The organism is Azospirillum sp. B21, assembly GCF_008364825.1.
In the GTDB taxonomy this organism is placed as follows: Bacteria; Pseudomonadota; Alphaproteobacteria; order Azospirillales; family Azospirillaceae; genus Azospirillum.
This window is the reverse complement of sequence record NZ_VTTO01000013.1, coordinates 111,219-157,559: the sequence shown is the minus strand read 5'-3', so window position 1 is coordinate 157,559 and position 46,341 is coordinate 111,219. Positions and strand designations below refer to the sequence as shown.

The 46,341-nt window shown below is 67.9% G+C and carries 37 protein-coding genes (1 of these 37 cut by a window edge); 13 read left to right on the top strand and 24 right to left on the bottom strand.

Translation table 11 applies throughout. From position 1 onward, the window contains the following. Nucleotides 1–534 precede the first annotated feature (534 nt). Entirely contained in the window at nucleotides 535–2,232 is a 1,698-nt protein-coding gene (locus FZ983_RS25285) for a monovalent cation:proton antiporter-2 (CPA2) family protein (protein WP_149226601.1), read from the top strand. Between the two features lie 3 nt (nucleotides 2,233–2,235). Here the strand turns inward: FZ983_RS25285 and FZ983_RS25280 are convergent, their stop codons facing one another. From FZ983_RS25280 to FZ983_RS25265, 4 genes are read right to left on the bottom strand one after another with little or no spacing between them, the layout of a single operon-like run. Then, nucleotides 2,236–3,273, bottom strand: a complete 1,038-nt coding sequence (locus FZ983_RS25280) for a sulfate ABC transporter ATP-binding protein (RefSeq protein ID WP_149226598.1) — start codon at nucleotides 3,271–3,273, stop codon at nucleotides 2,236–2,238. Between the two features lie 31 nt (nucleotides 3,274–3,304). Continuing rightward, nucleotides 3,305–4,192, bottom strand: a complete 888-nt coding sequence (gene cysW, locus FZ983_RS25275) for a sulfate ABC transporter permease subunit CysW (RefSeq protein ID WP_149226596.1) — start codon at nucleotides 4,190–4,192, stop codon at nucleotides 3,305–3,307. Further along, nucleotides 4,182–5,084, bottom strand: a complete 903-nt coding sequence (gene cysT, locus FZ983_RS25270) for a sulfate ABC transporter permease subunit CysT (protein ID WP_149226594.1) — start codon at nucleotides 5,082–5,084, stop codon at nucleotides 4,182–4,184. Before cysT ends, cysW begins: the two co-directional genes overlap by 11 nt. Nucleotides 5,085–5,087: 3 nt before the next feature. Continuing rightward, a complete protein-coding gene (locus FZ983_RS25265) occupies nucleotides 5,088–6,095 on the bottom strand; it encodes a sulfate ABC transporter substrate-binding protein (protein WP_149226591.1) in 1,008 nt (335 codons plus the stop codon). A 313-nt stretch (nucleotides 6,096–6,408) separates the two neighbouring features. On the opposite strand from FZ983_RS25265, the gene FZ983_RS34300 reads away from it, so the two are divergent. Continuing rightward, the gene (locus tag FZ983_RS34300) at nucleotides 6,409–6,549 is read left to right on the top strand and encodes a hypothetical protein (RefSeq protein WP_188092503.1); all 141 of its coding nucleotides are present in this window, start codon (nucleotides 6,409–6,411) and stop codon (nucleotides 6,547–6,549) included. Between the two features lie 22 nt (nucleotides 6,550–6,571). After that, nucleotides 6,572–8,329 (top strand): hypothetical protein, encoded by a 1,758-nt coding sequence (locus FZ983_RS25260; RefSeq protein WP_149226589.1) that lies wholly within the window; start codon nucleotides 6,572–6,574, stop codon nucleotides 8,327–8,329. A 5-nt stretch (nucleotides 8,330–8,334) separates the two neighbouring features. On the opposite strand, the gene FZ983_RS34900 is transcribed toward FZ983_RS25260, so the two are convergent. After that, nucleotides 8,335–11,652: a PAS domain S-box protein gene (locus tag FZ983_RS34900; protein ID WP_247883967.1), complete on the bottom strand. Its 3,318-nt coding sequence runs from the start codon at nucleotides 11,650–11,652 to the stop codon at nucleotides 8,335–8,337. A 446-nt stretch (nucleotides 11,653–12,098) separates the two neighbouring features. Here FZ983_RS34900 and FZ983_RS25250 point away from each other — a divergent pair, with 446 nt between their 5' ends. The 5 genes from FZ983_RS25250 to FZ983_RS25230 all read left to right on the top strand — a co-directional run bounded on the left by FZ983_RS25250 (nucleotide 12,099) and on the right by FZ983_RS25230 (nucleotide 19,733). Beyond that, entirely contained in the window at nucleotides 12,099–12,761 is a 663-nt protein-coding gene (locus FZ983_RS25250; protein WP_149226587.1) for an HAD hydrolase-like protein, read from the top strand. A 330-nt stretch (nucleotides 12,762–13,091) separates the two neighbouring features. After that, on the top strand, nucleotides 13,092–14,171 hold the full coding sequence (locus FZ983_RS25245; RefSeq protein ID WP_149226585.1) for an aldose epimerase family protein: 1,080 nt from the start codon (nucleotides 13,092–13,094) through the stop codon (nucleotides 14,169–14,171). 70 nt (nucleotides 14,172–14,241) lie between these two features. Continuing rightward, on the top strand, nucleotides 14,242–15,741 hold the full coding sequence (pyk, locus tag FZ983_RS25240) for a pyruvate kinase (RefSeq protein WP_149226583.1): 1,500 nt from the start codon (nucleotides 14,242–14,244) through the stop codon (nucleotides 15,739–15,741). 355 nt (nucleotides 15,742–16,096) lie between these two features. Then, the gene (locus tag FZ983_RS25235) at nucleotides 16,097–19,315 is read left to right on the top strand and encodes an EAL domain-containing protein (RefSeq protein ID WP_149226581.1); all 3,219 of its coding nucleotides are present in this window, start codon (nucleotides 16,097–16,099) and stop codon (nucleotides 19,313–19,315) included. 91 nt (nucleotides 19,316–19,406) lie between these two features. Next, nucleotides 19,407–19,733, top strand: coding sequence for a hypothetical protein (locus FZ983_RS25230; protein ID WP_149226579.1), 327 nt, complete (start codon nucleotides 19,407–19,409; stop codon nucleotides 19,731–19,733). Between the two features lie 57 nt (nucleotides 19,734–19,790). Here the strand turns inward: FZ983_RS25230 and FZ983_RS25225 are convergent, their stop codons facing one another. Genes FZ983_RS25225 through FZ983_RS25205 form a run of 5 tightly spaced genes read right to left on the bottom strand, consistent with a single transcriptional unit; the run spans nucleotide 19,791 to nucleotide 23,946 of the window. Next, on the bottom strand, nucleotides 19,791–20,504 hold the full coding sequence (locus FZ983_RS25225) for a histidine phosphatase family protein (RefSeq protein WP_149226577.1): 714 nt from the start codon (nucleotides 20,502–20,504) through the stop codon (nucleotides 19,791–19,793). Continuing rightward, entirely contained in the window at nucleotides 20,501–20,914 is a 414-nt protein-coding gene (locus FZ983_RS25220) for a DUF6285 domain-containing protein (protein WP_149226575.1), read from the bottom strand. Before FZ983_RS25220 ends, FZ983_RS25225 begins: the two co-directional genes overlap by 4 nt. Continuing rightward, on the bottom strand, nucleotides 20,911–21,957 hold the full coding sequence (locus tag FZ983_RS25215; RefSeq protein ID WP_149226573.1) for a phosphotransferase family protein: 1,047 nt from the start codon (nucleotides 21,955–21,957) through the stop codon (nucleotides 20,911–20,913). Before FZ983_RS25215 ends, FZ983_RS25220 begins: the two co-directional genes overlap by 4 nt. After that, nucleotides 21,954–23,150, bottom strand: a complete 1,197-nt coding sequence (locus FZ983_RS25210) for an acyl-CoA dehydrogenase family protein (protein ID WP_149226571.1) — start codon at nucleotides 23,148–23,150, stop codon at nucleotides 21,954–21,956. The genes FZ983_RS25215 and FZ983_RS25210 overlap by 4 nt, the downstream gene beginning before the upstream one ends. A 16-nt stretch (nucleotides 23,151–23,166) precedes the next feature. Then, on the bottom strand, nucleotides 23,167–23,946 hold the full coding sequence (locus FZ983_RS25205) for a glucose 1-dehydrogenase (RefSeq protein ID WP_149226569.1): 780 nt from the start codon (nucleotides 23,944–23,946) through the stop codon (nucleotides 23,167–23,169). Between the two features lie 148 nt (nucleotides 23,947–24,094). On the opposite strand from FZ983_RS25205, the gene FZ983_RS25200 reads away from it, so the two are divergent. Further along, nucleotides 24,095–24,805 carry a TetR/AcrR family transcriptional regulator gene (locus tag FZ983_RS25200; protein ID WP_149226567.1) on the top strand — a complete coding sequence of 237 codons (711 nt, stop codon included), beginning with the start codon at nucleotides 24,095–24,097 and terminating at the stop codon, nucleotides 24,803–24,805. A 225-nt stretch (nucleotides 24,806–25,030) separates the two neighbouring features. Here FZ983_RS25200 and FZ983_RS25195 read toward each other — a convergent pair whose 3' ends face one another. Genes FZ983_RS25195 through FZ983_RS25180 form a run of 4 tightly spaced genes read right to left on the bottom strand, consistent with a single transcriptional unit; the run spans nucleotide 25,031 to nucleotide 28,923 of the window. Then, nucleotides 25,031–26,236, bottom strand: a complete 1,206-nt coding sequence (locus FZ983_RS25195) for an ABC transporter substrate-binding protein (protein WP_149226565.1) — start codon at nucleotides 26,234–26,236, stop codon at nucleotides 25,031–25,033. A 37-nt stretch (nucleotides 26,237–26,273) separates the two neighbouring features. Continuing rightward, complete coding sequence (locus tag FZ983_RS25190) at nucleotides 26,274–27,206, bottom strand: 3-keto-5-aminohexanoate cleavage protein (RefSeq protein ID WP_149226563.1); 933 nt, start codon at nucleotides 27,204–27,206, stop codon at nucleotides 26,274–26,276. A 54-nt stretch (nucleotides 27,207–27,260) separates the two neighbouring features. Then, entirely contained in the window at nucleotides 27,261–28,280 is a 1,020-nt protein-coding gene (locus FZ983_RS25185) for a 3-hydroxyacyl-CoA dehydrogenase NAD-binding domain-containing protein (protein WP_149226561.1), read from the bottom strand. Then, nucleotides 28,258–28,923: a TetR/AcrR family transcriptional regulator gene (locus tag FZ983_RS25180; RefSeq protein ID WP_149226559.1), complete on the bottom strand. Its 666-nt coding sequence runs from the start codon at nucleotides 28,921–28,923 to the stop codon at nucleotides 28,258–28,260. Before FZ983_RS25180 ends, FZ983_RS25185 begins: the two co-directional genes overlap by 23 nt. Nucleotides 28,924–29,134: 211 nt before the next feature. Here FZ983_RS25180 and FZ983_RS25175 point away from each other — a divergent pair, with 211 nt between their 5' ends. The 3 genes from FZ983_RS25175 (at nucleotide 29,135) to FZ983_RS25165 (ending at nucleotide 34,879) form a co-directional block, all read left to right on the top strand. Beyond that, nucleotides 29,135–30,679 (top strand): fatty acyl-CoA synthetase, encoded by a 1,545-nt coding sequence (locus FZ983_RS25175; protein WP_149226557.1) that lies wholly within the window; start codon nucleotides 29,135–29,137, stop codon nucleotides 30,677–30,679. Nucleotides 30,680–30,773: 94 nt separating this feature from the next. Beyond that, complete coding sequence (locus FZ983_RS25170; protein ID WP_149226555.1) at nucleotides 30,774–33,080, top strand: 3-hydroxyacyl-CoA dehydrogenase/enoyl-CoA hydratase family protein; 2,307 nt, start codon at nucleotides 30,774–30,776, stop codon at nucleotides 33,078–33,080. A gap of 11 nt (nucleotides 33,081–33,091) precedes the next feature. Continuing rightward, nucleotides 33,092–34,879, top strand: coding sequence for an acyl-CoA dehydrogenase C-terminal domain-containing protein (locus FZ983_RS25165; protein WP_149226553.1), 1,788 nt, complete (start codon nucleotides 33,092–33,094; stop codon nucleotides 34,877–34,879). On the opposite strand, the gene FZ983_RS25160 is transcribed toward FZ983_RS25165, so the two are convergent. From FZ983_RS25160 to FZ983_RS25125, 8 genes are all read right to left on the bottom strand, one after another. Beyond that, complete coding sequence (locus FZ983_RS25160) at nucleotides 34,876–35,565, bottom strand: TetR family transcriptional regulator (RefSeq protein ID WP_149226551.1); 690 nt, start codon at nucleotides 35,563–35,565, stop codon at nucleotides 34,876–34,878. The two genes, FZ983_RS25165 and FZ983_RS25160, sit on opposite strands and share 4 nt — an antisense overlap. A gap of 70 nt (nucleotides 35,566–35,635) precedes the next feature. Beyond that, on the bottom strand, nucleotides 35,636–36,502 hold the full coding sequence (locus tag FZ983_RS25155; RefSeq protein WP_149226549.1) for a sugar phosphate isomerase/epimerase family protein: 867 nt from the start codon (nucleotides 36,500–36,502) through the stop codon (nucleotides 35,636–35,638). After that, on the bottom strand, nucleotides 36,502–37,662 hold the full coding sequence (locus tag FZ983_RS25150) for a dihydrodipicolinate synthase family protein (RefSeq protein ID WP_149226547.1): 1,161 nt from the start codon (nucleotides 37,660–37,662) through the stop codon (nucleotides 36,502–36,504). Before FZ983_RS25150 ends, FZ983_RS25155 begins: the two co-directional genes overlap by 1 nt. A 172-nt stretch (nucleotides 37,663–37,834) precedes the next feature. Then, nucleotides 37,835–38,986, bottom strand: coding sequence for a Gfo/Idh/MocA family oxidoreductase (locus tag FZ983_RS25145; protein ID WP_149226545.1), 1,152 nt, complete (start codon nucleotides 38,984–38,986; stop codon nucleotides 37,835–37,837). Continuing rightward, the gene (locus tag FZ983_RS25140; protein WP_149226543.1) at nucleotides 38,983–40,347 is read right to left on the bottom strand and encodes a hypothetical protein; all 1,365 of its coding nucleotides are present in this window, start codon (nucleotides 40,345–40,347) and stop codon (nucleotides 38,983–38,985) included. Before FZ983_RS25140 ends, FZ983_RS25145 begins: the two co-directional genes overlap by 4 nt. A gap of 203 nt (nucleotides 40,348–40,550) precedes the next feature. Further along, a complete protein-coding gene (locus tag FZ983_RS25135) occupies nucleotides 40,551–41,375 on the bottom strand; it encodes an ABC transporter ATP-binding protein (protein WP_149226541.1) in 825 nt (274 codons plus the stop codon). Between the two features lie 49 nt (nucleotides 41,376–41,424). Beyond that, the gene (locus tag FZ983_RS25130) at nucleotides 41,425–42,441 is read right to left on the bottom strand and encodes an ABC transporter substrate-binding protein (protein ID WP_149226539.1); all 1,017 of its coding nucleotides are present in this window, start codon (nucleotides 42,439–42,441) and stop codon (nucleotides 41,425–41,427) included. Between the two features lie 257 nt (nucleotides 42,442–42,698). Then, nucleotides 42,699–43,508, bottom strand: coding sequence for an ABC transporter permease (locus FZ983_RS25125; RefSeq protein WP_149226537.1), 810 nt, complete (start codon nucleotides 43,506–43,508; stop codon nucleotides 42,699–42,701). Between the two features lie 477 nt (nucleotides 43,509–43,985). Between FZ983_RS25125 and FZ983_RS25120 the strand changes: the two genes are divergently transcribed. After that, a complete protein-coding gene (locus FZ983_RS25120) occupies nucleotides 43,986–45,746 on the top strand; it encodes a GGDEF and EAL domain-containing protein (protein ID WP_149226535.1) in 1,761 nt (586 codons plus the stop codon). 70 nt (nucleotides 45,747–45,816) lie between these two features. On the opposite strand, the gene FZ983_RS25115 is transcribed toward FZ983_RS25120, so the two are convergent. Both FZ983_RS25115 and FZ983_RS25110 read right to left on the bottom strand, forming a co-directional pair. Continuing rightward, the gene (locus FZ983_RS25115; protein ID WP_149226533.1) at nucleotides 45,817–46,107 is read right to left on the bottom strand and encodes a DUF2628 domain-containing protein; all 291 of its coding nucleotides are present in this window, start codon (nucleotides 46,105–46,107) and stop codon (nucleotides 45,817–45,819) included. Nucleotides 46,108–46,219: 112 nt separating this feature from the next. Continuing rightward, nucleotides 46,220–46,341, bottom strand: partial view of a LysR family transcriptional regulator gene (locus tag FZ983_RS25110; protein WP_149226531.1) — the 3' end only. Its footprint extends 826 nt past the window's final position; only the last 122 of its 948 coding nucleotides appear in the window; its start codon lies beyond the right edge, outside the window — the gene reads right to left on this strand; it ends in the stop codon at nucleotides 46,220–46,222.

Here is a 46,341-nt window from a genome sequence, read left to right as displayed (position 1 = left end):
TTGTGCCAATCCCCGTAAGAACCAGCACCCCAAGGCCGCAACGGCTACCAACTGCCGCCGCCTGCGCATCCCTTCTCGACTTCACGATCTACAATGTCCAAGATCCATCCCGATCACGACGAAACATCGACCGGTGAACCGGATCGACGAGCCATCAATTTCAGATCGGAGGAGCGCAAACCGACCGGTTCGCGCTGGCAGGCATCTTTTCTAGCTCTCTCGGCCGATCGGGTCAAGCCCTTTTTTTCGGCCTCTCCACCGAAGCGTCGGCGAAGCATAGAACTGAAACGACCCTGCCCCAATCCATCGGGGCCTCGACCGCCGCTGCGCCCCTGTTCGGGTGCCGCCGTTGGCCGAGGAGCGGCTATATACGCAGGCCGATCCGGATCGTCCAGGGCAAAATTCACCACTTCACGATTTTGCCCTACCACTCCTGCTCCGTTTCCGCTTCGTCGGGTGACCTGCGGGATGCACTTGCGGGATGGGCCTCTGCAAGACCATACAGTTGCGCCCCTGCCCCATCGCGATCCGGTCATGCACGATTTCACCCTTCTCTTGGACGTTCTGTTCCTGCTTCTGGCGGCGATTCTGGTGGTGCCCCTGTTCCAGGTTCTGCGCATCCCGGCGGTGCTGGGCTATCTGGTCGCCGGCGCCATGCTCGGCCCGCACACTCCCGGGCCGGTGGTCGATCTGGCGGTGCCGCAGGTGCTGTCGGAGTTCGGTGTCGTGTTCCTGCTGTTCGCGATCGGGCTGGAACTGCCGGTTTCGCGACTGCGGGCGATGCGGCATTACATCTTCGGCCTGGGACTGATGCAGGTCGGTCTGACCAGCGCCGCCATCGGCCTCGTCGCATGGTGGCTGGGCCTGACGCCGGAGGCGGCGCTGATCGTCGGCGGCATGCTGGCCTTCTCCTCCACCGCCACGGTGCTGAAACTGCTGGTCGAGCGTGGGGAGACCGTCGCCCGCTTCGGCCGCATCTCGGTCGCCGTCCTGATCTTCCAGGATCTGGCGGTGGTGCCGCTGCTGACCCTGCTGCCGCTGCTGGCGGACGCCAATGCCAGCATCCCGCTCGCCCTGGCCCTTGCAACGGCCAAGGCGGTGGCGGCCATCGTCGTCATCATGCTGCTCGGCCGCTTCGTCGTCCGCCCGGCCTATCGCTTCATCGCGTCGGCCGGCAATCCGGAGCTGTTCACCGCCACCAACCTGTTCGTGGTGCTGGCGGTCGGCTGGCTGACCGCGGAGGCCGGTATGTCGATGGCGCTGGGCGCCTTCCTCGCCGGCATGCTGCTGGCCGACACCGCCTATCGCCACCAGGTGGAAGCCGACATCGAGCCCTTCCGCGGCCTGCTGCTCGGCCTGTTCTTCATGACTGTGGGCATGTCGCTGGACCTGCCGGCGATGATGGCGGAGGCGCAGACCATCGCCGCGATCACCGCTGCGCTGCTTATCGGCAAGAGCTTGCTGCTGTTCCTGCTCTGCCGTCTCTCGGGCTTGGGGCTGGCGACCTCGCTGCGGATCGGGCTGCTGCTGTCGCAGGGTGGCGAGTTCGCCTTCGTGCTGATCGGCAAGGCGGTCGGGCTGTCGGTGCTGGACGGTCACACCGGCCTGCTGCTGTCCTCCTCGGTCGCTCTGAGCATGGCGGTGACGCCGGCGATCGGCGCCTCGGCCCAGCGGCTTGCCCAGTTCATCGAGGCCCGGATGGGGGCAGAAGCCTTCGGCATCGAGACCAGCGATCTGAAAAGCCATGTGCTGATCTGCGGCTACGGCCGCGTCGGCAAGGCGGTCGCCAAGCTGCTGACCGAGCACAACATCGCCTATGTGGCGCTGGACCTGGAACCGCAGCGCATCGCCGCCGCCCGGCACGACGGGTTGCCGGTCTATTACGGCGACGCCAGCCAGGGAAGCGTCCTGCGGGCCGCCGGGATCGAGCGGGCGCGCGCCGCCGTCATCACGCTGAACCGGCCGGACGCCGCCCACCGTGCGGTGGAGGCGATCCACGCCACGGCCCCGTCGCTGCCGATCATCGCCCGCGCCCATGATCTGGGGCAAAGCGCCGCCCTGGTCGGGGCGGGAGCGACCGCCATCGTGCCGGAAACCATGGAGGCCAGCCTGCAGCTCGCCGGCCTCGTGCTGCGCAGCGCCGGGGTCGAGACCGCCGCGGTCGACCTCAGCCTGAAGGCCTACCGCGACGGCAATTACCGGGCGCTCGCCGAGCAGAAGAACGCGGACTGAGCCTTACCGGGCGAACACCCGCGCCCGGTCGATGTGCACGGCGCAGCGGTCGCCAGCGACGATGCCGAGGGTGGCGAGCCGTTCGCGGTCCATCTCGGCCTCCAGCGCCAGACCGGCGAGGTCGATCTCGATCCGCGCATCGGGGCCAACGACATGGATGCCGGAGATGCGCCCCGGACCGGCCGTGGCCGGGGTGACGCCGAGGTCGTGCGGGCGGACATAAGCCACCGCCGGTCCCTGAACGCCGCCTTCGGTCGGAATCGTCAGGGCGCCGCCGCCGACATGGGCGACGCCGCCCTCCACCGTGCAGTCGAAGCGGTTCACCTGCCCGAGGAACTCGTAGACGAAGGCGGAGGCCGGGTGGTCGTAGACCTCCGCCGGGGTGCCGATCTGCTCGATCCGGCCCTGGTTCATCACCACCACGCGGTCGGCCAGTTCCAGCGCCTCCTCCTGGTCGTGGGTGACGAAGACGGAGGTGATGTGGATGTCGTCGTGCAGCTTGCGCAGCCAGCGACGCAGTTCCTTGCGAACCTTGGCGTCGAGTGCGCCGAAGGGTTCGTCCAGCAGCAGCACCTTCGGTTCGATGGCCAGAGCGCGCGCGAGCGCCACGCGCTGGCGCTGGCCGCCCGACAGCTGCGCCGGGTACCGGCCGGCGAAGGGCGACAGTTGCACCAGTTCCAGCAGCTCGGTCACGCGCTGGCGAATCTGGGCGCTGCCCAGGCGCTGACCGCGCGGCCGCACCTTCAACCCGAAGGCGACGTTTTCGAACACGGTCATGTGCCGGAACAGGGCGTAGTGCTGGAAGACGAAGCCGACCTGCCGGTCGCGCGGCTTCAGCCCGAGCGCCTCCTCCCCGTTCAGCAGAAGGCCGCCCGCATCGGGACTTTCCAGCCCAGCCATGATGCGCAGAAGCGTCGTCTTGCCCGAGCCCGACGGGCCGAGCAGGGCCAGAAGCTCGCCCGACCTCACCTCCAGATCGATTGAATCCAGTGCGGTGAAATCGTTGAAGCGCTTGGTGATGCCTGAAACCTGGATCGCCATGGGTCGCGTTGTCCTCTCCAGAGTCCGGCGGTCAGTGCCGGGCCGCCGCCAGCTCGTCCCCGAAACGCCACTCCAGCGCGGTCTTCACGACCAGCGTGACCAGGGCCAGCATGGCCAGGAGCGAGGCGACCGCGAAGGCGGCGACGAAATTGTATTCGTTGTAGAGAATCTCAACATGCAGCGGCATCGTGTTGGTCTCGCCCCGGATATGGCCGGAGACGACCGACACGGCGCCGAACTCGCCCATCGCGCGGGCGTTGCACAGCAGCACGCCATAGAGCAGCGCCCACTTGATGTTGGGCAGCGTGACCCGCCAGAAGGTCTGCCAGCCGGAGGCCCCCAGAACCAGCGCCGCTTCCTCCTCGTCGGAGCCCTGTTCCTGCATCAGCGGGATCAGTTCGCGCGCCACGAAGGGGAAGGTGACGAAGACGGTGGCGAGCACCAGCCCCGGCACTGCGAAGATGATCTGGACGCCCATGTCGCGCAGATAGGAGCCGAACAGGCCGTTCATGCCGAACAGAAGCACATAGATCAGGCCCGAGATCACCGGCGACACCGAGAAGGGCAGATCGATCAGCGTGATCAGCAGGTTCTTGCCGCGGAAGTCGAACTTGGCGACGCACCAGGATGCGGCGACGCCGAACAGCAGGTTGGCCGGCACCGCGATGGCGGCGACGATCAGCGTCAGCTTGATCGCGGCGACGGCGTCCGGTTCGATCAGCGCCGTCCAATAGGCGTCGAACCCGCGGCGCAGCGCCTCCACGAACACCGCGACCAGAGGCAGCAGCAGGAACAGCGCCAGGAACAGCAGGGCTCCGCCGATCAGGGCGGCACGGACCCATGCGGGTTCGGTCAGGGCCGATTGCGCGGGCGGCACCGGGATGGAAGCCGGCGCGGAAATGCTGGTATCAGCGGGCATGGCGCGACCTCATCCACTGCTGCAGAAGGTTGAGGATCAGGAGCATGAGGAAGGAGACGCCCAGCATGGCCGTACCGACTGCGGCGGCGCCGGCATAGTCGTACTGCTCCAGCTTGATGACGATCAGCAGGGGGACGATCTCGGTCAGGCCGGGCATGTTGCCGGCGATGAAGATGACCGACCCGTATTCGCCGACGCCGCGGGCGAAGGACAGCGCGAAGCCGGTCACCAGCGCCGGCAGGACCGCCGGAAGGATCACGCTGCGGAAGGTCTGGAAGCGCGAGGCGCCCAGCGAGGCCGCGGCCTCCTCCTCCTCCGCCGGCAGGTCCTGCAGGATCGGCTGCACCGTGCGGACGACGAAGGGAAGGCCGATGAAGGTCAGCGCGATGGCGATGCCCACCGGCGTGAAGGCGACCTTCAGACCGAACAGTTCGTTCAGCGGCTTGCCCAGCCAGCCGTTCGGTGCATAGAGCGCGCTGAGCGCGATGCCCGCCACCGCGGTCGGCAGGGCGAAGGGCAGATCGACCAGGGCGTCGACCAGCCGCTTGCCGGGAAAGTCGTAGCGCACCAGCACCCAGGCAACCAGGAAACCGAACACCGCGTTGGTCAGCGCCGCGGCGAAGGAGAGGCCGAAACTGACCTCGAATGCGGCGATCACCCGCGGCGTGGTCACCGCCGACCAGAATCCGCCCCAGCCGAGGCTGCTCGACCGGACGATCAGGGCGGCCAGCGGGACCAGTACGATCAGGCTGAGATAGGTGAGCGTGAAGCCCAGCGTCAGCCCGAAGCCCGGGATGACGCTGGGCTTCCGGAAGAGGGGAACGGGGGCGCGGACCGTCACCGCGCCCCCCTTTCCCGCCAGAGCGCCGTCGCTGTCGGCAGCGGCGACCATGGATCAGCGCCCCTTCTGGAAGATCTGGTCGAAGACACCACCGTCGGAGAAATGCTTCTCTTGCGCGGCACGCCAGCCCCCGAATTGGTCGATCGTGACCAGCTTAACATCCGCAAAGCGTCCCGCATACTGGGTCGCCAGCTCCGGAAGCCGCGGGCGGTAATAGTTCTTCGCCGCGATCTCCTGGCCTTCACGGGTGTAGAGGAACTGCAGGTAGGCCTCGGCGACCTTGCGGGTTCCCTTGCGGTCGACGACCTTGTCGACGACGGCGACCGGCGGCTCGGCCAGGATCGACAGGCTGGGCACCACGATCTCGAACTTGTCGGCGCCGAATTCCTGCAGCGACAGGTAGGCCTCGTTCTCCCAGGCCAGCAGGACGTCGCCGATCTCGCGCTGGGTGAAGGTCACGGTGGAACCGCGGGCGCCGCTGTCCAGAACCGGAACGTTCTTCAGCAGCTGCGCCACGAACTCCTTGGCCTTGGTCTCGTCGCCGCCGTTGGCCTGCAGGGCATAGGCCCAGGCCGCCAGATAGTTCCAGCGGGCGCCGCCGGAGGTCTTCGGGTTCGGGGTGATGACCTGGACGCCAGGCTTCACCAGGTCGTTCCAGTCCTTGATCCCCTTCGGGTTGCCCTTCTTCACCAGGAACACGATGGTCGAGGTGTAGGGGGCGCTGTTGTTCGGCAGGCGGCTCTGCCAATCCTTCGGCAGCAGGCCGGCATCGGCGATGGCGTCGATGTCATAGCCCAGCGCCAGGGTCACGATGTCGGCGTCCAGGCCGTCGATGACGGACCGCGCCTGCTTGCCGGAGCCGCCATGCGACTGGCGAACGGTCAGGGCGCGGCCGGTTTCCGCTTCCCACTTCTTGGCAAACGCCTTGTTGAACTCGACATAGAATTCCCGCGTGGGATCGTAGGACACGTTCAGCAGCGTGTCCTTGGAATCGGCGGCGGCAACACCCAGCCAGGCCAGCGTCAGGCCGGCGGCGAGGAGGGTCATGCGGCGAAGCGACATGGCAGGGGTCTCCTTCGGTGGCTCCTGAATTGCACGAATTTCTTTCGTGGTATCGGCGCCGTCTTTTCTATTTCGTATGTAGAGTTTGCCCATCGATGATGCGCTTGGGAAGTGGTTTTTTCGCATCCACCCACGAGAAAAACGGCAACTCCACTCAATCCATTGGCGTTAAAGCGGAAAGCTCCTCCGGCGACCTCGTTCGGCGCACCCTGGCGGAACCTGCGCCGGATGGGGAACCGCATCCGGAACCGGCAACTTTGCCGGCCTCGCCCTGTTGGATAGCGACAGATCGACGAATTCAGGAGCACACACGATGGCTGGCAATTTCCGGAAAGTAGGCACTGAACTTCCGAAGGCCGGCACCTCGCGAGGCTTGGGCCGTCCCGCCATGTGGACAATTCTGGGCATCCTCGCGGTCATGGCCCTGCTGCTGCTGTTCTTCCCGACCTGGTGACGGCGGCCGGCGGGAGCAAGCCATGCTGGTCTACGGCGACCGGGACAGCTGCGAGGATCCCCGCCGCATCATCGCACGGCTGAAACAGGGGCTTGCCGGTGCCGACCGGCTCGCCCCCGGAGCAGAGCGGCATGGCGCCCTGGTAACGCTGTTCATCGAAGCGGCGGAGTTGGCGCAGGGTCTTGCCGACTTGGAATTCCACAGTATCGGCGAGGATGATTGCACGCCGTTGCAGCAGGCAGCCATGGCGGTCGTCATGGCCCTCGCGCATCGAGTCGCCTGGTCCTGGTGGCCGAGGCGGCCGGGGTGGACGGGGGAGCAGCGGGAAGCCGCGGCTCCGCTCGCCCCGCACTCTCTGGAGAGCTTGGCCGCTTTCCCCCTGCCGGACCTGATCCGCATGCGACGGGCCGAGGGCTATGCCTTCTACAGCCTTTATCCGGAAGCCTATCTCGAGGCCGCGGCGAGATTGCCGCCGCGGTTCGCCGACGCCCCGGTGGTGATCGGGCTGCGCAGCATCGGCACCGGGCTGGCGGCCCTGGCGGCAGTGGCGCTGAAGTCTTGTCCACCGATAACGTTGCGCCCGGTGGGGCATCCTTTTCGACGGGAACCGCGGATTTCAAACCGTCTGCGCGCCGGAATGCTTGCCGATCCCAAGGCCACCTACGTCATCGTGGACGAAGGGCCGGGCCTGTCCGGCAGTTCGTTCGGCGCGGTGGCCGACTGGCTGGACTCACAGGGTGTCGGTGCAGACCGGATCGCCTTCCTGCCCGGCCATGGCGGGGATCTTGGCCCCCAGGCATCCGAGCCGCACCGCCGGCGCTGGGCAGCGGCGGCGCGCCCGGTGATCGATTTCGATTCGCTGTTCCGCTCAGGCGACAGTCCGTTCCCGCCGCTGGAACGCTGGTTCGAGGATTTGCTCGGCCCGGCCTTGGCACCCCTGGAAGACCTGTCGGGCGGGGCATGGCGGCGGCTGCACGACTCCACAGGCGCTTTCCCGGCCAATCCACAGCAGGAACGCCGGAAATTCCTCCTGCGCACCGGCAACGGCCCCTGGCTGCTGAAGTTCGCCGGCCTGGGCCGTGCCGGAGAGGAGCTGCTTGAACGCGCCCGCGCGCTCCATGCCGCCGGCTTTACCCCCGAACCCGTTGACTTGCGCCATGGATTCCTCGCCGAACGCTGGCTGGAGGGCGCTCGCCCGCTGACCGACATGCCCGCGGACGCCGTGGACCGCCTCGCCGGCTATCTCGCCTTCCGCGCCCGGCATCTGCCGGCCCCTCCGGACTCCGGCGCCGCCTTGCCCGATCTGCTGACCATGGCCCGCACCAACGTCGCGGAGGCGCTGGGCAACGGTGCCGCCGCCGATCTGGATCGCTGGACGCCGGACAAGCTGGCCGGGTTGGAGACCGCTCTACGGCGCGTGGTCACCGACAACCGGCTGCATCGCTGGGAATGGCTGCGGCTGCCGGACGGGTGCCTGATGAAGGCCGATGCGCTGGACCATGCCGCCGCCCATGACCTGATCGGTTGCCAGGACATCGCCTGGGACGTGGCCGGCGGCATCGTGGAATTCGACCTGTCCGATGCGCAGGCCCGCGCCCTGTGCGGTGCGATAGACGCGGCAGCGGGGTTGGACCGGCGGCTGCTGGAATTCCTCCTGCCCTGCTACATCGCCTTCCAGATCGGCTATTGGACCTTCGCCATGGGCAGCGACCCATCCGCCGCGGCCGAACGCCGGCGCTACGAAAAGCAGTGGCACCGCAGGATCGCGGGTGAGGCCTGAACCAATCAGGCGATTTCGGCGGACGGCGTCGCTCCGGCCAGCGCCTCGTCCAGGGCTTGCAGCAGGCCGTCGATGCGGTAGGGCTTCGGCAGCACCCGGATGCCCTCGGTCCGCGCCACGTCCTCGCTGTAGCCGGTCGTCAGCACCACCGGCAGGCCGGGACGCAGGGCGATCGCCTCGCGGCAAAGGTCGATGCCGCTCAGCCGGCCGGGCATCACGACGTCGGAGAACAGCAGGTCGATGCGCTCCCCGCCGGCCAGCACCGGCAGCGCCTCGTCCGCGGTGGTGGCGCGCAGGACGATCCATCCGGCATCCTCCAGCGCCGCCGAAACGGAGGAGGCGACGACCGGATCATCCTCCACCATCAGCACGCGGGCGGCATCCCGGCGCGGGATCGCGATGCGGGCCGGCGGGGCGGTCACCCGAGGCGCCTGGGCGGAGGCGCGCAGAAGAAGCGTGACGGTGGTGCCCTGCCCCGGCCGGCTGTCGATCCAGACGGTGCCGCCCGCCTGCCGGGCAAGCCCATAGACCTGCGCCAGCCCGAGGCCGGATCCCTTGCCGACCTCCTTGGTGGTGAAGAAGGGGTCGAATGCCTTGGCGATCACTTCCGGCGGCATGCCGGTCCCGGTGTCGCCGACCGACAGGCGCACGAACTCCCCCTCCAGGCCGGTCGGGTCGCCGGAGCGAAGCGTCGCGTTCTCCGCCGCGATGGTCAGGCTGCCGCCCTGGGGCATCGCGTCGCGCGCGTTCACCGCCATGTTGATCAGAGCCAGCTCGAACTGGGTCGGGTCGACCTCGATCGGGCGCAGGTCGGGGGCGAAGCGGGTTTCCACCCGGATGTCGGCGCGCAGCGCGCGCTCCAGCAGGCCGGCCATGCCCAGAACCCGGTCGCGCAGGTCGATGGGTTCCGGGCGCAGGCTGTCGCGGCGGGCGAAGCCCATCAGTTGCTGGACCAGCTTGCTGCCGCGGTCCACCGCCTGCATCCCCGCCTCCAGCAGCGGTGCCACCCGCGGCTCCGCGGTGCGGCGGCCGATCATGGTCAGGCAACTGCTGAGCGCCTGGAGCAGGTTGTTGAAGTCATGGGCGACCCCGCCGGTCAACTGGCCGACCGCCTCCATCTTCTGCGCCTGCCGCAGCTGTTCCTCGGCCCGGCGCAGGGCGGCCTCGGACTCCTTGCGCGCGGTCACGTCGCGGCCCACCGCGTGGATGAAGCGGTCGTCGGGAACCGCGGTCCAGGAAATCCAGCGGTAGGATCCGTCCTTGTGGCGATAGCGGTTCTCGAACCGCATGGTGGTCAGGCCCGATTCCAGCCGGCCCGCCTCGGCCCCCGTCGCCTCCCGGTCTTCGGGATGGACGTAGTCGAGGAAGACGGTTCCCAGCAACTCCCCCTCCTGCCAGCCCAGCAGGGCGGTCCAGGCCGGGTTGACCGCGGTGATGATCCCGTCGAAGCGCGCGACCAGCATGATGTCGGTCGACAGCCGCCACATTCGGTCGCGGTCGGCGGTGCGGTCGGCCACACGCTGTTCCAGCGTCGCGTTCAGCTCGCGCAGGGCCTCCTCGGCACACTTGCGGTCGGTGATGTCGTAGCAGGCGCCGAGCACCCGCGTCACGACCCCTTCCCCCTGCAGCCCGGCATGAGTGATCGCCTGCGCGCGCCGGGCGATCCAGCGCACCTCACCAGTGCCGGGACCACTGCCGGGACCACTGCCGGGCCGGAGGATGCGGTATTCGACATAGCCCAGCCCCTCGGCCGGCACGCGGCCGGGCTGAAGGGTCGGCAGGGATGGCCGGTCCGCCGGATGGATCAGGGTGACCAGCTCCTCAAGGGGAACCAGAGGCCGCGGTTCGACACCCCACAGCCGGCAGAATTCCGGCGACACCGCCAGCATTCCGTCCTCGCGCAGTTCGAAGGTGCCAACCCCGCCGGCATCCTGCGCGATGCGCAGCCGTTGCTCGCTTTCGCGCAGCGCGTCCTCTGTGCGCTTCATCCCGGTCACGTCGTTGCCCTGGACGAACATTCCCGTGACTTGGCCCTGGTCATCCCGGATAGGCTGGAACACGAAGGTGACGAAGCGGTCCTCCAGCGGCGCGCCGGGCCGCCGCGCCAGCCTCGCGCGCATCCCTTCGCCGACGAACGGTTCGCCGGTGGCATAGACATGGTCGGCCAGTTCGAAGAAGCCCTGCCCGACCACTTCCGGCAGAGCCTGCCGCGCCGGCTTCCCGATGATGTCGCGGCAGCCGATCAGGTCGAAATAGGCATCGTTCGCCATCTCGAAGACATGGTCGGGACCGCGCCAGACATACATGAATCCCGGCGCCTGCCGGAACAGGGCGCGGAACCGCTCCCCCTCCGCCCGAAGCTGGCGATTGGCGCGGCGCAGCTCGGCTTCGGCCTGCACGCGCTCCACCGCCGACCAGGTCCGTTCCGCCACCTCCCTGACCAGTTCGACCTCGTCGTCGCGCCACCGCCGCGGGGTCCGGTTGTGCACATAGAGCGCGGCGACCATCCGCCCCTGCTTCACCAGGCTGGCGGTGATGACGGCGGCGAATTCCAGGGCGTCGAAGGCCGCCCGCAGCTCCGGCGCCGCCGTGCGTGGATCGTGGGCGGCGTCGTGGATGACCAGCGTCTCCCCCTTGCGCAACGCCGTCAGAACGGGCTCCCCGAACCCCGTCAGGTCATGCGTGCCGATGTGGGACTGCACCGTTCCGTCGGTCCAGTTGCGTTCGGTGGTGAAGAAACGCTCGCCGTCGTCCATCGCGCCATAGCCGACGCGGCTGGCGCCGAGATGCCGCCCGATCGCCTCCGCCGCCGCGACCACCACGTCGAGCGGGTCCGACAGCTCCCGCAGACGGTGCTCCAGCTCGATATGGAAGGCCGTGCGCCGCTCGGCCAGCACCGCCGCCGTCGTCTCGGTGACGATGCAGAGGAAGCCGCCGACCGCGCCGGCCGCGTCCATGATCGGCGTGTAGGAGAATGTGAAATAGGCGTCCTCGCGGTGGCCGTTCCGCTCCAGCGGCACCGTCCAGTTCTCGTGCCTCAGCGCTTCGCCGTCCAGGACCTGACGGACGAAGCCTTGCGCCTTCGGCCAGGCGTCCGGCCAAACCTGCGCCATCGGCCGTGCAAGCGCATCGGGATGCCGGGCGCCGAGAATCTCGACATAGGCGTCATTGTAGAGGAAGGTGACCTCCGTTCCCCAGCCGATGAACATCGCCTGGCGGGAACGCAGCATCAGCCCGGCCGCAGCACGCAGCTCCGGCGGCCAGCCGGCAGGCGGGCCGAGAGGCGTCGCAGCCCAGTCATGGCTGCGCATGAGCCCGCTCACCTCGCCCGCTCCGGTCAGGAAGGCGGGCGGCACGGCAATGGCCGATGACGGGCTCACCGGCGAGGCCCGGAGTTGGCGGAGATCGGGCAGCCTTGGACGTCCATCACAAGCAAGCGAATGGTCAGAGTCGAACCAACCCCTTATCACACGCCGGTGGGGTGACGAGGTAGCTGTCCAATCGTCAGCCCCGTTCGAGGTAGCGCCTGTGTCGGAGGGGAGAGGACCGACAAACCGGCTTTCCAACGCTTGAGCATATTAATATATTGCAATCGGTGCCGCAGCCTGCCTCATGTTTTACCGGGCGGTCGCTTCCAGTGACCGTTCCATGGGGCAGTTTCCGGATGCTCCTCTCGGACTTGAGGCCCGCCGTGCTATTTTGTCCGGCGGCTTCCTTTTCCGTCCTGCGGACGCTCCCCCCTATCAAGACCTGCAAACGGGACCTGGACATGACCTTGCCCTGCCAAGCGGTCCTGTTCGATTTCGACGGTGTGATCGTCGAATCGAACGCGATCAAGCTTGAAGCCTTCCTCAGCCTGTACCGCGGGCACGGCCCGGAGGTGGACCGGGCGATCGCCGATTTCTACCACCGCAACGGCGGGCTGCCGCGGGGGCAGATGCTCCACCACTTCGACCAAGTGCTGCTGGGCCTGCCGCGGAACGAGGAGCGGATCGAGGAAATGGTCCGGCGCGTCGGCGGGATGGTGGAAGACGCCGTCACCGCCTGCGATGAGATCCCCGGCGCGCTCGACTTCATCCGCCGCCATGGCAACCGGCATCCGCTGTTCATCGCCTCCGGCACGCCGGAGACGGAGTTGCGGCGGATCGTGGAGCGCCGCGGCTGGACGCCGCTGTTCGCCGAAGTCGCCGGCAGCCCCCGCCACAAGACCATCGTCGTCGCCGACCTGATCGAGCGCCACGGCATCGACACCAGCCGCAGCGTCTTCGTCGGCGATGCCCTGACCGACCTGGAGGCGGCGCAGACCAACGGCCTACCCTTCATCGGCGTCGTCCGTCCCGGTGCGGAGAATGTGTTCCCCACCGGCACGCACATCGAACCCGATCTGACCGCGCTGGAAGGCGCCATCGCGACGGTGCTGGGCCGGGCGTGAGTACGCCGCCCAGGATAAGCTGATGCGGAACGGCCGGCCGTCGACCACTGCGCCGGCCGGCCCGATCCCCCGCCGGACGCCCGGCAATCCCGCTGAATTCCCCGCCCTGCCGCCTCCCCCTGCGGCAAACTGTCCGTGCCAGCGTGAAAAGGCCGAAGCGGTTTGCCTTCGGCTCTAATATATTAGTATAATAATGCCACGATGCTTCCGGTGAGGCCCAAACCATGACCGCGGACCCATTGGAAACGGCACTGCTCCTGCGCGTGGTGATGATCCTGGGGCTGATGCTTCTCGGTTTTTTGTAACCTTTTCCACAGGGATGCCTGGACCATGGCGACCTACACCGACCTGAAGCGCGACGACTACCGCGCCACCATCGACGGCAAGCCGGTGGACCTGTTCACCCTGCGCAACGGCCGGGGCATGGTGGTGCGGATCACCAATTACGGCGCCAAGATCGAACAGATCCTGGTTCCGGACCGCGACGGCAATCCGGGCGATATCGTCCAGGGCTATGACACCATCGATGGTGCGATGGGCGGCCAGCCCTCCATGGGGTCCTTCATCGGACGCTATTGCGGGCGCATCGACGGCGGCCGCTTCACGCTGGACGGCGTGGAGCATCAGGCTTCAGTCAACAGCCCGCCCAACACAGTGCATGGCGGCCAGCGCGGTTCCCGCTTCCGCGTCTTCGACGCCCGACAGTTGGACGAGGCTAGCCTGGAATTGACCTACGTCTTCCAGGACGGCGAGGAAGGCTTCCCCGGCACCCTGCCGGTGCGGCTGGTCTATTCGGTCGGCGACGACAACGCCCTGACCATCGCCTGGACCGCGGTGGCGGCCGACAAGACCACCGTCGCCAACTTCACCGACCACACCTTCTTCAACCTGTCGGGCGATCTCGGATCGTCGATCCTCGACCATGTCGTCACCGTCCATGCCGGCCACTATCTCGCGCTCAGCGACACCGCGGTGCCGACGGGCGAGGTGGTGGACGTCACCGGCACTCCGCTCGACTTCCGCAAGCCGGCGGCCTTCGGCGACCGCATCGACGCCGACGACCGCATGCTGGCGCTCGGCAAGGGCTATGACCTGCATTATGTGATCGACAAGCCGGCAACCGGCCCGGCCCCGGCGCTGCAGGCCCGCATCCTCCACCCCGACAGCGGCCGGACGCTGGAGGTGCTGTCGACCGAACCCGGCCTTCAGCTCTACACCGGCAATTTCCTGGAGGGCAAAGCCCCCCGCGACGTCGGCAAGGGCGGCACGCTCTACACCAGGCACAGCGCCTTCTGCGCCGAACCGTCGAAATTTCCGAACTCCGTCAACATCCCCTCCTTCCCCTCGACCGTGCTGCGCCCCGGCCAATGGTATGCCGGGTCCATCGTCTACCGGTTCGGGGTGGCCTGAGGCGACGACGCCGCCCGCCCCCCTTCCTGTCCCGCACGGCCACCATCTTCTCTTCGGAGCCTGTTACCCCATGAGCACTGCCAAGCCGATCCGCCGTTACCGGCAGACGAAAATCGTCGCCACGCTGGGTCCGTCCTCCTCCTCGCCCGCGATGATCCGCCGCCTCTTCGAGGCCGGCGTCGACGTCTTCCGCCTGAACTTCAGCCATGGCAGTCACGAGGACCATGGCGAGCGCGTCCGCGCCATCCGCGCGCTGGAGGAGGAGACCGGCCGCCCCATCGCCATCATGGCCGACCTGCAGGGCCCGAAGCTGCGGCTCGGCCGCTTCGCCAATGGTCCGGTGACGCTCACCGCCGGCCAGTCCTTCTGCCTCGACCTGCTGTCGGAGCCGGGTGACGCCCGCCGCGTCGGCATGCCGCATCCGGAGATCTTCGCCGCCCTGGTGCCGGACGCCGAACTGCTGCTGGACGACGGTAAGGTGCGGCTGCGGGTGACCGCCTGCGGCGCCGACTTCGCCGAGACCGTTGTGGTGTCCGGCACGAAGCTGTCCGACCGCAAGGGCGTCAACGTCCCCGGCGTCGTGCTGCCGCTGTCGCCGCTGACCGCCAAGGACCGCGCCGACCTCGACTTCGCCCTCGACCAGGGCGTCGATTGGGTGGCGCTCAGCTTCGTCCAGCGTCCCGAGGACGTGGCCGAGGCGCGCAAGCTGATCGGCGGCCGCGCCGCCCTGCTGTCCAAGCTGGAGAAGCCGCAGGCGATCCAGCATCTCGACCGCATCGTCGAGATGTCGGACGGCGTGATGGTGGCCCGTGGCGACCTGGGCGTGGAAATGCCGCCGGAGGACGTCCCCTCGATCCAGAAGCGTATCGTTCATGCCGCCCGTCTGGCCGGCAAGCCGGTGATCGTCGCCACCCAGATGCTGGAATCGATGATCTCCGCCCCCGCCCCGACCCGCGCGGAGGCCTCCGACGTCGCCACCGCGGTGTTCGACGGCGCCGATGCGGTCATGCTGTCGGCGGAAACCGCGTCGGGCGAGTATCCGATTGAAGCGGTGTCGATCATGGACCGCATCGCCCGGCGGGTGGAAGGGGACACGCTCTATCGCAAGATGATGGACGCGCAGCACGCCGATCCGGAGCAGACCGCGTCCGACGCCATCACCGCCGCGGCCCGTCAGGTCGCCCACACGATCAAGGCGGCGGCCATCGCGACCTACACCACCAGCGGCTCCACCACGCTGCGGGCGGCGCGCGAACGGCCGGAGGTGCCGATCCTCTGCATGACCGAAAAGGCCGCCATCGCCCGCCGCCTCGTGCTGGCCTACGGCGTCCATGCCGTGCTGACCGAGGACGTGCAGAACTTCTCCGACATGGTGCACAAGGCCGCCCGTCTGGCCTTCGTCCATGGGCTGGCCGAGGAAGGGCAGCGGCTGGTCATCACCGCCGGCGTTCCGTTCGGCATGCCGGGATCGACCAACATCCTGCGCATCGCCTGGGTCGAGGCGCCGAGCCGTCAGGACCGCGAGCGCGACGCCCGGGCCCGCCAGCCGATGGAACTGACCGAGGCCTGATCGGCATAGCCGCAGCTTCTGCCAACAGCCAGGCTTCCGTTTTGAAGAACCGGAAGCCTGGCGGGTACGAAATGAATAGCCGATCGGCCTTCAGGTCCCGCTTCCTCGACGAGGCGGAGGATCGATCCATTCTCATGCAGTCCGCGACCGTCTGACAAATATCAGGGTTTCCCCCAATAGCATTGCGCCGGAGTTTACAGCGCCGCTGCAGAACAATCTTGAAACAACATGCTCACGCCAACAGTGACTACTGTCAGCCTGGATAGATTATTAACCTTTTCTTCGGTGCTTCACGAATAAGCATGAGTTCCGGCACTTTGGAGCCGGCAATCGCCATCCTTATCGATCCGTGACAATGCACCAAGCCCTGACCGCCGAGCAGACCGCCGGATTTGACCGGCTCCCGGACCGCAAGCAGGCTCCGGTGGATGCCGTGCACGACGCGCTTCCGGTGGGGATCGCGTTTCTCGACCGGCGACTCCGTTGCCTACGGATGAACCGGCGCATGGGCGCGATGGCCGGGTTGCCGTCCTCTTCCGCGGCGGGGGTCTCGCTGACCGACCTCTGGCCGGAGGCGGAGGAGGCATTGCGCGCGGCCCTGCCGGCCGTCCTGGCCGGCACGGTGGTCGAGGGCATCCCGCTGACCGACGCCGACGCGGTGCTGGTCGCCGCGCTGCACCCCCACAGCGATGAGGATGGAGCCACTCTCCTCTGCATCGTGGAGGACCGCACCGAGCTGCGGCGGCGGGAGGCCGACCTCCGGTGGCTCGAGGAGTTGCATCGCCACACGCTGGAGCAGAGCAACCTCTATCCCTGGTGCAGCGACCCCGACGGCACGCCGCGGACGACGTCTCGCTGGCGCGACCGCATCGGCCAGACCACTGAGCAGACCACTGAGCAGACCGCCACCGCCGAAGATTGGAGCGCCGCACTCCACCCCGACGACCGCGCGCCCTTCGCCGCCGCCTGGGCCGCGGCGCTGAATTGCGGCACTCCGCTCGAGATGGACCTGCGCCTGCGCGTTGTGGGAGAAGAGGCGCAAGGCGGCGACGGCTATCGCTGGTTCCGCCGCCGCGCCTCCGCCCACCGCGGCGGGGATGGGCGCATCCCCCACTGGTACGGCACCGACGAGGACATCCACCAGCGCCGTCTGGCCGAGGATGCGCTCCGCGAAAGCGAGGACCATTACCGCCATTCGGTCGAGCTGAACCCGCAATTCCCCTTCACGCTCGATGCCGACGGCCGGCTTCTGGAAGTTTCGTCGCGCTGGCGCGCCCTGGTCGGCCTGACCCACGAGGAGACACTGGGGCATGGCTGGATGGGCGCCGTCCACCCCGACGACCTCAGGAGCACTCTGGACAATTGGGCCGACGCCATGGCGACCGGCATCCGGATCGACCATGAAAAGCGCATCCGCATGGCCGACGGCAGCTATCGCTGGTTCCGCGCGCGCGCTACGGCCCGGCGCGACGCGACCGGCCGGGTCATGCGCTGGTACGGCTCGACCGAGGACATTCATGAACGGAAGATGACGGAAGCCGCTCTGCGCGAGAGCGAGGCCTTCGCCCGCCAGATCCTCGACAACACGCCGGAATGCGTCAAGGTCTTGGACATGGAGGGGCGGCTGACCTTCATGAGCATCCCCGGCCTCGCCCTGATGGAACTCGACAGCTTCGACTGCGTGAACGGCCACCCTTGGGAAGCATTCTGGCCCGAGGAACGGCGGGCGGAGTTGCGGACTTCGGTGGAAACCGCGCGGCAAGGCGGCACCTCCCGTTTCATCGGCTTCTGTCCGACGGCCAAGGGCACGCCCAAATGGTGGGACAATCTGGTCTGCCCCCTGCCCGGCCCCGATGGGCGACCGCAGCGGCTGCTGGCGATCTCCCGCGACATCACCGACATCCAACTGGCCCGACAAAAGGTGGACGAGTCCACGGCCCTGCTGTCCGGTGTGCTGGAGAGCACGACCGACAGCGTGGTGTTCGTCGATCGCGACTGGCGCATCACCTACCGCAACCCGGCCGCCGCCGCCATCCATGAGGACTGCGGCATCCGGCTGGGCGACGACTTCTTCGGCGCCTTCCCGCAGCAGACCGGCACCCGCGACCTGTTCCGCCGGGCGATGGTGGAGCAGCGACCGGTGGTCTTCGAGGAATTCGTCACGACGCTCGGTGAATGGACGGAGGTTCATGCCTTCCCCACCGCGCAGGGCCTGTCGGTGTTCTTCCGCAATGTCACCGAACGCCGCCGCATGGAAGAGGAGCGCCGCGCCGCGCAGGAGAAGATCGCGCGTCTCGCCCGGCTGGATTCGCTGACCGGCCTGTCCAACCGCCTCTATTTCCAGGAAAGGCTGGAGCAGTCCCTGCGCGAGGCGACGCCCGACGGCATGATGGCGGTCCACTACATCGACCTGGACCAGTTCAAGGCGGTCAACGACACGTTGGGCCACCCGGCCGGCGACGCGCTGCTGCGGCAGGTGGCCGACCGGCTGCGCGGCTGCATCGGCCCGGCCGACCTCGTGTCCCGCTTCGGCGGAGACGAGTTCGCCATCCTCCAGCCCGGCCTTTGGGGCACGGGAGAGGCGGAGGAGCTTGCCCGCTGCATCGTCTCCGTCCTGGCGCAGCCCTTCGACGTCGACGGCGCCCAGATCCAGACCGGCACCAGCATCGGCATCGCCTTGGCCCACCGCGACGGGATCGACGCAGATTCCCTGATGAAGGCGGCGGACATCGCGCTCTACCGCGCCAAGGCCGACGGCCGCAACACCCACCGCTTCTTCGCGCCGGAGATGGCGGAACGGTTGAAGGCCTTCCACGACCTGAAGCTCGGCCTGCACGAGGCCCTGCGCCATGACGAGTTCGAGCTGCACTACCAGCCGCTGATCGCCACCGACGATGGCCGCATCCGCGGGCTCGAGGCGCTGATCCGATGGCGCCATCCCGGGCGCGGCCTGATCAACCCGGCCGACTTCATCCCGGTGGCGGAGGAAACCGGCCTGATCGCCCACATCGGCGAATGGGCGCTGCGCACGGCCTGCCGCGAGGCCACGCGCTGGCCGGACGGGATCGGGGTCAGCGTCAACGTCTCCTCCGTCCAATTCCGCAACAAGGGACTGGTCGAGGCGGTGCGCAACGCCTTGGCCGAGACCGGCCTCGCCCCCGCCCGTCTGGAGCTGGAAATCACCGAATCCGTCCTGTTGCAGGACGACGACACCAACCTCCACACTCTGCGGGAACTGCGGGCGCTCGGCACCCGCATCGTCATGGACGATTTCGGCACCGGCTATTCGGCGCTGGGCTATCTCTGCCGCTTCCCCTTCGACAAGGTGAAGATCGATCGCAGCTTCGTCGCCGACCTGCCGCGCTGCACCGGTTCCACCGCCGTGGTGCAGGCGGTGGCCGGCATGGGCCGCAACCTCGGCATCGTCATCACCGCCGAGGGGGTGGAGGACCGGGCGCAGCTCGACGCCGTCCGCCGGCTGGGTTGCCACGAGGCGCAGGGATACCACGTCTCGCGTCCGATCCCCGCGGCGGAGGTGCCGGCGCTGATCGCTCGGCTGCAGGGCGGCGACTGACCCGGCGCGCTGCCGGACCGCAACGCCTTCCGGCGCCGGCTGTTCTGGTACGGGAACGCTTCCTGCCTGGACACCGACCCGGAGGATACCCATGGCAAAGACCACCACCGACCACGACGAGATCCGCCGCTGGGCCGAAAGCCACGGCGGCAAGCCCGCCGTCGTCCGCAGCACCCATGACGAAGACGGCGGCAAGAACCGCAAGACCGGCGTCGGCCTGCTGCGCCTGATGTTCCCCAAGGCCCGCCAGTCCGACCATGGCGAGCTGGAGGAGATCGACTGGAACGAGTTCTTCCAGCAGTTCGAGGACTCCAAGCTGGCGCTGCTCTACGAAGAGGGCTCCAACTTCAACAAGCTGATCGGCCGCGATACCGCCGAGAAGCGGGAGCATGGCGACCATAAGGCGGCACGGCACTGACGGACTGCCGGGCGGCAGCCGACCGCCCGGCGTTTCCAGGCCTCCGCGACACTGCCGTCAGTCCAAATCCAGCAGCGGACCGAAGGCCTCCTCCAGGCTGGTGCGGTGCAGGCCGAGCTTTGCCGGGTTGCCGGGGGTCAGGTTCACGGCACGGATCAGGCGGCGCAGCACCCGGCCGTCGGCCACATCGACGTCGATGATGTTGATGCAGCCGTAATCCTGTTCGAAGGCCGACAAGGCGGACAGCCCCGCCCCACAGGCCCAGGACAGCAGCATGCGATTCACGCCGTCATGGGCGGCCAGCGCCAGGTGGGTCCAGCCGGGTTCCAGCACCAGCGCCTCGATCGCCGGCACCACCCGGTCACGGACCGCCGCGAAACCGTCGCCGCCGGCGAAGCTGCCCTCCTCGGTGGCGGCCTCGAAGCCGTAGACATAGGCGGCCTCGCGCTTCTCCTTCGGAACAGCGGCCAGCCGACCGGCGCGGATTTCCAGGAAGGCCGGATGGTCCTCCACGGCCAGCCCATGCGGTTCGGCGACCAGTTCCGCCGTCTGCTTCGTGCGGGCAAGACCGGAACAGAGCACCCGGTCGAGCGGCACGGAGGAGAGCAGCCGGCCGGCCGCCCGCGCCTCCTCCCGCCCACGCTCGGTCAGGGCGGCCAGCTTCGGGTTCAGCGGCTTGCCGTCGGCATCGTAATAGGCGACATGCCCGTGACGGAGCAGATACAGCCGCCGTCGCGCGACGGTACCGTCCAGCGGAGCGAAGGGGCTCATCGACCGGACCCCGGCGTTTCGAACTTTTGCGTCTCGGACCGGGAGGTTTCCGCCGCCAGCCGCTTCGGATTGCTCACCGCCAGCCTTGCCCGCGTGATGTCCATCAGCACCGCCCGCAAGGCCGCCTGCCGCTCGGGGGCATCGAGGCGTCCGACGTCGATGTCGGTGCAGAGCCGGGGCAGCAGCGCCCGCAGATCGCCCTTGGCATTGATGAGTTTCCCCACCGCGTCGGCAAGCCCCGCCTCGCCCTTGCCGCCGGCCGCCAGTTCGCGTTCAGCCACGCCGAGTGCGTTGGCGATCATCAGCGCGGTGAAGCGCTGGTCGGCCGGGATCACCGGCAGGATCGACTCGCGGAAGCTGCGCAGCGCGATGGCGACGAGGTCGCCGGCCTTGGGATCGTCGTTGATCATACGAAGCCTCCGCGCGCCGCGACGGCGTCCAGGTGCAGCAACAGGTCCAATTCGATCTCCGGCAGCATCCGCCCGGTCAGCGCCAGTTCCAGCGACGGTTCGGTGCCGGAGATGTGGCGGTTGGCCTGCTGGATGGCGATCACCGCCCAACGCATGCAGGCCGCCGCTTCCCAATAGGCGACGGCATGCGGATCCACCCGGCGGCCGGCGGTTTCCTCATAGCCGGCATAGAAGTCGTCCCGGTCGGCGATGCCGCCGGCTTCGCGGTCGTTGCGGCCGAAGCGCCAGCAGGCGGCGCAGAACCAGCCCAGATCCTCCATCGGGTCGGACCAGCCCGCGAACTCCCAATCGATGATGGCGGACAGCCGGCCGTCCTCGACCATGTAGTTGCCGGTGCGGTAATCGCGGTGGCACAGCACGAGGTCGCCGGATGGCGGCGCGTTCCGCTCCAGCCAGCGCAGGCCGTAGGTCAGAACCGGATCGGTCACGGCATAGCGTCCGGCCCACTGGCGGAAATCATGGGCGGCTTGCCGCGCCGCCGTCGGTTCGGGCAGGGGCAGGAATTCCAACCCCGGCGTTCCCGGCCGCACGCGGTGGATCAGGCCGAGTTGCCTGCCGAGTTCACGGGCCAGATCGCGCTGCGGCGCGTCGCTCTTGACGATGCGGAAGCCGGCGGCGATGCCCGCCGCCCGCCGCATGATGTAGAAGGGCGCGCCCAGCATCGCCGGGTCCGATCCGACGAACAGCGGCTCCGGAACCGTGGCACCAGTGGCGAATACGGCGCCGAGAACCGCCGCCTCCTGCACCTTCCCAAGGCTGGCCGACACGCCGGACGCGGAGCCGGTGCGCAGCACGCAGGCATGGCGGCCGTCCAGCCGACCCCCGTCAATCTCCAACGTCACCGCCAGATTGAGCGAGATGGCGCCGCCGCTGAGGCGCCCCTCATCCGTCACCGTCACGGCTCTGGCCCCGGCCTGCCCGGCCAGCCAGGATTCCAGCGCCGCCTTCCGCTCCGCGGTCAGGCCGGTCCCGCCGCCACTCATCGCCAGCCCCAGAAATCGTCGCCCTCGGCGAGATAGCTGCGGCTCAGCACCATCTTGTGGACCTCCGACGCGCCGTCGACCAGCTTGGCCTGCCGGGCGTAGCGGTAGATCCATTCCAGCACCGTGTCCTTGGAATAGCCGCGCGCGCCGCAGAGCTGGATCGCCGTGTCCGCCGCCTTGAACAGGGTGTCGGCGACCTGGACCTTGGCCATGGACACCTCCTTGCGGGCAAAGCTGCCGCTGTCGAGCGCATGGGCGGCCTTCATCGTCAGCAGCCGGCCGATCTCGATCTGCATCGCCGTCTCGCCCAGCATCCACTGTACGCCCTCATGCTCGGCCAGCGGCATGCCGAAGCTCTCGCGCTCCTTGACGTAAGCCGCGGCGATCTCCAGGCAGCGCTTGGCGAGGCCGGTCCAGCGCATGCAGTGGGTCAACCGCGCCGGCCCCAGGCGGATCTGCGTCGCCTTCAGCCCGTCGCCGACCTTCATCAGCACATTCTCGTCCGCGATCTCCAGACCGTCGAAGATCAGTTCGCAATGGCCGCCATGCTCCTCCGGCCCCATGATCGGGATGCGGCGTTCGATGCGCCAGCCCGGCTGGTCCTTGTCGAACAGGAAGGCGGTCAGCCCCTTGCGCGGATCGTCGGACGTACGCGCCATCAGGATGAAGTGTTGCGCCGCGTCGGCCCCGGTGATGAACCACTTGCGCCCGGTGACGACCCAGCGGTCGCCCTTGCGCTCCGCCCTGGTCTTCATCATCGACGGGTCGGAACCGCCGCCGGGATGCGGTTCGGTCATGGCGAAGGCGCTGCGCACCCGCCCCTCGACGATGGGGGCGAGCCAGCGCTCCTTCTGGGCCGGCGTGCCGACCATGCTGAGTAGCCGCATGTTGCCGTCGTCGGGGGCGGCGGCGTTGAAGCAGACCGGCCCGAAGATGGAGCGGTTCATCTCCTCGTAGCAGGCGGCGACGCCGACCATCGGCAGGCCCTGCCCGCCCACCTCCTTCGGCAACTGCAGCGTCCACAGGCCGGCGGCCTTGGCCTTCGCGCGCAGCGCGGCCAGGGGGGCGTCGGCGATGTTCTCATGCTCGTCCCAGTTGGCGCGGTCGGCCTCGACCGGGAGGATCTCCTCCTCGACGAAGGCGCGCACGCGGCGGCGGTGGTCGTCCAGCTCCGGGGGAAGGGTGAAGTCCATGGAACGGCTCCGTTCTTTACAGGGAGGAAACCAGATGGCCGCCGTCGACGGCGAGGATCGATCCGGTCATGTAGGCGCCGGCATCCGACGCCAGCAGAAGCAGCGGCCCGTCCAGATCGGCCAGCCGGCCGAGACGGCGCTGCGGGATGCGCTTGACCAGCGCCTTGCCGGCATCGCTGGCGAAGAAATCGGCGTTCAGCTCGGTCTCGACATAGCCGGGGCAGAGCGCGTTGACGCGGATGTCATAGCGGGCCAGCTCCAGCGCCATCGCCTTGGTCAGATGCACCAGACCGCCCTTCGCGGCGATGTAGGACGACACATGGCCAGCCACCCGCATGCCGAGAATCGACGCGATGTTGACGATGGTCCCGCCCTTCCCGCCGCTCTGCGCGTCGTCGCGCATGCGCCGCGCCACTTCGCGGGCGACGCGGGCGCAGCCGGTCAGGTTGGTGTCGACCACCCGGTCCCATTCCTCCTCGCTCATGTCGAGGAAGGGGCGCGTGGCGGTCACGCCGGCATTGTTGACCAGGATGTCGATGCGGCCGAGCCCGTCCCAGGCCTGCGCGACCGCAGCGGAGACGGAGCCCGCATCGGTGACGTCCATGGCGACGACCAGGGCGGTGCCGCCGGCTGCCTCGATGGCGGCCTTCGTCTCGGCCAGCGCGTCGGTGCGCCGGGCGGCCAGCGCCACGCGGGCGCCCGCCTTCGCCAGCACCCCGGCGAAATGCCGGCCCAGGCCGCTCGATGCGCCGGTGACCAGCGCCGTCCTGCCGGTCAGGTCTATGGTGAAGCTCATGCTTCCTCCCAGGTTGGGATTTTTGGTGGACGTCGCCGCAGGCGCTTCGAACAGCGCTCTTGAAAAAACGAGCGAGCGCTCGCTTTATATCTCCGACGCTCTTCTTGTGCAAGAACGATTGACGTCACGAACGATAGGGTCCGACCGCATGAGCAGCTTTCAGGAGTTCCAGGCCCGGCACGACCTGTCGATGGAGGCTTTGTGCGCCCGCATCCTGGAACGCCATGCCGCGACCATCCGGGTGAAGAAGCCGGCGGTCGCCATCGCCAATCTTGCGCGGATCGTGGAAACGACGCTGACGCTGGCGAACCGCAAGGGCTTCCATTCCATGAGCCTGCGCGATTTGACCGAACAGTCGGGACTGAGCATGGGGGCGCTCTACGCCTATTTCGACAGCAAGGACACGCTGCTGATGATGATCCTGGGACAGGTCGTCGGCGTGGTGGAGGAGGTGCTGGGCCGGCCGCCGGAAGCGCTCGCGACCGATCCCGCCGGCCGGCTGCGCTGGCTTCTGGAAACGCACCTCTATCTGACCGAGGCGATGCACCCCTGGTTCGTCTTCGCCTACATGGAGGCGAAAGCCTTCCCGAAGGAAGGCCGCGAACTCGCCGTCAGCAGCGAGATGATGACGGAATCGATGATCGCCGACGCGCTGGCCGACGGCGTCGCCCGCGGGCTGTTCGCGGTGCCGGACGTGACGATGGCGGCGGTGCTGATCAAGCCGATGCTGCAGGACTGGTACGTGAAGCGCGCCAAGCACCGCCGCCGCGGCGTCACCCCGGATCTCTACGCCGAGCAGCTGATCGCCTTCGTCGAGGCGGCGGTGGGACTAAGGACAATGCAGGCAGCGGGGCGCTGATTTAAGATGTCATCTATCAAAGCCCCTCTCCCCTCGCGGGAGAGGGGTTGGGGTGAGGGGGGCAAACTTATGAAACCGACTGCCTTCGGCAGTTACCCCTCATCCCAACCCGCGGGTCGGCAAAACGCCGTTGGCGTTTGGCCGATCCCGCCCCGCAAGGGGAGAAGGGCATTAGCAACGGGATGTGGCTGTAGGATCTGAAACGCGACAGCCCCGGCCGCGGGCTTACTTCACCAGCGGGCAGCCGCCCTTGTCCATCGGGCGATAGGCCTCGTCGCCCGGGATGGTGGTCAGCACCTTGTAATAGTCCCACGGCCCCTTGGACTCGTCCGGGGTCTTCACCTGCATCAGGTACATGTCGTGGACCATGCGGCCGTCGGCGCGCAGCTTGCCGCCCTTGGCGAACGCGTCGTTCACCGGCGTCTCGCGCATCTTCGCCACCACCGCCTTGGCTTCGTCGGTGCCGGCGGCCTCGATGGCCTTCAGGTAATGGCGCACGGCGGAATAGCTGCCGGTCTGGATCATGCTGGGCATCTTGCCGGTCTTGGCCATGTATGCCTTGGCGAAGGCGCGGGCATCGTCGTCGCGGTCGGCGTTCCAGCCATCCATCAGCACCAGCCCCTGCGCCGCCTTCAGCCCGAGGGAATGCACGTCGGTGGGGAACATCAGCAGGCTCGCCAAGGTCTGCCCGCCCTGCGGCAGGCCGAACTCCTGCGCCTGCTTGATCGAGTTGGCGGTGTCGCCGCCAGCATTGGCGAGCGCGATGACCTTCGCCCCCGACCCCTGCGCCTGCAGCAGGTAGGAGGAGAAGTCGGCGGTGTTCAGCGGATGCCGGACGGAGCCGGTGATCTTGGCGCCGTTGGCCTTCAGCACCTCGGTCAGCGACTGCTCCAGCGCATGGCCGAAGGCATAGTCCACGGTCAGGAAGTGCCAGCTGTCGCCCAGGATCTTGGCGCCCGCCTTGCCCATGCCCTGGGCCAGCGCATAGGTGTCGTAGGTCCAATGGGCGGTGGTCGGCGAACAGGCCTCGCCGGTCAACTGCGCCGCTCCGCCGCCGGAGATCAGGAAGACGCGGTTCTTGCGCTTGGTGATGTCCTGCACCGCCAGCGCGACGGACGAGGTCGGAACGTCGACGATCACGTCCACCTGCTCCGTGTCGATCCACTTGTTGACCAGCGACGCGCCGATGTCCGGCTTGTTCTGGTGGTCAGCGAAGATCACCTCCACCCGCTTGCCGGCGACCTTGCCGCCCATCTCCTCCACCGCCATCCGCACCGCCTCGACCGAGCCCATGCCGGTCGGGTCGGCATAGACGCCGGTCATGTCGTTCAGGACGGCGATCTTGATCTTGTCGTCGGAGATCTGGGCGTGAGCCGCCCCGGCGATCAGCGCGGCGGAACAGACGCCCGCGGCCAGAATCCAGCGTTTCATGGATGTTTCCTCCCTGTTTGGTTGGTTTTTCGGGTGGTCAGAAGGCGACGTTGTCGCCGCCCTTGGTCTGCAGCATCGCCCGCGCCTCTTCCGGCGTGGCGATCTCCAGGCTCAGCTCTTCGAGGATGCGGCGGATCTTGGTGACCTGTTCGGCGTTGGAGGTCGCCAGCTTGCCGCGCCCGGCATAGAGGCTGTCCTCCAACCCGACGCGGACGTTGCCGCCGAGGATGGCGCTCAGCGTGACGAAGGACATCTGGTGGCGCCCGGCGGCCAGCACCGACAGGTAATAGTCGTTGCCGAACAGCCGGTCGGCCGTGGCCTTCATGTGCATCAGGTTTTCCGGATCGGGGCCGATGCCGCCGAGGATCCCGAAGATGCATTGCGTGAAGAAGGGCGGCTTGACGATGCCGCGGTCGGCGAAATGCGCGAGGTTGTAGAGATGGCCGACGTCGTAGCACTCGAACTCGAACCGGGTGCCGGCATCGCCCAACTCGCGCATGCCGCGCTCGATCTGGGCGAAGGTGTTGGACAGGATGAAGTCGGTGGTCGATTCCAGATAGGGCTTCTCCCAATCGTGCTTGAAGCTGCCGAACTTCGACGCGGCGCCGGAGATGTTGAAGTTCATCGAGCCCATGTTCATCGACGCCACTTCCGGCTGCGCCCGCTTGGCCGCGGCCAGACGCTCGTCCAGCGTCATGCCCAGCCCGCCGCCGGTGGTGATGTTCAGGATGGCGGCGGTTTGCTGTTTGATGCGCGGCAGGAACTCCATGAACAGGTCCGGCGAGGGCGAGGGTTTGCCGGTATCCGGATCACGGGCGTGCAGATGGAGCATCGCCGCACCGGCCTCCGCCGCCGCCACCGCGTCGCGGGCGATCTCGTCCGGCGTGACCGGCAGATGGGGCGACATGGTCGGCGTGTGGATCGAGCCGGTCACGGCACAGGTGATGATGACCTTGTCGGCGCGCTTCATCGGGTGTCTCCTCCCTTGTTTTCCGTGATGTCTTTTCGGTGATGTCGGGTGCGGTCAGCGGCCGGTGCGCAGGGCCCGGCGCTCCTGCTGAAGCGTCTCGATCAGCGCCATGAGCAGCCGATCGCGCTCCTGCGCCAGATCGGACTGGGACCGGCCGTGCAGCGCATCCCGCATGCCGGCGGTCAGCTGGTCGCGCAGCTCCGGCGTCAGCGCCGGGGTGCCGAGATCCCGCCACCAGTCCTCCATCGCCGGGCCGATATGGTCGAGGAAATGGGACATGCCGCCCTCACCGCCCGCGAGGTTGAAGATCATGTTCGGCCCCATGATCGCCCAGCGGAGGCCCGGCCCTTCGGCGATGGCGGTGTCCACATCCTCCACGCTGGCCAGCCCGGTGGCGACCGCATGCACCGCCTCGCGCCAGAGCGCCGCCTGCAGGCGGTTGGCGAGATGGCCGGGCACCTCGCGGTTCAGGCGGATCGGGCGCTTGCCGATCGCGCGGTAGAAGGCCATCAGCCATTCGATCGTGCCGGCCGTCGTGTCCCGGCCGCCGACAACCTCGACCAGCGGGATCAGATGCGGCGGGTTGAAGGGGTGGCCGACGGCGAAGCGCCCCGGCACGCGGCGGCCCTGCTGAAGTTCGCTCATGATCAGGCCGGAGGTGCTGGAGGCCACGATCACGTCGTCGTCCAGTACCTCCTCCAGCGCGGCGTAGAGCGCACGCTTGACCTCGTGGCGCTCCGGCGCGTTCTCCTGGACGAAGCGGGCGCCGCTCGCCGCGTCGCGCGGGTCGGTGTGGAAGCTCCAAGTCTCCGGATTGGCGCCGGGGGCGAGGCCCAGCCGTTCCAGCGCCGGCCAGGACTTGGCGATCAGTCCGCGCACCACCTCTTCCGCGGCGGGATTGGGGTCGCTGATGGCGACGCTCATCCCCCTGGACAGGAACAGCGCCGCCCAGCTGGCGCCGATGGTGCCGGCACCGATGACGGCGACGCGCCCGACCGCGTCGGGATCGGGAGCCACCGGCCTCTGAAGCTCCGACCGGGTCACGGTCGGGTCAACCACTGGATCGAGTGTCATGGTCCTCCCCGGATGTTCTGGTTTTGCCCAGGCCGTTCATCAGCAGGTCGATGCACTGGGCGGCGATGTCGTGGGCGCTGAGGCCGCCGTTCGGCTGATACCAGCGGCCGATCCAGCTGAGGGCGCCCGCCACGGTGAAGGCGGCGATCTTCGGATCGCAGGGCGCGATGCAGCCCTCGGCGATGCCGCGTTCGATCAGGCGGCGGAACTTGCGGTCTATGCTGCGCTTCAGGGACCGCAGCGTGCGGCGGCTTTCCTCCGTCAGCGGTTCCTCGCCAACGCGGATCACGCACATGCCGAAGTCCATGGTGACGATCTCGGCGTATTTGCGCATCACCGCGATCAGTTCCTCATAGGCGCTGCCGCCATGGCCGATCACGTCGTTGGAGGCCTCGTCGAGCATCTCCAGCCCGATGCGCACACACTCGAAAAGGATCTCCTCCTTGTTCCTGACGTAATAGTAGATGGTCGGCTTGGTGACGTTCAGACGCCGCGCGATGTCGTCCAGCGAGGTGTTGTGGTAGCCCATCTCGTTGAAGGCCCGCGCCGCCGTCCGCAGCACGGCGACGCGCTTCGCCTCCCGCTCCGTCTGGCGGTCGGATGACGCCTTCCATGGCGATTGGCTGTCCAAAGAGTCCTGCATCGCGTCATCACTCCGTTCCGGCACGCGGTCATCCCCCAGCCTTTGCATTCCCCTCCGCTTCTGTCCATCACGCCGACAGCCGCAGCACCCACAGCCGATTGACCGCCACACACACTGTTGACCAGCGCATCAATCTGCCCCATCCTACTCGCAAGTAACATGCCTTCCAACAAGTATGTTGAGGGCGCGAACAATGAGGGGAGAGGAACGCATGGACAGCATCGCCCTGGCCCGGACCGACAGCATCGGCGCAGCGCTGGCCCGCAGCGCCCGGCGCAACGCAACGCGGACCGCCCTGACCTACGAAGAGCGGGACTGGAGCTTTTCCGGACTGCACCGCGCCGCGCTGCGGGTGGCACGGCGGCTGGGCGACCTGGGCATGCGTCCCGGCGACCGGGTGGCGGCCTATGGCCGCAATTCCGACGCCTATGTGATCGCCTGGCTCGGCTGCGCCGTCGGCGGCTTCATCCATGTGCCGATCAATTACGCCCTGACCGGAGAGGAGCTGTCCTATATCGTCGAGCAGTCGGGCGCCCGCATGCTGCTGCACGATCCCGACCTCGCCGCCAATCTGGAGGGCGTGCGCGCCGCCGGCCGGGTGGAGCGGTTCGGCACGCTGACGGACGGCGGCGGCGATGGCCTGGACATCCTGGCGGTGGCGCTCGACGAAACGGCTCCGACGGAGGTCGAGACGGCGGTGCGCGCCGACGACGTGGCGCAGCTTCTCTACACCTCCGGCACCACGGCGGCGCCGAAGGGGGCGATGATGACGCATGGCGCGCTGCTGGCGGAGTATCAGAGCTGCATCTACAGCTGCCGCCTCGATCAGGACGACCGCTCGCTGGCCGCCCTGCCGCTCTACCATTCGGCGCAGATGCATGTGTTCGTCATGCCGCAGCTGCTGATCGGGGCGACGACACGGCTGATCCAGGCCCCGGCGCTGAAGCGCTGCCTGGAGCTGATCGAGCGCCACGGCATCACCTCCTTCTTCGCGCCGCCGACGGTCTGGGTCGGGCTGCTGCGCCATGCCGATTTCGACGCGCATGACCTGACTTCGCTGCGCAAGCTCTATTACGGCGCCTCGATCATGCCGGTGCCGGTTCTGCAGGAGCTGCGCCAGCGGCTGCCCAATGCCCAGGCCTTCAACTGCTATGGCCAGAGCGAGATCGGGCCGCTCGCCACCGTCCTGCGGCCGGAGGAGCATGAGGCACGCCCCGCCTCCGCCGGGCGTCCGGTGCTGAACGTCGAGACGCGGGTCGTCGATCCCGACATGAACGATGTGCCGCCGGGCACCCATGGCGAGATCGTCCACCGCTCCCCCCAGCTGATGGTCGGCTATTGGGGCAAGGAGCAGGAAACGGCGGAGGCCTTCGCCGGCGGCTGGTTCCATTCCGGCGACGTCGGCTATTTCGACGAGGAGGGCTATCTCTACATCGTCGACCGCATCAAGGACGTCATCAACACCGGCGGCGTCCTGGTCGCCAGCCGCGAGGTGGAGGAGGCGATCTACACCCATCCGGCGGTGGCGGAGGTGGCGGTGGTCGCCCTGCCCGACCCGAAATGGATCGAGGCGATCAGCGCCTTCGTCGTGCTGCGCGACGGCCAGACCGCGACAGAGGAGGAACTGGTCGCCCATGTCCGCCAGCATCTGGCCCATTTCAAGGTGCCCAAGCGGATCGAGTTCCTCGAAACCCTGCCCCGCAACACCGCCGGCAAGCTGCTGAAGCGCGAACTGCGCAAGTCCCACAGCGCCTGAGCCCCGTTGACCGTACCGAAGGACCCAATGCGATGAACCACGCCTTCGTCGCGGGCAGCACCCGCTTGCCCGCCACTCATCCGGAGCGCGCGTGATGAAAAGGGCAATCCGCAAGGTCGCGGTGATCGGCGCCGGGTCCATGGGATCGGGCATCGCCGCGCAATTCGCCAACGGCGGCGTGCCGGTTCTGCTGCTCGACGTCGCCGGCCCTGAAGACGACCGTGCCGCCCCGGCCCGTGCCGGCGTGGAACGGCAGCTGAAGGCGCAGGGCTTCATGGACCCGTCCGCCGCTGAATTGGTGAGCGTCGGCTCCATCGATGACGATCTGGCCGCCGTAGCCGACGCCGATTGGATCGTCGAGGCCGTGGTGGAGGATTTGGCGGTCAAGCGCCGGCTGTTCGCCCGGCTCGACGCGCTGCGCAAGCCGGGAGCGGTGGTGTCCTCCAACACCTCCACCATCCCGCTGGCGCAGCTGACGGAGGGGGCGTCGGACGCCTTCCGCCGCGACTTCGTCATCACCCATTTCTTCAACCCGCCGCGCCACATGCGGCTGATGGAGCTGGTCGCCGGCCCCGGCACCGCGCCGGAGACCGCCGCCCTGGTCCGCGATGCGGCGGAGACGGTGCTGGGCAAGACCGTGGTGGACTGCCGCGACACGCCGGCCTTCATCGCCAACCGGCTGGGCTGCCATTGGATGTCGGTCGCCGCCATCGAGGCGCTGCGCCACGGCCTGACGGTGGAGCAGGCTGACGCCGTCGCCGGTGCGCCGTTCGGCGTGCCGCGCACGGGGATCTTCGGGCTGCTGGATCTCGTCGGCATCGATCTGGTGCCGCTGGTGTGGGGCAGCCTGCTGGGAGCCCTGCCCGCCGATGACGCCCACCACCGCCACGACTTGACCGCCGAGCCGCTGATCCGCCGCCTGATCGCCGAGGGGCGGATCGGCCGCAAGGCCAAGGGCGGCTTCTACCGCCTCGCCCCCGGCAGCAAGGCGCGCGAGGCGCTGGACCTCGCCAGCGGGGAGTACCGCCCCCAGGCCGACGCCGCGGTCAACCGCGATCTGGCGGCGCTGATCCGGCAGGAGGATGCGGCCGGACGCTACGCCTGGGCGGTTTTGTCCAACACCATCACCTACACCGCCGCCGTGGCGGAGGAGATCGCCGACGACGTGGCGGCCATCGATACCGCGATGCGGCTCGGCTATGGCTGGGCCGAGGGGCCGTTCGCACTGGCCGACCGGGTGGGCTGCGCCGCCATCGCCGACCGGCTGGCCGCGGAGGGCCGCGATGTGCCGCCGCTTCTCGCCGCAGCCGCCGCTGAGGGAGGTTTCCACCGCCGCACCGCCGCCGGGCGGGAGACCCGAACCACCGCCGGCGCCTGGACACCCGTCCGCCGGCCGCCGGGGGTGCTCGACCTCGGCGAGATGAAAGAGCGCGGGCCGCGCTTCGCCGGCAACGGGTCGGCGTCGGTCTGGGACCTGGGCGACGGCGTCGCCTGCCTGGAGTTCCACACCAAGATGAACGCCATCGACCAGGGCATCCTCGCCATGGTCGCGGAGGCGGCGGAGCGGGTGCCGGCGGAATTCCGCGCGCTCGTCCTCTACAACGACAACCCGCGCGCCTTCTCCGCCGGGGCCGATCTCGGCTATTTCGTCGGGCGTCTGGAGGCGGAGGATTTCGCCGCGCTGGAACGCTTCGTCGAGCAGGGGCAGGCGGCCTTCCGCGCGCTGAAGCACGCCGCCATCCCGGTGGTCGGCGCGCCGGCCGGTCTGGCGGTCGGCGGCGGCTGCGAGGTGCTGCTGCATTGCGACGCGATTCAGGCCCATGCCGAGACCTATATCGGACTGGTCGAGCTGAAGGTCGGCATCATTCCGGGTTGGCGCGGTACGGCGGAACTGCTGCTGCGCTGGGGCCGAAGGTCCGACCGGCCCGCCGGTCCGGAGGGAACGTCTCAGGCGGCTTTCGAAACCATCGCCGGGGCGCGCATCACCGGTTCGGCGCTGGAGGCGCGGGCGCTCGGCTATCTGCGGCCGGAGGACGGCATCACCATGGGCCGCGACCGGCTGCTCGGCGACGCCAAGGCGAAGGCGGTGGCGTTGGCCGAAGGCTACCGCCCGCCCGACGTCGGCTCCGTCACCCTGCCGGGTCCGGCGGGAAGGGAGGCGTTGCAGGCCATCGTCCGGGGCTGGCGGCAGGACGGGCGGGCCAGTCCCCATGACGAACTGGTCGCGGACCGGCTGGCCGGCGTGTGCTGCGGCGGAGCCGAAACCAACCCGCAGACACCTGTCGACGAGGATGCCCTCGCCGCATTGGAACGTGAGGCCATATCCGCCCTGATCCGGGAACCGGCCACCCGCGCCCGCATCCGGCACATGCTGGACACCGGCAAACCCCTGCGGAACTGAGGAGCACCATCATGGCCGTTTATCAGCCGCCGCTTCAATCCATGCGCTTCCTGGTCCATGAAGTGCTCCATGCGCCCGCCGTGCTGGCGGAAGCGGGGTGGGAGGAGATTTCGGGCGACCTGTTCGACGACGTGCTGGCCCAGGCCGGACGCATCGCCGCAGAGGTCCTGTTCCCCCTCAACCGCTCCGGCGACGAGGAGGGGGTGCGCGTCGAGGCCGATGGCGTGCGCATGCCCGCCGGCTTCGCCGACGCCTACCGCGCATGGCGGGAGGGCGGCTGGAACGGGCTGGCCGGCGACCCCGCCTATGGCGGACAGGGCATGCCGGCGCTGCTCGACACGCTGGTGACGGAGATGGTGTGCGGCGCCAACCTCGCCTTCAGCATCGTGCCCGGCCTGACCCAGGGCGCCATCCGCGCCATCGCCGCCCATGCCGGCGACGCGCTGAAGGACACTTACCTGCCCCGGATGATCTCCGGCGACTGGACCGGCGCCATGGCCCTGACCGAGCCGCATGCCGGCACCGATCTCGGCCTGCTGCGCACGCGGGCGGAGCAGGCCGATGACGGCAGCTATCGTGTCACCGGCCAGAAGATGTTCATCTCCTCGGCCGACCACGACCTGACCGACAATCTCGTCCATCTGGTGCTGGCGCGCCTGCCCGATGCGCCGCCGGGCACGCGGGGGATCAGCCTGTTCCTGGTGCCGAAGCGGCTGCCGGACGGCTCCCGCAACGGCTGGGCGGTGCTGTCGTCGGAACAGAAGATGGGCCTGCACGCCTCGCCCACCTGCGTGGTGTCCTACGAAGGGGCGGTGGGCTGGATGGTCGGGCAGCCGCACCGCGGCCTGCCGGCCATGTTCACCATGATGAACCACGAACGGCTGTTCGTCGGCATCCAGGGCATCGGCGTCGGCGAATGCGCCGCACAGTCCGCCCTGGCCTATGCACGCGAGCGCGAGCAGGGCCGGGCGCCCGACGGGCCGCGCAATCCCGACCGGCCGGCCGATGCGATCATCCATCTCCCCGATGTCCGCCGCATGGTGCTGACCGCCCGCGCACTGACCGACGCCGGGCGGGCGCTGGCCGCCTGGACCGCCCTGTGGATGGACCGCGCCCATCACGCCACCGATCCCGCCGTGAGGGAGGAGGCGGAGGATTGGGCGGCCCTGCTGACTCCGGTCATCAAGGCGGCCGGCACCGATTTCGGCTTCGAGGCGGCGGTGCTGGCACAGCAGGTCATGGGCGGCCACGGCTATATCCGCGACAACGGGGTGGAGCAGCTGGTCCGCGACGTGCGGGCGACGCAGATTTATGAGGGCACGAACGGCGTCCAGGCGCTCGACCTCGTGCAGCGCAAGCTGACCCTGCATGGCGGCCGGCCGGTCGTCCGCCTGTTTGCGGCGATCGATGCGGCGGCGAGGGACCTGGAGGCCGAACCGCTCACCCGCGACATCGCCGGCCCGCTGCGCGACGCGGCGGAACGGCTGCGCAGGGCGGTGGCTTGGCTGGCGGAGGCGGGGTCACACAGCCCCCTCGCCCCGGCGGCAGCGGCGACCGACACGCTGAGGCTGATGGCGCTGGTGACCTATGGCTGGATGTGGGGGCTGATGGCAGCGGCGGCGGCACGGCGGCCGGAGGGCTACGGCGGGGCCTATCTGGACGGACGGATCGGGCTCGCCCGCGTCTTCGCCTCCCGCCTGCTACCCGAGACCGCGGCGCTGGAGCTGCGTATCCGCAGCGGCCACGGCAGCCTGTTTGGCCCCGGCCTGCCGGCCGACTTGAACGGCTTGGACGGTTAGGGCCGCAACGCCTTCAGAACCAGTTCCACCATATGGGCAAGCCGCTCCTCCCGCGCCGGCTCGGCCAGCAGGTCGCGGCCGAAGATGACGGACAGGGTGTGGACGTTGGACAGGTAGAAATAGGACAGGCCGGCGATGGAAATGTAGAGCTGCACCGCATCCACCCCGGCCCTGAACACCCCCAGTTCCACCCCGCGCGCCAGCACGTCGGCGATCATCTGGACGAAGGGCGAATGCATCGACTGGACATGGGCGGAGGTCTTCAGCAACTCCGCCCGGTGCAGGTTCTCGGTGTTCAGCAGGGCCATGAATTCTGGGTGATCGATGAAATACTGCCACGTGAACTCGATCAGCCGCGCGATCGCGTCGGGCGGGTCCAGCATTTCCAGGTTCAGCGTGCGTTCGGTGGCACGGATATGGGCATAGGCCCCCTCGAGGACCGCCAGATACAGCTCCTCCTTGTTGCCGACATGATAGTAGAGCATGCGCTTGTTGGTGCCTGCCTGCTCGGCGATGCGGTCGATGCGGGCGCCGCCCAGACCATAGCGCGCGAACTCCTCCGTCGCGGCGGCCATGATGCGGGCCCGCGTCCCCTCCGGATCACGGGTCGCCTTGGCCGGCGCGGCGGCTTTGTTCGGCGTCGGTGCGGGCGGCACCGGCTCGGGTGCGTCGGTCAGGCTGTCCATGCGGGAAGCCGGCTCCTGCGGTACGGGTAAGGGGCGGTCTTCCCCGATGGTAGAGCGTCGGCCGGCGAATTCAAACCACGCTACGGTGCCGGTCGATGCAGGTGTCCAGCACCTCGCCCATCGGCCGCTCCCACCAGTTGTTTTGCGAGAAGATCTCCACCTCCGACCAGCCGGAGAAGCCGCACTCCTCGACCCAGCCGCGGATGCGCGGGATGTCGATGACGCCGTCGCCCATCATGCCGCGGTCGAGCAGCAGGTCGGTCGTCGGCACCAGCCAGTCGCAGACATGGAAGGCCAGCAGCCTCTCACTACCGGCGCGGCGGATCTGCGCCTCCAGCTGCGGATCCCACCAGACATGATAGACGTCGACCGCCACCCCCAGCGCCCCGGTCCGCGCCGGGTCCAGCCGGTCGCAGAGGTCGAGCGCCTGGGCCATCGTATTCACGCAGGCGCGGTCGGCGGCGTACATCGGGTGCAGCGGCTCGATCGCCAGCGGCATGCCGGCCTTGCGGGCATAGTCCAGCAGTTCGGCGATGCCGTCCTCCACCTGCGAGCGGGCCAACGCGATGTCCTTGCTGGGCGCCGATCCGGGGCGGGAATATTGCGGCAGTCCGCCCACCACCAGCACGAGGCACACCGCCCCCAGCGCCGCCGCCTCGTCCACCGCACGGCGGTTGTCGTCGCGCACCTCCGCAGCCTTGGACGGGTCGGCCGGGAACATGCCGCCGCGGCAATAGCCGGACAACGCCAGTTCCCCCGACCGCACCGCCCGCAGCGCGGCGTCGAGCCCCACCGCCGCCACCTGATCGCGCCAGGGCGAGATGGCGCGGATGCCGCGGCGGGTGCAGGCGTCGAGAATCTCCACCAGATCGCCCTGCTTGCGGACCGTCGCGGTGTTGATCGACAACCAGCGGTGATCCTCTGAGAAGTCGCGCATCACGAAATCCCCCGCACCGCCAGCACCGCCGCCATCCGCTGCGCCGCGCGGTCCGGGTCGGACAGCAGCCCGGCCTTGTCGGCCAGACGGAACAGCTCGGCCAGATGCAGCGTGGAGCGCGTGCTCTCCTGCCCGCCGACCATGGTGAAATGGTCCTGATGGCCGTTCAGATAGGCCATGAACACGACGCCGGTCTTGTAGAAGCGGGTCGGCGCCTTGAAGATATGGCGCGACAGCGGAACGGTAGGGGCGAGGATGTCGTGGAACGCCGCCTCGTCGCCCTCGGCCAGATGGGCCAGTGCCGATGCTGCGGCCGGCGCGATGGCGTCGAAGATGCCGAGCAGCGCGTCGGAATGATGCTGCCCGTCGCCGGCGATCAGCTCCGCGTAATTGAAATCGTCCCCCGTATACATGCGCACGGCGTCCGGAAGCCGCCGCCGCATGACGATCTCCTTGTCCTTGTCGAGCAGCGAGATCTTGATGCCGTCCACCTTGGGCGCGAAATCGCCGATGATCGACAGCGCGGTGTCCATCGCCCCGTCGATGTCGCTGGTGCCCCAATAGCCGGCCAGCGCCGGATCGAACATGTCGCCCAGCCAATGCAGGATCACCGGCCGCTTCACCTGCGACAGGATGCGGCCATAGACGCGGGCATAATCCTCCGGCCCCTTGGCGACGCGGGCCAGCGCGCGCGATGCCATCAGGATGATGCGGCCGTCGAGATCCTCGATCGCTTCGATCTGCTCCTCGTAGGCGCGGATCACGTCGTCGATGCCGCGGGCGTTCTCCGGCGGCAGATGGTCGGTACCGGCGCCACAGGCGATGACCCCGCCGCGCGCCTTCGCCGCCGACAGCGAGCGCCGGATCAGCTCCAGCGAGGTCGGCCAGTCAAGTCCCATGCCCCGCTGCGCGGTGTCCATCGCCTCGGCGACGCCGAGACCGAGGTCCCACAGATGCTCGCGGAAGGCGATGGTGCGGTCCCAGTCGATGGCGGGGGCAAGCCACGGATCGCCGTCCGCCAGCGGGTCGGCGACCATGTGGGCGGCGGCGAAGGCGATGCGGGTCAGCGGCCGTTCGGTGCGGGCGGGAAAGCCGCGCGGCGGGGCGAGGGTGTAGCTCTCGATGCTGCGGTCGGGGCGGGGGAGGCGGATGGTGGGCATGGGATGGTGTTCCTGGAAAAGTCGCGGAGGCGAGCCCCCTCCCCATCCCTCCCCCGCTTCGCGGGAGAGGGGGTTGGACGCTTGGCGAGAGTTATGCAAAGGAGCGGCGGAGTTCCCTCTCCCACCGAAGGTGGGGGAGGGTTAGGGAGGGGGCATCGTCAGCCGACGCTCATCACCCCCCGATCGCCGGCACGTCCACCCAGCGGCGCTCGCGCCAGCTCTGCAGCGCGCATTCCACCAGCTGGACGCCCTTGGCGCCTTCGATCAGGCCGTGCTTGTACGGCGCATCCTCCACCACATGGCGGATGAAGGACTCCCACTGCACCTTGAAGCCGTTGTCGAACACGGCATTGTCCGGCACCGGCTGCCAGGTGTCGTAGAAGTCGATGGTCTGCTTCTGGTCGGGGTTCCACACCGGGCGCGGGGTGCCCTGGCGCGGCTGGATCACGCAGTCGGTCAGGCCGGCAACCGCCGAACCGTTGGTGCCGTCGACCTGGAAGGTCACCAGATCGTCGCGATAGACCCGCGTGCACCAGGACGAATTGATGGTGGCGATCACCCCGCCCTCAAGCTCGAACATCGCATAGGCGGCGTCGTCGGCGGTGGCCTTGTAGGGCTTGCCCTTTTCGTCCCAGCGTTCCGGGATATGGGTGGCGCCGAGGCAGGAGATGCTCTTCACCTGCCCGAACAGGTTGTCGAGCACGTAGCGCCAGTGGCAGATCATGTCGAGGATGATGCCGCCGCCATCCTCGTCCCGGTAGTTCCAGGACGGGCGCTGCGCCGGCTGCCAGTCGCCCTCGAACACCCAGTAGCCGAACTCGCCGCGCACCGACAGCATGCGGCCGAAGAAGCCGCTGTCGCGCAGCATGCGCAGCTTCTCCAGTCCCGGCAGGAACAGCTTGTCCTGCACCGTGCCGTTCTTCACCCCGGCCTCATTCGCCAGCCGGACGACGCGCAACGCCTCGTCCAGATTGGTGGCGATGGGCTTTTCGCAATAGACGTGCTTGCCGGCGCGGATCGCCTTTTCCAGCAGGGTCGGGCGCATCTGGGTGGTGCCGGCATCGAAGAAGATCACGTCGTCGCGGTTTTCCAGCGCGGTGTCGAGATTGTCGCTCCAGCGCTCGATGCCGTGGCGGCGGGCCAGCTCCTGCATCTTCTCGGCATTGCGGCCGACGAGGATCGGGTCGGGCATGACGCGCGAGCCGTCGGAGAGGGTGACGCCACCCTGGGCGCGGATCGCCAGGATCGAGCGGATCAGGTGCTGGTTCATGCCCATCCGCCCGGTGACGCCGTGCATGATGAGGCCAAGGCGCTTGGTGCTCATGGGGGAACTCCTTCGGAAAGCGCTGATGTCGGGTTTGAAAGGGGGGACAGGCCGGACCAGTTGGGATCGGCCGCATGAGCGTATCCGGGGTGGAACAGCGGCGCCGTCGGCAGCCGGCCGCTGCCGGTGGCGAGCCGGACCGTGCCGGTGGCATCGCGGGCGTAGAAACCGGGATGGGCAGCGAGGAAGGCGGCGCCCTCTTCGGGATTGTCGAAGCCCTCGCCATACTGGTGGCCGTTGCGTTCGGCATGCGGGATGCCGAGGAAGGCGACCAGCGCGGTGTCCTGCTGCACCGACAGCCCGGCCTGACAGGTCAGGTCCTCGGCGGAGATGAAGTGCGGCGGCCCCCACGCCCCACAGCGGGCGCGGTTGAGCATCGCCTTGTACAGGCCCTTGCAGGATTTGGACGACACGCCGGGATAGCCCATGGCGCGGGCGCGCGGGAAGGCGTCGTAACCGTCGTCGGACTCGTCGATGATGACCGGGATGCGTTCCGCCACCGTGCCCAGCGGCCGGGCGAGCGCCGCCTCCCGCGTGATGGGCTGCTCCAGATAGGCGAGCGCCTTGCGGAAGCCGGCCAGCGCCGGGGCGGCGTCGATCCGGTCGAGAAGCTCGTCGACATGGTCCGCATCGCGATACTGCTCGTTGCCGTCCAGCGTGGCGCGGTAGCCGGGGACGGCCTCCTCAAGCACGGCGGCCAGTTCGGTGAGCCGCTCGACATCGGCGGACACGTCGCCGCCCAGCTTGATCTTGAACCAGCGCAGCGGTGAGCGCTTCAGCAGAGCGTGCAGGTCTTCCGCTTTGTCGAGCAGCCCGACCGTGTGGCGCAGTTCCACCTCTCCGAGCGGGGAAAGCCCGCGAAGAAAGCCATCCAGATCGAACCCGGCGAGATCGGGCGCCAGCCGCGCATCCAGCCCAGCGACATTGGCGCCCAATCCCTGGAACGCATTCAGCCCCAGCACCTGCAGCAGCCCGTCCAGCACCGCCTTGTCGATCTGCGCCGGCCCGAAGGCAGCGGCCAGCTTCGGCTCCAGCGTCGGCGTGAAGGCGGCGTGATGGCCGAAGGCGGTGTCGAGGCGGCTGTCGGACAGATAGGCGTCGTGCGCCTCGATCAGCGAGCGGCGCAGGCCGTCCACCGTGTCGGCCGGGCTGCGGTCCGGACGCTTGTCGAACCATTTCGGCATCATCATCTCGGCCGTCGCGCCCCAGGCCTCACCCTGTCCTTCGACCTCGACCAAGGTGCGGACGAAGGCCTGCGAGGCGGCCTCCACCGTCACCGCGCCGAAGCGGAACGGCTTCGCGAAGCGGACGGGCCGCTCGTACAGCTCGATGGCGCGGATGCGGAGACGGGGGGCGGGCATAGGATGGTCTTTCGTGGTGATGGTGACTGGCCCCCACCCTTCCCATGCTGGCGCATGGGCCCCTTCCCTCCCCCGCTGGGCAGGGGAGGGAGTATTTGCGGAGCGGCGGAAGTTCCCTCCCCCGCGATCGGACCGGCCTTTGGCCGGCCGAGGGCGGGGGAGGGTTAGGGTGGGGGGTGTAACGTTGCGGCCTGATCGCGCCCCTAATCCAAATGCCCCTGCGCCGCGAAATGCTTGCGGATGGTCTGGGTCAGCTGGATGAAGACCGGGTCGCCCATGACGTCCAGCGTCCGCGGGCGCGGCAGCGGGACCTCGTAGGTGGCGGCGATGGTGCCGGGGCGTTCCGACATCACCATCACCCGGTCGGCCAGGAACACCGCTTCGGGAATGGAGTGGGTGATCAGGATCACCGTCTTGCCGGTCTCGAACTGGATGCGTTGCAGCTCGACATTCATCCGCTCCCTGGTCATGGCGTCGAGCGCGCCGAAGGGCTCGTCCATCAGCAGAATCTTCGGATCGTGCACCAGCGCCCGGCACAGGGCGGCGCGCTGCTGCATGCCGCCCGACAGCTGCCAGGGGTATTTGTTCTCGAACCCCGTCAGCCCGGTCATCCCGATCAGCTTATGGGCGCGCTCCAGGTAGCGCTCCCGCGGCAGGCGGCGGATTTCCACCGGCAGCATGATGTTGCGCAGCACCGACCGCCAGGCCAGCAGGGTCGGGCTCTGGAAGACGATGCCGGTGTCGTCGTGCGGTTCCGTCACCGTGTCGCCTTCGATGCTGATGGTGCCGCTGGTGACCGGCAGCAGCCCGGCCAGCATCTTCAGCAGGGTGGACTTGCCGCAGCCGGACGGGCCGACCACCACCAGGAACTCCCCCGGCCGCACGTCGAAGGTGATGGGGCGGAGCGACGGCACCTCGCCGTCGCGGGTGCGGTAGGTCTTGGTCACGCCGTCGATGCGGATCAGCGGCGCGCCGGACAGGCGCTGCGTTTCCGCCTCGCCCACCAGTTTCAACTGAGGCTGTGCCATGCTCTCCTCGTCGTGCCTTGCGGGGGGCCGGTCAGTCACCACGGGTCGGTCACTTGGCGGCGGCGTTCATCGCCTTCGCCGCGGGGTCGGCCGGCAGGAAGTCGCGGGTGTAGAAGCGCTTGGGGTTCTCCTTGGCCGAGGCGTCCAGCCCGCCATATTCGACCAGCATGTCCACCGTCTCCTTCATGTTGGCGTCGGTGACCTGGAAGGGCCGCATCCCATGCGTCTCCTTGGTGCGGTAGAGCGGAATGGTCAGTTCGAAGCCTTCCTGCAGCGTGTCGGGCTTGCCGCCCTTCGGGTTGGCCTTCAGGATGGCGGCCGCGGCCTCCTTCGGCGCCTTCTCCGCCTCCTCCACCGCCTTGGTGGTGGCGGCCATGAAGCGGCGGACGAGGTCGGGGTTGTCCTTCAGCGTGTCGGTGTTGGCGATGATGCCCGACGAGACCATGTTGACGCCGTAATCGGCGAAACGGATCGGCGTCACCGACTTGCCGGTGGCGTCCTTGATCTTCATGCTCTGGTCCATGACATAGCCCAGCAGCAGATCGGCCTGCCCGTTGATGACGGCGTTCAGCTTGGTCTGGGCATCGCCCGACACCACCTCGAAATCACGCTCCTTCAGGCCGGTCTTCTTCAGGAACAATGGCCAAATCTGGGACATGCTGTCGCCCGGCGTCATGGCGACGATGCGGTTCCTGATGTCTTCCGGCTTGCGGATGTTCTTTTCGGTGAAGCCCATCGCCGACATCGGGCTGGTCTGCAGAAGCACACCCGGCGAGGTCACCGGAGCGCCCTTCATCGCCGCTTTGATCATGGTCGGCACGTCGACATAGCCGAAGGTGACGCCTTTGCTGGCGACCAGCTGCGTCGTCACCGCCGAGCCGCGGCCCTCCTGGATTTCCAGGTCGATCCCTTCGGCCTCGTACAGCCCCTTGTCCTTGCCGTAATAGAAGGGGGCGTGTTCGCCGTAGACATACCAGTTCAGCATCAGCGTCACCTTGTCGGCGGCCTGCGCCGGCAAGGTGGAGGCGGCAAAGGCGCAGAGCGCCGCGACGATTGTTTTCTTCATCACGACCGGTGTCCTCCCATGGGTGGTGGATCGCCCCGTCGGCCGGCGCTGTGCGGCGTCGGGGTTCTTGTCGGTGAATGGAGTTCGGAACTGCGTTTCGGACCTGGTAGCGTCGGTCTGCATCAGGCACGCCTCTCGGCCGTCATTCCCGCGAAGGCGGGAATCCATCCGTTTCGGCCGCTTGATTGCGGAGTCTCCTGGATCCCCGCCTTCGCGGGGATGACGGCCGACAATTGCCGCTAAAAACTCATAACCTCTCAGACGGTGGGGCTGAACTTGTCGCGCTGGCTGGCGTGCCAGGGGATGGCGAAGCGTTCCAGCACATCGATGACCCAGAACAGCACCACGCCCATCAATGCCAGCACGGTCAGCGCCGCGAACATCAAGGGCAGTTCGAAATTGCCGATGGAGCGTTGCAGGACGAAGCCGATGCCGGAGTTGGAGCCGACGAATTCGCCGACCACCGCCCCCACCACCGCCAGGGTGATGGAGACCTTCAGGCCCGCGAAGATCGCCGGCAGCGCATGCGGCAGGCAGACCATCCGGAAGGTCTGCAGCCGCGATGCCTTCATCGAGCGGGCCAGATCCATCATCTCGCCATCCACCGACTTGAAGCCCTGCACCGCCGAGACGACGACGGGGAAGAAACCCAGCAGGAAGGCGGCGATCACCTTCGGCATCAGGCCGAAGCCGAACCACACCACGAACAGCGGCGCGATCGCGACTTTGGGGATCGACTGCGAGAAGACCAGCAGCGGGTAGACATAGGCCTCCACCGTGCGCGATCCGGCGATCAGCATCGCGATGGGAATGCCGAACAGAACCGACAGCGCGAAGCCGCCCAGCGTCGCCGTGAAGGTGGGGACGGATTCGGACAGCAGCCGCGGCCATTCGTCGATCATCGCCAACACGACGTCGCCGGGCTTCGGCACCAGATAGGCGGGCACGCCGAACAGTCGGACCGACAGATCCCACAGAACCAGCAGGATGACCATCAGCAGGATGGGGCGGACCCAGTCGGAATTGAGCAGGCGCAGCGCTGCGCCCGAGCGTGAGCGACGTTCCATGCGTCTTCTCCGGCCGGCGGGCTCGGGCGGCCGAATGAGCGGCCGCGGTGTTTTAACCGGCTGGTTAAAAGTACGCCCGCGCCACCCTCTCGGTCAACGCTTACAATGGTGGTAGCGGACTGTTTTGCACACTAACAGCTTGCCGGCGGCGGCCTGGATTCCGGGAAGCTCGGCCTTTCCCATTTCTACAACTGCTGCACTCAAGCCTATGCGTAAAATCCTAGAGCGTGTTTAATGAATATTTAGGAAAGATGACCCAGCGTGACTGGAAAAACCTCGCGATCTTCTTCCGCATCCATCAGACGATTCTCATCTCAGCGAAGCGCATCCAGTGCGGACTCTCGAAATGAATGTCATTACATTCACCCACTCCCAAAATCCTCTGTTTTGTGGGGAGCAGAATATTCCTGGGTCTGTTGCAATAAACCTTAGGTTGCATTCTTTGCATAAATCCATGTCGGGGCAAGGTGCGCAATCATGACCCAGGAAGAAGCCCGGCTGGACGCGCTTCGCGAACTGAACCTGCTGGATACGGCGCCAAGTGAGAGCTTCGATCGCATCACCCGCATGGCAAGCCAGCTGTTCGGCCTGCCGATCGCCGCCGTTTCGCTGACCGACAGGGACCGGCAATGGTTCAAGTCACGTGTCGGCGTCGACCACTGGCAGATTCCGCGTGAAAAGGCCCCCTGCGGCCAAGTCGCGGAAAGCTGCGACGTTCTGGTCATTCCCGACTTCGACAAGGACGAGTGTTACCGGGACAGTCTTCTGGCCCGGTCCGGCATACGGTTTTATGCTGGCGCTCCTCTGATCACCCGCGAAGGACACACGCTCGGTGCTATGTGCGTGCTCGGTACGGAGCCGCGCGCGATCACCAGCCAGGAAACGGCGGCACTCACGGATCTTGCCGCAATGGTCATGGCGCAGATCGAACTGCAGCATGCCCTGGGACGGATCGATCCGGTCAGCGGCCTGCCGAACCGCACGCAGTTCATCGAAGACATCGAGGATCTCGCACGGGATCATCCGGGGGAGCAGCGCTATGCCATCCTGGTCGATCTGATCGACGTCGCCCAGCACACCGCCACGCTCCGCGCCATCGGCCCGGCCTTCACCGATGACCTCGTGCGGGCGGCCACCCGGCGTCTGCGGCGCGTGGTCGGTCCTGAAACCAGGATCTATCAGATCGGCACGACCCACCTCGGCTATCTGCCGCCCGTCATGGGCGAACAGGACATGATGGCCGCCGCCGCCAGGATACCGACCGAGTTGGGCAAAGTGACCGGCGCGCAGGAAACGCCTGTGGTGATCCGCGCGGCCATCGGCGTGGCTCCGTTCCAACTGGGCACGGACACCCCCCAACATGTCCTGCGGATGGCCTACAGCGCTCTGCAGGATGCCCGCGAGGCGGACAGAGGGGTCGGCATCTATTCCGCGTCGCTCGACGACGCGCATCGCCGGCGCTTCCAGCTGCTGGCCGACTTTCCGCAAGCGCTCTCCGCGGTCGACCAGTTGTCCCTCGTCTTTCAGCCGCGCGTGGACATCCCGACCGGCGGATGCGTCGGTGCGGAGGCGCTGCTGCGCTGGAGCCATCCCGTTCTCGGCGCGATCCCGCCCGGGGAATTCGTCCCTGTCATCGAGCAGACCGCTCTCGCCGACGGCATGACCGAGTGGGTCGCCCGCACCGCGCTGTCACAGCTGGCGGCGTGGCGAACCGCAGGCATCGATCTGACGCTTTCCATCAACATCTCGGCATCGAACCTGGACCGACAGGATTTTCCTGCCCGCCTCGCTGGCCTGGCCAAGCAGTGTAACGTTCAACCGGATCGCATCGAGCTGGAACTGACCGAAAGCGCCATTCTCCGCAATGGCGAAAACGCTTTGCAAAGGATGGAAGAGCTGAGATCGACAGGCTTTGGAATTGCGATCGACGATTTCGGAACGGGATACAGCAGCCTGTCCTACCTTGAGAAGATCCCGGCGGACGTGGTGAAGATCGATCGCTCCTTCATCCAGGGACTTGGCGATCAGGACCGCAGCCTTACGCTGGTAAGCGCCATGATTTCCCTGATCCATCAGCTGGGTTATCGGGTCGTCGCCGAAGGCGTGGAGAACCACACGGCTTTGGACATGCTGTCCGAACTGGGATGCGACGAAGTCCAGGGCTACCATATCGCGCGCCCGATGACGGCGACGGCGTTCGAGCGCTGGCTGCGCGATCACTCGCGAGCTGCGGCCTGACAACCGTGGGGAGACAGCGTCCGAGAAGTCACGACGCCGGCACTCCCACCATCATCCATCAGGCCGTCCTTCAGGCCGAGACCCGCTGCCAGCCCAAGCGCTTGTAGCGCGCCTCCAGGATGGTCGGCGTCGCGCACGCGTAGCCGAACCATAGCCCCAGCAACATGAGGGCTCCGCTGGGCCAAAGCAGCAGGGCGATGACGGTCAGAACCGCGTGGATCGCGCTGTGCATCCACTCGCCCTTGGACGCGAAATAGAACGGTCCGCCCAGGAACGCCCAGACACCGGACCTGTTGGACACCGCTTCCGTCTGGCCGGTTTCGGGGTTTTGGAAGATCGTGGCTGATGACGGCGATGCCATGTTCGTCTCCTTGGCTTGCCGGACCCAGTCTGGACGACGGCCGCCGCACCCGTCGCTTCCGCCAGCCGGCTTTCCCGCATGGTGGACAATCGGGCGCCGCGATGGCCGCTCGTCAGGCCTCGGCCGCGCTTTCCTCGCTTCCGGTTCCGCGCAGGACCTCCAGGAATCGCTCCAGCACCAGATTCGGCTGGGCCCCCTTCTTCGTCACCACCTGAAACTCCAGCGCATGATGGT

What these genes read in the sequence shown, in the direction of transcription:
- FZ983_RS25285 (WP_149226601.1), top strand. Translation starts at nt 535, where the DNA reads ATGCACGATTTCACCCTTCTCTTGGACGTTCTGTTCCTGCTTCTGGCG.
- FZ983_RS25250 (WP_149226587.1), top strand. Translation starts at nt 12,099, where the DNA reads ATGACCTTGCCCTGCCAAGCGGTCCTGTTCGATTTCGACGGTGTGATC.
- FZ983_RS25210 (WP_149226571.1), bottom strand. Translation starts at nt 23,150, where the DNA reads ATGGACTTCACCCTTCCCCCGGAGCTGGACGACCACCGCCGCCGCGTG.
- FZ983_RS25180 (WP_149226559.1), bottom strand. Translation starts at nt 28,923, where the DNA reads ATGCAGGACTCTTTGGACAGCCAATCGCCATGGAAGGCGTCATCCGAC.
- FZ983_RS25235 (WP_149226581.1), top strand. Translation starts at nt 16,097, where the DNA reads ATGCACCAAGCCCTGACCGCCGAGCAGACCGCCGGATTTGACCGGCTC.
- FZ983_RS25160 (WP_149226551.1), bottom strand. Translation starts at nt 35,565, where the DNA reads ATGGACAGCCTGACCGACGCACCCGAGCCGGTGCCGCCCGCACCGACG.
- FZ983_RS25200 (WP_149226567.1), top strand. Translation starts at nt 24,095, where the DNA reads ATGAGCAGCTTTCAGGAGTTCCAGGCCCGGCACGACCTGTCGATGGAG.
- FZ983_RS25120 (WP_149226535.1), top strand. Translation starts at nt 43,986, where the DNA reads ATGACCCAGGAAGAAGCCCGGCTGGACGCGCTTCGCGAACTGAACCTG.
- FZ983_RS25265 (WP_149226591.1), bottom strand. Translation starts at nt 6,095, where the DNA reads ATGTCGCTTCGCCGCATGACCCTCCTCGCCGCCGGCCTGACGCTGGCC.
- FZ983_RS25185 (WP_149226561.1), bottom strand. Translation starts at nt 28,280, where the DNA reads ATGACACTCGATCCAGTGGTTGACCCGACCGTGACCCGGTCGGAGCTT.
- FZ983_RS34300 (WP_188092503.1), top strand. Translation starts at nt 6,409, where the DNA reads ATGGCTGGCAATTTCCGGAAAGTAGGCACTGAACTTCCGAAGGCCGGC.
- FZ983_RS25130 (WP_149226539.1), bottom strand. Translation starts at nt 42,441, where the DNA reads ATGAAGAAAACAATCGTCGCGGCGCTCTGCGCCTTTGCCGCCTCCACC.
- FZ983_RS25245 (WP_149226585.1), top strand. Translation starts at nt 13,092, where the DNA reads ATGGCGACCTACACCGACCTGAAGCGCGACGACTACCGCGCCACCATC.
- FZ983_RS25280 (WP_149226598.1), bottom strand. Translation starts at nt 3,273, where the DNA reads ATGGCGATCCAGGTTTCAGGCATCACCAAGCGCTTCAACGATTTCACC.
- FZ983_RS25170 (WP_149226555.1), top strand. Translation starts at nt 30,774, where the DNA reads ATGAAAAGGGCAATCCGCAAGGTCGCGGTGATCGGCGCCGGGTCCATG.
- FZ983_RS25165 (WP_149226553.1), top strand. Translation starts at nt 33,092, where the DNA reads ATGGCCGTTTATCAGCCGCCGCTTCAATCCATGCGCTTCCTGGTCCAT.
- cysT (WP_149226594.1), bottom strand. Translation starts at nt 5,084, where the DNA reads ATGGTCGCCGCTGCCGACAGCGACGGCGCTCTGGCGGGAAAGGGGGGC.
- FZ983_RS25205 (WP_149226569.1), bottom strand. Translation starts at nt 23,946, where the DNA reads ATGAGCTTCACCATAGACCTGACCGGCAGGACGGCGCTGGTCACCGGC.
- cysW (WP_149226596.1), bottom strand. Translation starts at nt 4,192, where the DNA reads ATGCCCGCTGATACCAGCATTTCCGCGCCGGCTTCCATCCCGGTGCCG.
- FZ983_RS25145 (WP_149226545.1), bottom strand. Translation starts at nt 38,986, where the DNA reads ATGAGCACCAAGCGCCTTGGCCTCATCATGCACGGCGTCACCGGGCGG.
- FZ983_RS25140 (WP_149226543.1), bottom strand. Translation starts at nt 40,347, where the DNA reads ATGCCCGCCCCCCGTCTCCGCATCCGCGCCATCGAGCTGTACGAGCGG.
- FZ983_RS25215 (WP_149226573.1), bottom strand. Translation starts at nt 21,957, where the DNA reads ATGAGTGGCGGCGGGACCGGCCTGACCGCGGAGCGGAAGGCGGCGCTG.
- FZ983_RS25230 (WP_149226579.1), top strand. Translation starts at nt 19,407, where the DNA reads ATGGCAAAGACCACCACCGACCACGACGAGATCCGCCGCTGGGCCGAA.
- FZ983_RS25225 (WP_149226577.1), bottom strand. Translation starts at nt 20,504, where the DNA reads ATGAGCCCCTTCGCTCCGCTGGACGGTACCGTCGCGCGACGGCGGCTG.
- FZ983_RS25125 (WP_149226537.1), bottom strand. Translation starts at nt 43,508, where the DNA reads ATGGAACGTCGCTCACGCTCGGGCGCAGCGCTGCGCCTGCTCAATTCC.
- FZ983_RS25175 (WP_149226557.1), top strand. Translation starts at nt 29,135, where the DNA reads ATGGACAGCATCGCCCTGGCCCGGACCGACAGCATCGGCGCAGCGCTG.
- FZ983_RS25135 (WP_149226541.1), bottom strand. Translation starts at nt 41,375, where the DNA reads ATGGCACAGCCTCAGTTGAAACTGGTGGGCGAGGCGGAAACGCAGCGC.
- FZ983_RS25190 (WP_149226563.1), bottom strand. Translation starts at nt 27,206, where the DNA reads ATGAAGCGCGCCGACAAGGTCATCATCACCTGTGCCGTGACCGGCTCG.
- FZ983_RS25115 (WP_149226533.1), bottom strand. Translation starts at nt 46,107, where the DNA reads ATGGCATCGCCGTCATCAGCCACGATCTTCCAAAACCCCGAAACCGGC.
- FZ983_RS25195 (WP_149226565.1), bottom strand. Translation starts at nt 26,236, where the DNA reads ATGAAACGCTGGATTCTGGCCGCGGGCGTCTGTTCCGCCGCGCTGATC.
- FZ983_RS25150 (WP_149226547.1), bottom strand. Translation starts at nt 37,662, where the DNA reads ATGCCCACCATCCGCCTCCCCCGCCCCGACCGCAGCATCGAGAGCTAC.
- FZ983_RS25260 (WP_149226589.1), top strand. Translation starts at nt 6,572, where the DNA reads ATGCTGGTCTACGGCGACCGGGACAGCTGCGAGGATCCCCGCCGCATC.
- FZ983_RS25155 (WP_149226549.1), bottom strand. Translation starts at nt 36,502, where the DNA reads ATGCGCGACTTCTCAGAGGATCACCGCTGGTTGTCGATCAACACCGCG.
- FZ983_RS25220 (WP_149226575.1), bottom strand. Translation starts at nt 20,914, where the DNA reads ATGATCAACGACGATCCCAAGGCCGGCGACCTCGTCGCCATCGCGCTG.
- pyk (WP_149226583.1), top strand. Translation starts at nt 14,242, where the DNA reads ATGAGCACTGCCAAGCCGATCCGCCGTTACCGGCAGACGAAAATCGTC.